The 57,671-nt window shown below is 35.9% G+C and carries 61 protein-coding genes and 2 pseudogenes (1 of these 63 only partly in view); 21 read left to right on the plus strand and 42 right to left on the minus strand.

All coding sequences use genetic code 11. The annotated features are described in order from the left end of the window. From HMPREF0013_RS13110 to HMPREF0013_RS13120, 3 genes and pseudogenes are all read right to left on the minus strand, one after another. Positions 1-816: pseudogene (locus HMPREF0013_RS13110) on the minus strand (fimbrial biogenesis outer membrane usher protein); the annotation flags it as partial. A 40-nt stretch (positions 817-856) separates the two neighbouring features. Beyond that, a complete protein-coding gene (locus tag HMPREF0013_RS13115; RefSeq protein ID WP_002115167.1) occupies positions 857-1,564 on the minus strand; it encodes a molecular chaperone in 708 nt (235 codons plus the stop codon). 82 nt (positions 1,565-1,646) lie between these two features. After that, on the minus strand, positions 1,647-2,177 hold the full coding sequence (locus HMPREF0013_RS13120; protein ID WP_002115184.1) for a spore coat U domain-containing protein: 531 nt from the start codon (positions 2,175-2,177) through the stop codon (positions 1,647-1,649). 682 nt (positions 2,178-2,859) lie between these two features. Here HMPREF0013_RS13120 and HMPREF0013_RS13125 point away from each other — a divergent pair. The 3 genes from HMPREF0013_RS13125 to HMPREF0013_RS13135 all read left to right on the plus strand — a co-directional run bounded on the left by HMPREF0013_RS13125 (position 2,860) and on the right by HMPREF0013_RS13135 (position 6,355). After that, the gene (locus tag HMPREF0013_RS13125) at positions 2,860-4,533 is read left to right on the plus strand and encodes an FMN-binding glutamate synthase family protein (RefSeq protein WP_002115187.1); all 1,674 of its coding nucleotides are present in this window, start codon (positions 2,860-2,862) and stop codon (positions 4,531-4,533) included. Between the two features lie 209 nt (positions 4,534-4,742). Beyond that, positions 4,743-5,798: a linear amide C-N hydrolase gene (locus HMPREF0013_RS13130; RefSeq protein ID WP_002115231.1), complete on the plus strand. Its 1,056-nt coding sequence runs from the start codon at positions 4,743-4,745 to the stop codon at positions 5,796-5,798. 62 nt (positions 5,799-5,860) lie between these two features. Next, positions 5,861-6,355, plus strand: a complete 495-nt coding sequence (locus HMPREF0013_RS13135; protein WP_002115218.1) for a hypothetical protein — start codon at positions 5,861-5,863, stop codon at positions 6,353-6,355. 56 nt (positions 6,356-6,411) lie between these two features. On the opposite strand, the gene HMPREF0013_RS13140 is transcribed toward HMPREF0013_RS13135, so the two are convergent. The 5 genes from HMPREF0013_RS13140 to HMPREF0013_RS13160 all read right to left on the minus strand — a co-directional run bounded on the left by HMPREF0013_RS13140 (position 6,412) and on the right by HMPREF0013_RS13160 (position 10,610). Further along, positions 6,412-7,440: an alpha/beta hydrolase gene (locus HMPREF0013_RS13140; protein WP_002115207.1), complete on the minus strand. Its 1,029-nt coding sequence runs from the start codon at positions 7,438-7,440 to the stop codon at positions 6,412-6,414. After that, positions 7,440-8,564, minus strand: a complete 1,125-nt coding sequence (locus tag HMPREF0013_RS13145) for a YdcF family protein (RefSeq protein WP_002115205.1) — start codon at positions 8,562-8,564, stop codon at positions 7,440-7,442. Before HMPREF0013_RS13145 ends, HMPREF0013_RS13140 begins: the two co-directional genes overlap by 1 nt. A gap of 4 nt (positions 8,565-8,568) precedes the next feature. Next, positions 8,569-9,603 carry a UDP-N-acetylmuramate dehydrogenase gene (gene murB, locus HMPREF0013_RS13150; protein WP_002115180.1) on the minus strand — a complete coding sequence of 345 codons (1,035 nt, stop codon included), beginning with the start codon at positions 9,601-9,603 and terminating at the stop codon, positions 8,569-8,571. 19 nt (positions 9,604-9,622) lie between these two features. After that, the gene (locus HMPREF0013_RS13155; RefSeq protein WP_002115216.1) at positions 9,623-10,126 is read right to left on the minus strand and encodes a low molecular weight protein-tyrosine-phosphatase; all 504 of its coding nucleotides are present in this window, start codon (positions 10,124-10,126) and stop codon (positions 9,623-9,625) included. Between the two features lie 256 nt (positions 10,127-10,382). After that, entirely contained in the window at positions 10,383-10,610 is a 228-nt protein-coding gene (locus HMPREF0013_RS13160; protein WP_005073831.1) for a tautomerase family protein, read from the minus strand. A gap of 62 nt (positions 10,611-10,672) precedes the next feature. Here HMPREF0013_RS13160 and HMPREF0013_RS13165 point away from each other — a divergent pair, with 62 nt between their 5' ends. Beyond that, positions 10,673-11,140 (plus strand): winged helix-turn-helix transcriptional regulator, encoded by a 468-nt coding sequence (locus HMPREF0013_RS13165; RefSeq protein WP_002115170.1) that lies wholly within the window; start codon positions 10,673-10,675, stop codon positions 11,138-11,140. A 279-nt stretch (positions 11,141-11,419) separates the two neighbouring features. Here HMPREF0013_RS13165 and HMPREF0013_RS13170 read toward each other — a convergent pair whose 3' ends face one another. The 3 genes from HMPREF0013_RS13170 to HMPREF0013_RS13180 form a co-directional block, all read right to left on the minus strand. Beyond that, a complete protein-coding gene (locus tag HMPREF0013_RS13170; RefSeq protein WP_002115171.1) occupies positions 11,420-11,968 on the minus strand; it encodes a cysteine hydrolase family protein in 549 nt (182 codons plus the stop codon). Positions 11,969-12,200: 232 nt separating this feature from the next. After that, the gene (locus HMPREF0013_RS25205; protein WP_005068773.1) at positions 12,201-12,431 is read right to left on the minus strand and encodes a hypothetical protein; all 231 of its coding nucleotides are present in this window, start codon (positions 12,429-12,431) and stop codon (positions 12,201-12,203) included. A gap of 289 nt (positions 12,432-12,720) precedes the next feature. Next, positions 12,721-13,050, minus strand: coding sequence for a YcgJ family protein (locus tag HMPREF0013_RS13180; protein ID WP_029767006.1), 330 nt, complete (start codon positions 13,048-13,050; stop codon positions 12,721-12,723). Between the two features lie 341 nt (positions 13,051-13,391). Here HMPREF0013_RS13180 and HMPREF0013_RS13185 point away from each other — a divergent pair, with 341 nt between their 5' ends. After that, on the plus strand, positions 13,392-14,549 hold the full coding sequence (locus HMPREF0013_RS13185; protein ID WP_002115191.1) for an iron-containing alcohol dehydrogenase: 1,158 nt from the start codon (positions 13,392-13,394) through the stop codon (positions 14,547-14,549). After that, positions 14,549-14,983 (plus strand): acyl-CoA thioesterase, encoded by a 435-nt coding sequence (locus HMPREF0013_RS13190; protein WP_002115173.1) that lies wholly within the window; start codon positions 14,549-14,551, stop codon positions 14,981-14,983. The genes HMPREF0013_RS13185 and HMPREF0013_RS13190 overlap by 1 nt, the downstream gene beginning before the upstream one ends. A gap of 47 nt (positions 14,984-15,030) precedes the next feature. On the opposite strand, the gene HMPREF0013_RS13195 is transcribed toward HMPREF0013_RS13190, so the two are convergent. The 5 genes from HMPREF0013_RS13195 to amvA all read right to left on the minus strand — a co-directional run bounded on the left by HMPREF0013_RS13195 (position 15,031) and on the right by amvA (position 24,048). Then, complete coding sequence (locus HMPREF0013_RS13195; protein WP_002115177.1) at positions 15,031-17,262, minus strand: phosphocholine-specific phospholipase C; 2,232 nt, start codon at positions 17,260-17,262, stop codon at positions 15,031-15,033. A gap of 324 nt (positions 17,263-17,586) precedes the next feature. Continuing rightward, a complete protein-coding gene (locus HMPREF0013_RS13200) occupies positions 17,587-19,752 on the minus strand; it encodes a DNA polymerase III subunit gamma/tau (RefSeq protein ID WP_005803516.1) in 2,166 nt (721 codons plus the stop codon). Between the two features lie 122 nt (positions 19,753-19,874). Next, positions 19,875-20,507 carry a metalloprotease secretion chaperone CpaB gene (cpaB, locus tag HMPREF0013_RS13205; protein WP_002115192.1) on the minus strand — a complete coding sequence of 211 codons (633 nt, stop codon included), beginning with the start codon at positions 20,505-20,507 and terminating at the stop codon, positions 19,875-19,877. Between the two features lie 22 nt (positions 20,508-20,529). Then, positions 20,530-22,311, minus strand: coding sequence for a metalloendopeptidase CpaA (gene cpaA / locus HMPREF0013_RS13210; RefSeq protein ID WP_002115178.1), 1,782 nt, complete (start codon positions 22,309-22,311; stop codon positions 20,530-20,532). Positions 22,312-22,569: 258 nt separating this feature from the next. Then, positions 22,570-24,048: a multidrug efflux MFS transporter AmvA gene (gene amvA / locus HMPREF0013_RS13215; protein WP_002115183.1), complete on the minus strand. Its 1,479-nt coding sequence runs from the start codon at positions 24,046-24,048 to the stop codon at positions 22,570-22,572. Between the two features lie 125 nt (positions 24,049-24,173). Between amvA and HMPREF0013_RS13220 the strand changes: the two genes are divergently transcribed. Next, the gene (locus HMPREF0013_RS13220; protein ID WP_002115186.1) at positions 24,174-24,752 is read left to right on the plus strand and encodes a TetR family transcriptional regulator; all 579 of its coding nucleotides are present in this window, start codon (positions 24,174-24,176) and stop codon (positions 24,750-24,752) included. A 46-nt stretch (positions 24,753-24,798) separates the two neighbouring features. On the opposite strand, the gene HMPREF0013_RS13225 is transcribed toward HMPREF0013_RS13220, so the two are convergent. From HMPREF0013_RS13225 to HMPREF0013_RS13235, 3 genes are all read right to left on the minus strand, one after another. Then, entirely contained in the window at positions 24,799-26,058 is a 1,260-nt protein-coding gene (locus HMPREF0013_RS13225) for a serine hydrolase domain-containing protein (RefSeq protein ID WP_002115210.1), read from the minus strand. 71 nt (positions 26,059-26,129) lie between these two features. Continuing rightward, complete coding sequence (locus tag HMPREF0013_RS13230; protein ID WP_002115175.1) at positions 26,130-26,984, minus strand: MaoC family dehydratase; 855 nt, start codon at positions 26,982-26,984, stop codon at positions 26,130-26,132. A 74-nt stretch (positions 26,985-27,058) separates the two neighbouring features. Next, entirely contained in the window at positions 27,059-28,450 is a 1,392-nt protein-coding gene (locus HMPREF0013_RS13235) for a 3-oxoacyl-ACP reductase (protein ID WP_002115222.1), read from the minus strand. A 235-nt stretch (positions 28,451-28,685) separates the two neighbouring features. Between HMPREF0013_RS13235 and HMPREF0013_RS13240 the strand changes: the two genes are divergently transcribed. Then, entirely contained in the window at positions 28,686-30,254 is a 1,569-nt protein-coding gene (locus HMPREF0013_RS13240) for an acetyl-CoA C-acetyltransferase (RefSeq protein ID WP_002115199.1), read from the plus strand. 64 nt (positions 30,255-30,318) lie between these two features. On the opposite strand, the gene aceI is transcribed toward HMPREF0013_RS13240, so the two are convergent. After that, the gene (gene aceI, locus HMPREF0013_RS13245) at positions 30,319-30,753 is read right to left on the minus strand and encodes a chlorhexidine efflux PACE transporter AceI (RefSeq protein WP_002115172.1); all 435 of its coding nucleotides are present in this window, start codon (positions 30,751-30,753) and stop codon (positions 30,319-30,321) included. A 90-nt stretch (positions 30,754-30,843) separates the two neighbouring features. Here aceI and HMPREF0013_RS13250 point away from each other — a divergent pair, with 90 nt between their 5' ends. The 3 genes from HMPREF0013_RS13250 (at position 30,844) to leuE (ending at position 33,581) form a co-directional block, all read left to right on the plus strand. Then, on the plus strand, positions 30,844-31,737 hold the full coding sequence (locus tag HMPREF0013_RS13250; protein ID WP_002115224.1) for a LysR family transcriptional regulator: 894 nt from the start codon (positions 30,844-30,846) through the stop codon (positions 31,735-31,737). A gap of 130 nt (positions 31,738-31,867) precedes the next feature. Next, positions 31,868-32,857, plus strand: coding sequence for a transaldolase (gene tal / locus HMPREF0013_RS13255; RefSeq protein ID WP_002115174.1), 990 nt, complete (start codon positions 31,868-31,870; stop codon positions 32,855-32,857). Between the two features lie 73 nt (positions 32,858-32,930). Continuing rightward, positions 32,931-33,581 (plus strand): leucine efflux protein LeuE, encoded by a 651-nt coding sequence (gene leuE, locus HMPREF0013_RS13260; RefSeq protein ID WP_016803130.1) that lies wholly within the window; start codon positions 32,931-32,933, stop codon positions 33,579-33,581. A gap of 53 nt (positions 33,582-33,634) precedes the next feature. Here the strand turns inward: leuE and HMPREF0013_RS13265 are convergent, their stop codons facing one another. After that, a complete protein-coding gene (locus tag HMPREF0013_RS13265) occupies positions 33,635-34,108 on the minus strand; it encodes an Lrp/AsnC family transcriptional regulator (protein WP_002115169.1) in 474 nt (157 codons plus the stop codon). Between the two features lie 186 nt (positions 34,109-34,294). Between HMPREF0013_RS13265 and HMPREF0013_RS13270 the strand changes: the two genes are divergently transcribed. Further along, positions 34,295-35,470 carry a benzoate/H(+) symporter BenE family transporter gene (locus HMPREF0013_RS13270; protein ID WP_002115196.1) on the plus strand — a complete coding sequence of 392 codons (1,176 nt, stop codon included), beginning with the start codon at positions 34,295-34,297 and terminating at the stop codon, positions 35,468-35,470. Positions 35,471-35,530: 60 nt separating this feature from the next. Here the strand turns inward: HMPREF0013_RS13270 and HMPREF0013_RS13275 are convergent, their stop codons facing one another. The 3 genes from HMPREF0013_RS13275 to HMPREF0013_RS13285 all read right to left on the minus strand — a co-directional run bounded on the left by HMPREF0013_RS13275 (position 35,531) and on the right by HMPREF0013_RS13285 (position 36,818). After that, positions 35,531-35,974: an RDD family protein gene (locus HMPREF0013_RS13275; protein ID WP_002115195.1), complete on the minus strand. Its 444-nt coding sequence runs from the start codon at positions 35,972-35,974 to the stop codon at positions 35,531-35,533. Between the two features lie 266 nt (positions 35,975-36,240). Next, positions 36,241-36,414 carry a hypothetical protein gene (locus HMPREF0013_RS13280; protein WP_002115204.1) on the minus strand — a complete coding sequence of 58 codons (174 nt, stop codon included), beginning with the start codon at positions 36,412-36,414 and terminating at the stop codon, positions 36,241-36,243. Positions 36,415-36,590: 176 nt separating this feature from the next. Further along, the gene (locus HMPREF0013_RS13285; RefSeq protein ID WP_002115208.1) at positions 36,591-36,818 is read right to left on the minus strand and encodes a hypothetical protein; all 228 of its coding nucleotides are present in this window, start codon (positions 36,816-36,818) and stop codon (positions 36,591-36,593) included. Between the two features lie 290 nt (positions 36,819-37,108). Here HMPREF0013_RS13285 and HMPREF0013_RS13290 point away from each other — a divergent pair, with 290 nt between their 5' ends. Continuing rightward, complete coding sequence (locus HMPREF0013_RS13290) at positions 37,109-37,552, plus strand: universal stress protein (protein ID WP_002115225.1); 444 nt, start codon at positions 37,109-37,111, stop codon at positions 37,550-37,552. 260 nt (positions 37,553-37,812) lie between these two features. After that, positions 37,813-39,396, plus strand: coding sequence for an ATP-binding cassette domain-containing protein (locus HMPREF0013_RS13295; protein WP_002115214.1), 1,584 nt, complete (start codon positions 37,813-37,815; stop codon positions 39,394-39,396). Positions 39,397-39,460: 64 nt separating this feature from the next. On the opposite strand, the gene HMPREF0013_RS13300 is transcribed toward HMPREF0013_RS13295, so the two are convergent. After that, on the minus strand, positions 39,461-39,889 hold the full coding sequence (locus HMPREF0013_RS13300; protein ID WP_002115181.1) for a hypothetical protein: 429 nt from the start codon (positions 39,887-39,889) through the stop codon (positions 39,461-39,463). A 36-nt stretch (positions 39,890-39,925) separates the two neighbouring features. Beyond that, positions 39,926-40,042 (minus strand): annotated as a pseudogene (locus HMPREF0013_RS24960) (hypothetical protein). Positions 40,043-40,096: 54 nt separating this feature from the next. Here HMPREF0013_RS24960 and HMPREF0013_RS13305 point away from each other — a divergent pair. Next, entirely contained in the window at positions 40,097-40,603 is a 507-nt protein-coding gene (locus HMPREF0013_RS13305; protein WP_005803527.1) for a GNAT family N-acetyltransferase, read from the plus strand. Between the two features lie 91 nt (positions 40,604-40,694). Here HMPREF0013_RS13305 and HMPREF0013_RS13310 read toward each other — a convergent pair whose 3' ends face one another. From HMPREF0013_RS13310 to HMPREF0013_RS13320, 4 genes are all read right to left on the minus strand, one after another. Next, positions 40,695-41,057 (minus strand): NirD/YgiW/YdeI family stress tolerance protein, encoded by a 363-nt coding sequence (locus tag HMPREF0013_RS13310; RefSeq protein WP_002115176.1) that lies wholly within the window; start codon positions 41,055-41,057, stop codon positions 40,695-40,697. 248 nt (positions 41,058-41,305) lie between these two features. After that, on the minus strand, positions 41,306-41,593 hold the full coding sequence (locus tag HMPREF0013_RS13315) for a hypothetical protein (RefSeq protein WP_002114606.1): 288 nt from the start codon (positions 41,591-41,593) through the stop codon (positions 41,306-41,308). Positions 41,594-41,867: 274 nt separating this feature from the next. Then, complete coding sequence (locus tag HMPREF0013_RS0105380) at positions 41,868-41,999, minus strand: hypothetical protein (RefSeq protein ID WP_002114618.1); 132 nt, start codon at positions 41,997-41,999, stop codon at positions 41,868-41,870. A 189-nt stretch (positions 42,000-42,188) separates the two neighbouring features. Then, complete coding sequence (locus HMPREF0013_RS13320) at positions 42,189-43,058, minus strand: LysR family transcriptional regulator (protein ID WP_002114614.1); 870 nt, start codon at positions 43,056-43,058, stop codon at positions 42,189-42,191. Positions 43,059-43,281: 223 nt separating this feature from the next. Here HMPREF0013_RS13320 and HMPREF0013_RS13325 point away from each other — a divergent pair, with 223 nt between their 5' ends. Further along, positions 43,282-44,136, plus strand: coding sequence for a DMT family transporter (locus HMPREF0013_RS13325; RefSeq protein ID WP_002114611.1), 855 nt, complete (start codon positions 43,282-43,284; stop codon positions 44,134-44,136). Between the two features lie 56 nt (positions 44,137-44,192). Here HMPREF0013_RS13325 and HMPREF0013_RS13330 read toward each other — a convergent pair whose 3' ends face one another. From HMPREF0013_RS13330 to HMPREF0013_RS13345, 4 genes are all read right to left on the minus strand, one after another. Continuing rightward, positions 44,193-44,456 carry a hypothetical protein gene (locus HMPREF0013_RS13330; RefSeq protein WP_002114625.1) on the minus strand — a complete coding sequence of 88 codons (264 nt, stop codon included), beginning with the start codon at positions 44,454-44,456 and terminating at the stop codon, positions 44,193-44,195. A 162-nt stretch (positions 44,457-44,618) separates the two neighbouring features. Next, the gene (locus HMPREF0013_RS13335; RefSeq protein ID WP_002114622.1) at positions 44,619-45,725 is read right to left on the minus strand and encodes a minor capsid protein; all 1,107 of its coding nucleotides are present in this window, start codon (positions 45,723-45,725) and stop codon (positions 44,619-44,621) included. 183 nt (positions 45,726-45,908) lie between these two features. After that, complete coding sequence (locus tag HMPREF0013_RS13340) at positions 45,909-46,151, minus strand: hypothetical protein (protein ID WP_002114610.1); 243 nt, start codon at positions 46,149-46,151, stop codon at positions 45,909-45,911. Positions 46,152-46,727: 576 nt separating this feature from the next. Beyond that, positions 46,728-47,042, minus strand: coding sequence for a winged helix-turn-helix transcriptional regulator (locus HMPREF0013_RS13345; RefSeq protein WP_002114620.1), 315 nt, complete (start codon positions 47,040-47,042; stop codon positions 46,728-46,730). 110 nt (positions 47,043-47,152) lie between these two features. On the opposite strand from HMPREF0013_RS13345, the gene HMPREF0013_RS13350 reads away from it, so the two are divergent. Continuing rightward, positions 47,153-47,569, plus strand: coding sequence for a carboxymuconolactone decarboxylase family protein (locus tag HMPREF0013_RS13350; RefSeq protein ID WP_002114624.1), 417 nt, complete (start codon positions 47,153-47,155; stop codon positions 47,567-47,569). Positions 47,570-47,652: 83 nt separating this feature from the next. Here the strand turns inward: HMPREF0013_RS13350 and HMPREF0013_RS13355 are convergent, their stop codons facing one another. From HMPREF0013_RS13355 to HMPREF0013_RS13380, 6 genes are all read right to left on the minus strand, one after another. Beyond that, positions 47,653-48,225: a lysozyme gene (locus tag HMPREF0013_RS13355; protein ID WP_002114626.1), complete on the minus strand. Its 573-nt coding sequence runs from the start codon at positions 48,223-48,225 to the stop codon at positions 47,653-47,655. 177 nt (positions 48,226-48,402) lie between these two features. Then, a complete protein-coding gene (locus HMPREF0013_RS13360) occupies positions 48,403-48,603 on the minus strand; it encodes a hypothetical protein (RefSeq protein WP_002114613.1) in 201 nt (66 codons plus the stop codon). Positions 48,604-48,789: 186 nt separating this feature from the next. Continuing rightward, on the minus strand, positions 48,790-49,248 hold the full coding sequence (locus HMPREF0013_RS13365; protein ID WP_005803530.1) for a hypothetical protein: 459 nt from the start codon (positions 49,246-49,248) through the stop codon (positions 48,790-48,792). A gap of 305 nt (positions 49,249-49,553) precedes the next feature. Next, positions 49,554-49,823: a hypothetical protein gene (locus HMPREF0013_RS13370; protein WP_005803531.1), complete on the minus strand. Its 270-nt coding sequence runs from the start codon at positions 49,821-49,823 to the stop codon at positions 49,554-49,556. 268 nt (positions 49,824-50,091) lie between these two features. Then, positions 50,092-50,466 (minus strand): TonB C-terminal domain-containing protein, encoded by a 375-nt coding sequence (locus HMPREF0013_RS13375; protein WP_005803532.1) that lies wholly within the window; start codon positions 50,464-50,466, stop codon positions 50,092-50,094. 150 nt (positions 50,467-50,616) lie between these two features. Continuing rightward, positions 50,617-50,847, minus strand: coding sequence for a hypothetical protein (locus tag HMPREF0013_RS13380; RefSeq protein ID WP_005068685.1), 231 nt, complete (start codon positions 50,845-50,847; stop codon positions 50,617-50,619). Positions 50,848-51,109: 262 nt separating this feature from the next. Here HMPREF0013_RS13380 and HMPREF0013_RS13385 point away from each other — a divergent pair, with 262 nt between their 5' ends. From HMPREF0013_RS13385 to HMPREF0013_RS13395, 3 genes are all read left to right on the plus strand, one after another. Then, entirely contained in the window at positions 51,110-51,832 is a 723-nt protein-coding gene (locus HMPREF0013_RS13385; protein ID WP_005803535.1) for a type 1 glutamine amidotransferase, read from the plus strand. 113 nt (positions 51,833-51,945) lie between these two features. Beyond that, positions 51,946-52,461 (plus strand): hypothetical protein, encoded by a 516-nt coding sequence (locus HMPREF0013_RS13390; RefSeq protein ID WP_031944153.1) that lies wholly within the window; start codon positions 51,946-51,948, stop codon positions 52,459-52,461. A 398-nt stretch (positions 52,462-52,859) separates the two neighbouring features. Further along, entirely contained in the window at positions 52,860-53,255 is a 396-nt protein-coding gene (locus HMPREF0013_RS13395; protein WP_002163151.1) for a Fur family transcriptional regulator, read from the plus strand. Between the two features lie 41 nt (positions 53,256-53,296). On the opposite strand, the gene HMPREF0013_RS13400 is transcribed toward HMPREF0013_RS13395, so the two are convergent. Continuing rightward, positions 53,297-53,980: a Fe2+-dependent dioxygenase gene (locus HMPREF0013_RS13400; RefSeq protein ID WP_002163149.1), complete on the minus strand. Its 684-nt coding sequence runs from the start codon at positions 53,978-53,980 to the stop codon at positions 53,297-53,299. Between the two features lie 94 nt (positions 53,981-54,074). After that, positions 54,075-56,309, minus strand: a complete 2,235-nt coding sequence (locus HMPREF0013_RS13405; protein ID WP_002163141.1) for a TonB-dependent receptor — start codon at positions 56,307-56,309, stop codon at positions 54,075-54,077. Positions 56,310-56,805: 496 nt separating this feature from the next. Between HMPREF0013_RS13405 and HMPREF0013_RS13410 the strand changes: the two genes are divergently transcribed. Continuing rightward, positions 56,806-57,671 carry the start of a TonB-dependent receptor family protein gene (locus HMPREF0013_RS13410; protein WP_002115236.1) on the plus strand. It continues 1,324 nt past the right edge of the window, so 866 of the gene's 2,190 nt are visible here — the first part of the coding sequence; the start codon lies at positions 56,806-56,808; the stop codon falls past the right edge of the window.

A 57,671-nucleotide genomic window follows, 5' to 3' on the forward strand; every position in this document is an offset into this window, starting at 1 on the left:
CTGGTTGACGTATAAGTCTAGGGTTGAAGGCAGTGCTGCCGAGCCAGAGAATTGCGGGAGTGCCGAGGTGACAATATCCCCGCGTTGGCTATAAGCACTCGACCACTGAAAACCGGCAAGACGGACACTACTGCCCCAATCTGGGCTATTGGAAATAAAGTCCCCTAGGGTATATATCCTGATCTTCTCAGGGTCGACATATTGCCACTTACTTTCTAGGCGCACCCATTTTTCATGGCTATAACTATTTTCATTACTACCGTTATATAAAACGCCTGAAAAAAAGTTACCGATTGCGCTGTTAAAGATCCCCTCTGCCGTACCTGAGAAAACGTTCTCGTCATTGGTCATAGTCTGATACAGACTGTAGTTCAGAATGGCTGCATTTAAGGGTTTCATCTTTAGCAATTGTGGGCTAGTGATCTGCTGGCCATTTAAGTCAACTGAGTAACCCGTTAACATGTTCGACGGAACTTTTAAGTTTAGAGATTGCTCATTTTCCAGATATTTAAACTGGATTCCGTTTAGATCATTAATACACACCCACTGGTTATCTAGGATATGTTCACCCATTTTTAGTCTTAAAGTTTTTAAATCACGAGAGCGGATATATAATTTTCTATCTTGATCCTGCCGTACCGATATTAAATCTTTAGAAACATTTGAATTAACAGAAATATTTAAAAATAGCTGTACATATCCCTGATCAGAACCAAATGCCTGATGAGCAGAATTCGGAACTTCGGGAATACTTGGTAAGACAGCATTGGTACTATCTTGTAATGATTCAGCAGCGGCATGAATCGGCAAGTACATAACACATAAGGCACTTACGATATATTTCATATGTGCCTCTTTAAAGAGATGTTTGCTTACCGTTAATATTTAATAAAATATTATATTTATGACCTGCTTGAAATTTAAAATCAGGACTAATATTAAAATTTCTCGCTTTCCCAGCAAGAATATAACCATTCACGGTATTTACTTTAATGGTATAGCTTTTATTTGCTGTTGTATCCACAAGTATTAAGTTATTTAAAAGCGCATGTCGATTACCAACATTACTTATGGTGAGATAAGCGTTATTTTGTTCTTGTTGTATTGACCAATTCAGTTTAGTAATCGCATCTTTATTCACTACAAATACAGGTAATGACGAACGTAGTAGTACGTTAACCCCTTGATCAGCTTTACGACTATCAATTGGTTTTGGTAACTCATCAATAATAATACGATAAGTTTTTTCACCAGAAATAAGTTCTGGGTTAATTCTAACTACACGTAAGTTATAAGAGTCACTAGGCTGTAGTTTTAAAAATGGTGGACTAATTACAATCTCATCCGTAGGGATTAACTGATCTTGACCAGCATTTTGTCTCCATTCAAATACACGCACCTGCAAATCAGCGCTTTCATTTGACTGATTATATAAACTAATGGAAGAGGCAGCCTGATCACTCAATATTTCAACACTAACAGGTGAAAGGCGGATTGATGCTGCATTTAGCATACTAGGCAAAAATAATAATAAACTTGTCACAACAAAGATATTTTTTTTCATGATTTGCCCAGAACTACTTTTCTCAAATTGAGCTAGCTCCTTTAAAAAGAGCTAGCGATGACGCAATAAAACTTATTAAAAATTAATAAGTCACTGTTACAGTCACAGTGTCAACATAGCTACCTGCACTTGGTAAAGTTGAGCCAGCAGGAATACGACCATAGACGTTAACTGTTTGTGCTACACCAGTACCAGTACCGCTATATGCAGTTGTTGCAATACCAATTGCTGTTGCACGGTTAGTATCTGAGAAAAGGTTGTAAGGAATGTATTCGTTGCTAGCCGCCCCACCAATCATACGACGTTGTGTCGATTGAGCATTTTTCCCTGCGTCAAAAGCCAAAGTCCATGGCACAGTGTTGTTACATAACACTTTAATTGCAGTACCACCTGTTGTTGTGGTGTCTGCATCTACGTTGCTTGCAAGCGAACTTAACGTACCAAAGTCTAAAATTGCATTTGACGTAGTACCTGTTGCAGAAGTGTTGAGAACACAACTGTTTGTAATCGTTGCTTTAACAGTTAGTGTACCGGTTGCGTTAGCTGCATTTGCAACATTGATAGACGTTAAACCCATAGCAATTGCTGATAAACAAATGAGAGACTTATTCATGGTTAAAAACCTTTTTACATTACGCCAATAAAATTAATAGATGTAAAAATTAGCCTTCCCCATCACAATCACTAGTTCTTCTGACTGTTTTTTCAAAGCGTTATTTTTTTACTCTACTAGTTGCGCATAATACAAAAAAACAACAAAAACACTAATATTTGTTTCATTCCAAATATCAATTAATAATCAAAATTTTGATTGATTTCTCAATTATAAAAATTTTTATGGTTGGCCCCACTCTTTTTATTAAGTTTCGATAATTTCATTTATATTTTTATTAGTTTTTCTAAAAAATTTTAATTTTTCATTAGTTAAAATTTACCATCAACATTCATATTTTATATTTTTTTAAAGTTTGGTCAAAAAAATAAGAATAAAAAGTAAGCACCTGATTATTCTATATATTTTAAATGAATAAGAAAATAATACTTTATGAATAAGAAATCTAAGTGTTTTATCACATCTTTATAATTTTTTTGAGATTTCAATGACTAGTGGCAGGTCTTCACTACTAAAAAGTATGTATTGCTAGCTCAACTATTTCTAAAAATTAAATGAAAAATCAAACCCAATAATCTTTGGATTTTGTTATACCGTCCTTAAGCTAACAATTCCATACTTGTGGTTTTAGTTCCTTCTTGGCAAGGTATGTATCAGTAAAACATTAGGAATTTGTTCCAATATGGCGAGTCCAGCACAAATCATTCGACATAAATTTCTCAATACATTCTTTTCACGCCATTCTCTCTGGTTTTTATGTATTTTTACTGCGCTCAGCATCACATGGTTTCGAACCGTCTATACCCCTCATAGTATCTATTATTTTATTTCTGATACTCTCCTTAATGGTTTATGGGTAGTTACAGGCGCTTTAAGCCTATTAGGCCTCTATGATGTTTTACAAAATAAACATTCTATTTTAAGAAACTACCCAATTATGGGACATTTTCGTTTTTTGTTTGAAGATATACGCCCCGAAATTCGTCAATACTTTATTGAAGCGGATCAAGATGCTCTACCTTTTTCTCGCATGCAACGAAGCTTAGTTTATCAACGTGCTAAAAACGAAAATGCAGATAAACCTTTTGGCTCAATTATTGATGTCTATCAAGAGAATTACCGCTTTATTGTCCACTCAATAAGCCCTTGCCCACCAGCTGATCCAAAAAGCTTCCGCATTCAGGTGGGTAATGCGCAATGCCTTCAACCCTATAGCGCATCCATTATGAATATCTCTGCCATGAGCTTTGGTAGTTTAAGTGCCAATGCAATTCGAGCACTCAATAAAGGAGCGCAATTAGGTGGGTTTTATCACGATACTGGTGAAGGTAGCTTAAGCCCTTATCATCTCGAAAATGGTGGAGATATTGTTTGGCAAATTGCCAGTGGTTATTTTGGTTGCCGTACCCTAGATGGAAAATTTGACGAGCAAAAATTTGCTAAACAATCTCAATTGCCACAGATCAAAATGATCGAATTAAAGCTTTCACAAGGTGCAAAACCGGGCCATGGCGGTATCTTACCTAAGCATAAAATTACCGAAGAAATTGCTCAAATCCGTGGCGTTTCACGCGATCATGATTGTATTTCTCCTGCTAAGCATTCTAGTTTTTCTACCCCAATTGAAATGATGCATTTCTTACAGAAGCTGCGAACATTATCTAGCGGCAAGCCAGTTGGTTTTAAACTGTGTATTGGCCAACCTTGGCAATTCATGAGTATTGTTAAAGCAATGCTTGAAACAAAAATTGTTCCTGACTTTATTGTTGTAGATGGTTCCGAAGGTGGTACTGGTGCAGCACCAATTGAGTTTAGTGACAATATTGGTACCCCATTACGAGAGGGCTTACGCTTTGTCCATAATACTCTTGTCGGTGCAGGACTAAGAGATCAAGTTAAAATTGGCGCAAGTGGTAAAATCATTAGTGCTTTTGATATCGCTAGCACTTTTGCACTCGGTGCAGACTGGGTTAATTCAGCACGTGGTTTCATGTTTGCAGTTGGGTGTATTCAGGCACAAAGCTGCCACACCAACCAATGCCCTGTGGGTGTAGCGACTCAAGACAAAGATCGTCAAAAAGCAATTGATGTACCAACCAAAGCAGAACGAGTATTTAATTTTCATAAAAATACCTTGCATGCATTATCAGAAATGATTGCTGCAGCAGGTTTACGTCATCCTTCTGATATTAAAGCTCATCATTTGGCTCAGCGAGTAAATGACCGTGAAATTAAGAACTATGCTCAGTTGCATTTTTTCTTGAAAGAAGGTGAACTTTTACAATCTGAACTTAATAATGACGATGATAATTTCTACTATCGAATGTGGAATATGGCTGATGCCAATCATTTTTAATTTATATTAATTTTTATAAGTTGAGCATCACCTTTATAGTGTGATGCTCTTCCAGATTTAAACCTAATATGTGATTTTTGCTTAAATTTTACGCCTCTTTTAATTTGTATTTAATAGATTTTTCACCTAATATAAAAGTATAAATAACGTACACATTTTAATTTTATTTAATAAAAATTTTTATGCTTATAACAAGAAGGTACCTCATCATGTTGAAAAAAACATTCATCTCTTCTTTTGTTGCAATCGCTGTAGGCTTAAGTAGCTATGCTGTTGCTTGTACACGTGCCGTATATTTAGGTAATAACCAACATATTATTACCGCTCGCTCAATGGACTGGAAGGTTGATACAGGTACCAACTTATGGATTATGCCAAGCGGAGTTAGCCGTGACGGTAGTGCTGGTCCCAACTCAATAAAATGGACGTCAAAATATGGAAGTGTAATTGCTACAGGTTATGAAGTTTCAACAACAGATGGGATGAATGAAGCAGGTTTAGTTGCTAATATTTTATGGCTAGTAGAGTCTGAATACCCAAATGCAAAAAAGACAGATAAGCCTTTATTAAGTATTGCAGCATGGGCTCAATATATACTCGATAATTTTGCAACTGTAGATGAAGCCGTTAAGGCCTTAGAAAAAGAACCCTACACTATTATTACCGACAATGTTCCCGGTGAAACACGGCTCACCACTTTACATTTATCTATTTCTGATAAAACAGGTGATAGTGCAATTATTGAATATATTGGTGGAAAACAAGTGATTCACCATAGCCGAAGCTATCAAGTCATGACCAATTCACCTACTTTCGACAAACAACTTGCACTTGTTGAATATTGGAAGCAAATTGGCGGAACAATTATGCTTCCCGGTACTAACAGAGCATCTGATCGCTTTGCACGTGCATCATTTTACATTAATGCTATTCCTAAAAATGATAATACAAAACAAGCACAAGCTTCTGTATTTAGTGTGATTCGCAATGCATCTGTTCCCTATGGGTTAAATACTCAAGAAGAACCTAATATTTCCTCGACTCGTTGGCGAACTGTTGCCGACCACAAACAAATGCTCTACTTTTTTGAATCTGCCCTCTCACCAAATGTATTTTGGGTCGACTTGAAAAAGATTAACTTTAAAGATGGTAAAACACGTAGACTTGATTTAGGACCCGATCAAAGCCATATCTATGCAGGTGATGCCACCTCTTCCTTTAAAATTGCAAAACCATTTGTATTTTTAGGTCCAACTACGCGTTAATTTATGTCAAAATTTATTACTCTTAGTATAAATAATATTAAACATACGATCTTGGAATTTATATGATGAAGAAATCTCTACTCTTATTAGGTTCATGTCTACTTACTGCAGCGTGTAGCACCACACAGGTTAGTACACCAGCTCCTAAAGAGGTAAAGACAGCTGGTCAACTAAACTGCTCACCAACTGAACTATGCCCAAGCTTATTGGTTAAATGGAACGAAAATCAAAAAAATCAGCTTCGAGTAGATGTTCATTTAAGTAGTAGTTATAACTTTTATGATATTAACGCTTTGACTTTTGATATTGATGGCAAACGATTCAATTACGAACCAGCTCAAGCCACTGAAAAGACAAATGTGAGCCGATTAGTACCTAAACATTCAACCACTTACTTTGTTATTCCAAGTCAATTCCTACAAGAATTTAAAAATGCTCAAAATGTGAATGTTTTAATCAAAACAGATAAAGGAACAATCGAGCGCAATATGTATAGTCCACAAAAGCAGTCTTCGGTTTATAAAAACTTTATGCAGCTTTATCAAAATTCAAAATAAACTACAAAGATTAAATAATGCATCTATCTAGAATTTTGGATAGATGCATTATTTTTCTAATAATAAAAATGTTTTGGCTTTGCATGCAAAAAGGCTGGAATCAATCCTGTTAATGCCGCACGTATATCTGCACGTTCATTAATTAATTGATGAGAGCCTTCTTCAAGCATTAACAACGTCTGGAGTCTAAATTTACGACGAATAAATTCAATGTTGTAACGCCAATCAACCGTCTGATCGAGAGCACCTTGTGCAAGCCAGACTGGGATACGGCAAGCAGGTCGCTCTTCCATTTCTTGCATCCATTTTGACATTGCCAAAATCCAGTCCATGCCCATCATTCGAGGTTGCAGAGGATCTTTTAAACGAATAAAACGCAAAAATTCAGGATTATGATTATTACGTCTAAAATGCCTTGGTACCTGACGCTTAATACGGCGAATAATGCCTAATCCAACGGGGTTATGCCACCACGCGGTTTTTGCAGGGCGAATTAATGGAGAAAGTAAAAGTACTCGATCTACAATCGGATCTTGGCGTTTTTCAGCATATTCTAATAAGTGATGCATCCAAATTGCTCCACCCGTACTTTGACCAATACCGACCCATGGTTTAGGTAACTGATCTGCATGTTTCACATATTGATAAACAGCCATCAAAACTTGCTGGTAATGATCAAAGTTTTTAATGCTGGCTGGTGAACCATCACTTAATCCATGCCCCGGCAAATCATAAGTAATGATACTAAAGCCCTGCTCAAGAATTTCACGAATAATTGGCTGGTAAATACCGCTATGCTCAAGATAGCCATGTAATAAACAAACAGTACCTTGTATTTTTTCTACTTTGGGTTTGAAAACTTGCACATGCAAACGGAATAAAGGCATTTGGACATAGCCTTGCCAATGGTCACATTCAAGTAAATGTAAACCATACAATTTGCGATAGGCCAGCAAATCACGAGAAGGTTCTTCTAATGTGTTTAAATTAAGTGGACTCAAAACTTGCGGCGTAAGATCACGATTAGGAACAGGTAAATCTAATTGTTTTAATACGGCAGGATTGAGAAATGGAATATCTGACATTAAGGAACCTCTCGACAATCACTTGAGCCAAACAACATGTCACGAATTGTCGCAAGTAATTCATAATTTGCACGGCGGCTATGATCGTAATTTTGCACACTTGGTTGCCAACGTGTCAGTGGAGTTGGCATTGGAGCTACAACAGGAATAGTTTCTATACCATTTAAAGCAAAAAGTCGGCGTGTACGCGGCATATGATATTCATCTGTAACCAACATGACTGTTGGTGCCCCGCCTTTTTTCTGAAGCAATAAAGAGCTAAAACGAGTATTTTCACATGTATTCATACTGCGCTTTTCTAATAGCTTTGCATCAACACCGCGTTCTTTTAACCAAGCTTGCATATAAGGCGCTTCTACACCGCTAAGCACAATAGGTAAATGATTTTGTTTTTCAACTTCTAAAGTTTTTTCTAATCGCAAACGCGTATAGCCATTAACAACAATATCCTTACCATTTTTATCTAAGGTTAATCCGCCACCCAACACAACAATTGCATAAGGCTCTGATAACTTTTTAGGTTGTACTGGTAATGGATTTTTACGCACATACTCGACTTTTTGTTCAGGTTCACTGACAGCTTTTTGATGCTCTGGTACCACAGGTTTTCTTGCTAAAAACTCTGTATATTGCTCAGTAAGCGCTTTATTTTCAGAACTATTAATAAAAAGTGCTTCGTCAACAGGACTACTCGCCTCATCTGCGGCATCAATTTCTGAGTTTTTAGCGACTAAAGGAACCGTTACAGATGCTGCTTGTTCTTCTGAATCCTGTTCCTTTTCTTCTAAAAGAATAATTTGCTGCAAGGCTTTATAATTCTCTTGAATATAGGTCAGATCAGATGTTCTTTTTTCACGTAACGCTTGCTCTGTCAGTTTTAAATAGGCCTGACGAGCGATCCATAAATTTGAACCCGGCTCTAAATTATCATGCTCACTTAATGCAGCCTGTCTTTGGCTCTCAGCAGCGACTTGATTAACATCAACAGGTACAAAATAGTTAAGCCCAGCTACAATAAGTTTTGAATAAAATGGCGAATATAAAAAAACCACGAAACAGCCTAATAGTACAAATAGCACGGTGACTACTTGTACTAAACGTACCATTAAGTGTACTTTTGGCATAAAACTATTCCGTATGATTTTCAATTAAACCTAAACTGTTATAAAGCACAGGTTCTGGTTCTAACATAATATGGAAAAGCTGATCAACATCATGTTGTACAGCCTGATAAGTTTTCCTTACATCAGCTAGAGATGCATTGGCATAATTCACCAGAACTAATGCCTGTTTATGGAACATCCCTACCATATCGAGTTGCTTCCCTTTCCAACCCGCCTGATCAATTAACCATCCTGCTGCAATTTTAACGTTTCCGTTAGCTTGAGGATAATGTGGAATTGTTGAGAATTGTGTGACTAAGCGTTCAAACTCTTGAGGTTTAACAATCGGATTTTTAAAGAAACTCCCGACATTTGGATACTCTTTTGGATCAGGAAGTTTACTTTGACGAATATGGATGACCTGATTTTGTAAATTTTCGGCAGTCTGATTGTCTCCAACTGCTTGTTTCAAGTCGCTGTAGTTAAGTTTCAAATGCGGCTGTTTAAGCAATTTAAAAGTAACATGCGTGATAATGTAACGGTTTGGATCATCTTTAAAAATACTATGGCGGTAGGCGAAATGGCAGTCGGCCGCTAAAATTGTCTGAGTTTGCTTCAATTTACGGTCATACACTTGTACTGACTCAATAAACTCACCTACCTCTACCCCATATGCACCAATGTTTTGTACGGGTGAAGCACCGACTAATCCTGGAATAAGGGCTAAATTTTGCAAACCAAACCAGTTCTGTTCAGTGCTGTATAAAACAAAATCATGCCAGACTTGGCCTGCGCCTACTTTAACCCGCACAAAATCATCATCGTTTGATAAAACTTCAATTCCCTGAATATCAAGATGAATCACTAAAGCATTGATCTGCTGCGGTAATAACATATTACTACCGCCCGATAATACAAGTACATTTAACTGATGCTGCTCAGCAAACTCTAAAGCTGCTTCAATATCTTGAATATTGCCAACTTTAGTATAGTGAGAAACAGTTGCATCTAAACTTAGAGTATTGAATGGCTTAAGCTGTACTTGATTCTGAATTTGCATTGTATTGAAAAACCTATTCTTAAACATTCAATTGTTTTTTTAAAATATTGACCCACGCCAAACTACTGGACTCACATTGATTGAGTACACGTTCAAAACCATCAGCACCGCCATAATAAGGATCAGGCAACGCTTGTTGTGGGTATTCAGGATCATGCTCACTCATTAAAGCTACTTTTGCACGAATTTGATGTGCGCCAAATTGGGAAACGGCTCTTTGCAACACGTCATGAATATCTTCAAAATTTTGATGATCCATTGCCAAAATCAAATCAAACTCTAAAAAGTCTTGAGTTGAAAGTTGTCTTGCACGTAAAGATGATAGGTCATAACCCCTTTTTTTGGCATGCAACTGACTACGCTGATCAGGCGATTTATTTGGATGATAATTACTCGTTCCAGCTGAATCGACAATAACATTGAGTTGATGCGCGTCACAATAATGTCTAAAAACCACTTCAGCCGTGGGAGAACGGCAAATATTTCCTAAACAGACACATAACACCTTATATTGTGTTTCCATTAGAAATTACTTCCAAACATTTGAATTACATAAAAATAAACGGGATCATGCACAATCTTAACAGACTATAAGTTTATAAGAACCAAATTGACCATTGTGACTTGTTGCATTTTGTCAAAACTCCCTTGGGTTGAAAAGGAAAATAATGTTTATCAATAGATTAAAAGTTGATAAATCAGACGATAAATTAGCTAATCTTGTATTTTTGTAGTAATTAAATAAAAATAAAGCCCTAATTTATAGGGCTTTACAAACATCACTTTGATGCAGTGATTAATTCAATCATTTCTTTCGTAGGCCTGAAGCTGCCTAACTGCCAATGTTCAGGAGGATGCTCATCAATTCTTATCCAAACATGTTCACGAAAAGCAGGATTTCCCTTTCCTTCTATTTCTACAAATAAATCCGTAATTCGCTTGAAAAGCTCAGCCTTACTATCTTTATCTAGTAAACCTTCTATAGTTTGTATATTTATAAATGGCATAATGCTACCTGAATTAATGCTAGGTCTAAATTATAGACCCATACTAATTGGAGCTCCCACTGATGTCAAATCAAATTATTCCAGATCATAAATTTCCAGTAGATGTATGTGGGATCTTCAAAATTACAGAAATATTGAATGACAGATGGACGATCCTCTTGCTAAGAGAAGCCTTCTATGGGGTAACAAAATTTAATGATTTTTTAGAAAATACAGGCATATCAAAGCAAATTTTATCTAATCGTCTAAAGCATCTCATCCAATTAGAAATATTTGAATTATCAATTTATAAAGAAGTTGGTGAGCGAGAACGTAAAGAATACTTACTCACTAAAAAAGGCAAAAGTCTAAATATTGTCTTACTCGCCATGCTTGAGTCTGGCGGTAATTTCATTGAATCTGGTAAAGATGTGGTGAAAGTTTTTAATAAGAGTACTGATGATGAACTTAAATTAAAACTTGTTGATCCTTCTAATCAAGTTATAGATTTTAAGAATTTGGAACTTAAGCTCATTCATTGCAAAAAATAAATTTTTATAAATTAGCTACTCTGATCATAAAGTCCTCAGTATGCTTTTATAAAGAAATAAAAAAAGCCTACTCTTTCAAGTAGGCTTTCCCCTTATGACTTTTGCGCTGATCATTCAGGTTTATTGTTGTTTAAAGCAACGGAAGGATCTTACAGAAATACTTAAGAATAAAAAAGCCCTTCCAATAACAGTATTTAACAAAGCCTCCTGTACCGCGCCCTTCTAAGGCTACACAGCCTCTCCAAAACAAGCACTTGGCTTTACTGTTTTGTTTCTAAATTAAAACTCATCTATAAACTCTTCTGTAGTTATTACCTTAGCAAAAGCATTGTTAAAAATTTGGTTGTGGTGATCAATTATACGCTGAGCACTTAAATGCATAGAATCAAATGTAGTATGTGCATCAGAGATTAAAGTTACTTTATATCCCACTTCTGAAGCGGCTCTAATAGTAGAGTCAATACAATATTCAGTTTTCATGCCAGTAACTATGATTTGATCAACATCAAGTTTTTCTAACCAATCTTTTAGAACAGTACCCTTGAAACTACTAGGGTATATTTTCTCAATGACAGTATCTATATCTGGATTAAAAGATAATTCTGCTATCAATTGCGTATTAGCACCGTCTGGATCTAATGGAGTACCTTTTGCTCCAACGTGACGGATAAAAATAACTGGTCTCTTATTTAAGCGCTGATACTCAATAAGCTCACGAATATTTAAAAGTACACTTTGATGGTTATACGGCTTTAGCTCTCCTTTGAATAGGCCATTTTGCATATCAATAACGAGTAAAGCTGATTTTGAGTTATGACTTTTATCCATAATCTTTCTCTGTAAAAAAACCAATAATGTGCAGAGAAAAATAAACCCAGCCATTATTGGCTGGGTTTGGTTATCTTATTAAGTCGCTCTAATAAAAAATCACACGCAGCCTTTTCTGTAGGTCGTGGTGGTTGTATTGATTTTCTTTAGTAAACAGTTCATGAATTAAACTTGCTCATCATTAAAGCGCAAATAAACATACCATAGTTTTTTCTCAAAAAACAAAGCTTATTTACTTAACTGAATGTAAGTACTCATAGGCTCCTTTTTCGTTACTCTCAAGTTTAATGACTGCATCCGTTTCATCATTTAGTGTCAGATTAAATACTTTTTCACCATCATATGAAATTTGGTGGCCCATACGAAACTCTGAATCAAGTGACTCAAGAATAATAAAATTTCCTTCGTTGTTCGAAGCGATATAGTAAGTGTTGTTCCGATGAACATATCTAATTGTGTACATCACTATTTAAATTCCACCTAAAAATTATGTTTTTTCTTAATAATAAAAAGATCCTTTTTTCCTTCCCAATCAGAAAAGATCCTACCAAAAACTAAACCCTCCCTTATTAATTATTACCCCTTATCATTTAGTATTTTTTCACCCTATACTATTAAATTGATATTACAGAAATACTTAATAATAAAAAACCCCGCCATTAGTCGATAGTTAGCGGGGTCTTTTGCGATTTAATTTTACTTTTATAGACTCATCTATCAGAGATATTTACCTCATTTCTGCAATAGAAAAATTATTTATTTTTAAAAAGCTTATCTGTCATTTTTCTATCAATTTTACTGCGATGCCCATTCTCAAAGTATCGATCGACATGGCATAGTTTTGTTTTAGTATCACAGAACACACCATTTGAGAGCGTAAACGCTGAAGTATCAAAATCACCTTGAGAGAAGGCTTTATTCGCTTTATAAGTGCCTAAGTATTTAGCTGTAAGCTTTTTAGAAACACCTTTTTTGTCAGCACAAATATATTTGTCACAAATTACACCTTTTGTAGGCGAATATACGCTAGAGCTGGTTTTCGCGATTGCTGCAGAGCTAAGCATCAAACACGTACATCCCATAATACTGAGTAAAGTTTTAGAAATTTTCACTTTTTAGAACCGATAAAATTATAAATTGTTAAGGCATTATATAAATTAGAAGCTTGCCAGAAAATCTACAGGACCCTATAAATAACAAAAAGCCCACTTTTCGACGAGGGTTTAAATATTTTGGTAATCCTCACTTACATGTCGGACCCAACATTGCAAAAAAGTATTTATCTATGGGTGGCACAAGGCTTAAGAAAAGCATAGTCACTTCAGAACTACTTTATTTTAAAGTTTCTTATGCTAACTTATTCGGAGATAGAATCTTATAGAACCATTCAACAATAATGTTCAAAAATAAGGAAATAATGTATATGAGCCATTTTCAATTTCAAACTGTTCCAAATATCATCTCTGGCTTAGGCTCTATACAAGAATTACAGAATGTTTTGTCGTCAAAAACTTACCGTAAGTTATTGCTAGTCACCGATGCAGGCATGGTTAAAAATCATTTACACCGTCCCATCCTGCAAATTTTAGATAACCTCAACATTGAACATGTCATCTATGCCGATGTACAAGCTGATCCACCTGAACAAGTAGTACTAGATGCAGCCAATTACGCTAAACAACAAAATGTTGATGTCATTATTGGTTTTGGGGGTGGTAGTTCTCTAGATGTTGCAAAAGTTATTGCTTTACTCGCCCACCCTAACCAGATCCAAAGTTTGCAAGAGATGTACGGCGTGAATCAGGTCACTACAGCTCGTCTTCCGCTTATTTTGATTCCTACTACAGCTGGTACAGGCTCAGAAGTAACGCCAATTTCAATTGTCACTACAGGTGAGACGACAAAGATGGGGATTGTCTCTCCAGTACTGTACGCCGACACTGCAATTCTTGATGCTACTTTCACTCAAAATCTTCCAGCACATATTACCGCCGCCACAGGTATTGATGCGATGGTACATGCTATTGAAGCATATACCTCTAAACATAAAAAAAATATTTATACGGATATTTTAGCCAAGCATGCTTTGAAATTGTTAAACCATAACTTACCGAAAGTTCTTAAAGATGGTAATGATTTAGAAGCACGTCAAAACATGCTGTTTGGTTCAATGCTCGCGGGACAAGCGTTTGCAAACTCGCCAGTTGCCGCGGTACATGCTTTAGCTTATCCACTAGGTGGACATTTTCATTTGTCGCATGGGCATACCAACGCCTTAGTGTTGGTTGAAGTATTAAAATTTAATGCGCCCAATGCAAAAAAATACTATGCAGAGCTTATGCAATGGCTCGATCCATACAGCAATGGCAGCACCGATGGTTTATGTGATCTGTTTATTGACCATATGCAGAACCATTTAGGCCGTAGTGGTTTGACTTTAAGACTTAGTGATTTGGGTATTGATGAGTCCAGTTTACCTCGACTTGCTCAAGATGCCATGTTGCAAACCCGTTTACTACAAAATAACCCACGTGACATGACAGAAGCCGCTGCTTTGGCAATTTATCAGGCAATACATTGATGACTAAACCAGTTTTAAAAACCCGAGATCAGTTTAAGTTCTTTTTAGACATTCAAACGCGTTGGGCAGATAACGATATTTATGGTCATGTGAATAATGTGACTTACTATAGCTACTTCGATACAGCAGCCAATGCATTGCTTATTCAAAAAACAGGTTTTGATATTCATGAAGCAAAATCAATTGGCTTAGTGGTTGATTCAGCTTGTAGTTTTCTTCAGGAATTGTCATTTCCAGAAATTATTCAAGTAGGTGTTGCGATTGGTAAAATCGGTACAACTTCATTGCGTTATGAATTGGCAATCTTTAAACAAGCTCAAGATCAAGCCTCAGCTCAAGGACATTTTGTGCATGTGTTTGTAGATCGTGAAACGCGTAAGACTGTACCAATTTCTGAGTCAGTTCGTGAAACTTTAAAAAGTTATTTATTATAAAAAATGGGGCAAAAAGAAAATAATTTGTTCTTTTTGCCCACCTAAACTTACATCATTGCAGGGTCACTAAAAGAATCTTCACCCGTTTCGACTCGACCAGCAAAACGTCGGTAATAATATGGATCACTCTGACTGGTGATTTCAAAATCATACCAATGCCCTACATCGGCCAAAGCCCAATGCTGCTTAACAACCTGTCCCGCTTTTACGGTAAGTTGTAACGGCGCATCTTGTCGATATGCACACGGTTTTACCGTCAATATCGCATCCTTAGTACCATCATTATTCATAAATTCGACATAAACATCACCATTGGCAATGTCATAGCACACTCGAATTTCAGGTTTAACGCCACTATCAACAATACGTTGAGTATCCCCTTTGAAATGACGATGGTAGCCATTTGGACCAAGTACCCATAAATCATAACGTCCTAAATTATCTTTTAAAGCGTCCCATACATCATCTAGAGTCTTATTCGGCTCGACAATATAACGCTTTGGAATACGGTCTAAATTGAGCTTTTCATAAACATGGAAAACCGCTGCTTGCGTACCCGTATTAGAGAAAATCAATTGCACTTTGCCATCAGTATTACAGCGTGCGCTGGTGTGTAGCTCGTAAGGTAACGCACGTGAAAGACGTATACCACTTTGCTGAATCGGTAACTTCGTATCCGTGGGTACAGGCACAGCTGGTAAAGCTTCTTGATTTTCTCTTAACTCATCTGCTTGCACACGTGTTTGTTTACCATTCAGCTGCGGTAAAACATCTGCATTTGGTGTTTTAAAGTTAAATGCACTAGTTAAATCACCACACACTGCACGGCGATATGGACTGATATTCGGCTCTTTAACCCCAAAACGTTTTTCTAAGAACATGAGCACAGAAGTATGGTCAAACACTTGCGAGTTCACCCAACCACCACGGCTCCATGGGGAAATCACATATAACGGAACACGAGGACCTGGACCATAAACTCGTCCATCAGGTGTTGGCTGTGAATGGCTTCCCTCAGGTGCAGCATGATCAAAATATTCGTCCTGCATATCGGCACTACTTAATGTCGATTTACCCGCGTACTGGCCGTTTTTAAGTCGTGATGGCGCTGATGGCGATGGCATATGGTCAAAGTAACCATCATTTTCATCAAAATTGATAATAAGTGCTGTTTTACTCCAAACCTCTGGCACAGCAGTTAAAGCATCAATAATTTCTTGAATAAACCATGCCCCTTGGACAGGACTTGAAGGGTCTGGATGTTCGCAATAAATTGATGGTGCATTAATCCAAGACACTTGAGGTAATTTACCTTCCCGAATGTCGCGTTTAAAAGCATCAAGATATTCTTCTGGTTTATTGCCCGGTAGCGTATTTGCAATGCCCTTATAAAGTGGATTTTTGGCATTATCAGTAGCCGCATCATAGGCTTTATACGGTAGCTTTTGTCCCGTATCTGCATACGGTTTATTCGGTTCGCCGCCACTTGCAACAGGATAGCCAGATGCAATGTTGGCCTTTCTAAACGAACGAAATGCACCAAGCATATTGTCGCCCCATTCATCTGGCATATTTTGATAACAAATCCAACTTACCCCTGCTTCTTCTAAGCGTTCGGCATAAGTTTTCCATGTATAACCACGGTCTGCCGTCGCTGGGTTACCATCAATCCAGTCCCACTCATTGTTTACAAATGAACGCTTGGTCGGTGTTGCACCATTTGTACCCGTTAAATGATAAGAACGGTTTGCATCTGTTCCAGTGTGCATAGAGCAATGGTAGGCATCACAAATCGTAAAAGCATTCGCAAGCGCAAACTGATATGGAATTTCTTTCTCTTTAAAATAACCCATTGAGATATCAGTTTTATGAGTTGGCCAGTTTGCCATGCGCCCATTGTCCCAAGCCAGCTGACTGTCGTTCCAAGTATGTGGCGTACCATCTGCACGCTGTGCATTATTGGCTGTACCATCTAAGTGAAAAGGCGTTAAAACTTGCCCATTACTTCTAAGCTGCTCCCAAACACGGCGGCCACTTGGCAAAGGAATCGTAAAACGATCGGCAAACCCTCGGACGCCTTTTAATGTTCCGAAGTAATGGTCAAAAGATCGGTTTTCCTGCATTAAAATAATAACGTGCTCGACATCCTGAATGGTTCCAGTTTTATTATTTGCAGGAATTGCTAAAGCTTTTTGAATACTAGATGGGAAAGTTGCCAATGCCGCAGCACCAAAACCCATATTTAAAGAGTAATTTAAAAATTTACGACGTGTAATCATGATCAGGTTCTTTTTATTATTTAAGTTTATGGAGCACAGCGCATTGCAGGCTTTTTACCTGTATCTGGTGTATTTGAATTATCATTTGCCGAGTCGTTACAACCACTCAGCAGAATCGCGCTGATTAATAAAAAATATGAATATTTAAAACTATTTATTCCAGTGCATTGCCTTTTCATGACGATATATAGTCCATTTAAAATCTAAAATGGCTAACATAGAAAAGTACAATGACAGTGACATGACCCAAATATTTCAATCCAGTGAAAAATATGAAAAGTCTATTATTTTCATATTCTGCACCAGATCAAAAATCAGATGAATTTAAGGCTTTAATTGAATATTTTGTAGTTCGCCATCAAAAGTTTCTATGAGACTCTTAATAACTGGCTGTTGCTGTAATAGCTCAACTGCTCTATGAAAGGCTTTTTCTTTACGTGCACTTTGAATGGTATAGGGGGTAGATGTATTCAAAGCACCATATTCAACTGTAAATTGAGTATTCGGCCATTGCTCATTTAATGCATCAATAAGGCCTTGTTGTAATTGGGTCAGCATATTTTCATATTCTTGAGGAATATGGAAAATAGTATTACCACCAATTTCACCAGTCATCACACCATGTTGAGCAAGTTCTTGAACGGCTGGAGAAAGCTGACTATTTCTAAACCAATATTCCCACTTTTCGAGTGTCCACTCACCTTCCAAAACTTGAGGAGAAAGCTTCAAGATATCTTGAGGCATCAACTGACCGTTATCAGTTGCACTAGGCTCTTTTACAACGGCAACTGTTTCTGTTTGAACCATTACTTCGGCTTGTACAAATGACTGTTGTTCAATAACAGGTTCAGAAGACAAATCAGGAGTTATAGGCACATCTTGACCAAGGGAAAATTCAGCGCTAGATGTCTCAAACAAACCTTGAGGTTCAGCAGTGAAAGCTGGTTCAGGTTCAATATTTTTAGTTTGTGTTTCTGCCTGCACTTGTACTAACTTTTGTTCTGGTACAGGAATGAAATCTTCCTCTAGAACACTAACAGTCTCTTGAACAACTGCTGAATCAAGCCCAATCAACTCATGATGATTTGGGTCAAATACCATTAAATCCTGATTAGACTGAGGTTCAGGTTCAGGTTCAGGTTCAGGTTCAGGTTCAGGTTCAGGTTCAGGTTCAGGTTCAGGTTCAGGTTCAGGTTCAGGTTCAGGTTCAGGTTCAGGTTCAGGTTCAGGTTCAGGTTCAGGTTCAGGTTCAGGTTCAACCATAGCGGGCTGGTTAATAACTTCAACAGGTTGAACCGTATTTACTGGAGTAATCTCTTGGACTGTTGGCTGAGCTTGTGAATTTAGACCTACTTCTGCTTGTCCATTTTGTTGAACAGGCTCTGACACCATAATTTCATTTGGTGCTAAAGGACGGAATGCCAACAAGCGTAAAACACACATTTCAAAACCTTGCTCTTGCGTCACGGCAAGTTGCAAGTCTGAACGTCCTTTACATGCGATTTGGTAATATAGCTGTAAATCTTGAGCAGAAATCAGCTTAGACAGTTGCATGATCTTGCGATTGATTTCATCGCTATATTTCAAACTCAAATCAGGTAGATATTGCAAAATAGCCAATTCATGCAATGTCGAAATGAGCTGATCAAGCACAAGTGAAACGTCTAATGCTTGATGTCTAAATTGCAATAAAAGCTGACTAACTTTTTCACGTTGATTTTGATGAATCGCCAAAATCAAATCATAAATGATCGTACGGTCGATTAGACCAAGCATTTCTTTAACATCTTGGTGATGTACTGAACCTTGACCATAAGCAATAGCTTGATCAGTTAAAGATAATGCATCACGCAGTGAACCTTGAGCAGATTCAGCAATTTGCCAAATTGCATCTTGATCAGCAGTAATTTGCTCTTTTTCAAGAATAGCGCCAAGATGCTTGGTAATTTCATCAACGGCTAAAGGTCGTAGAGTAAATTGCAAACAACGTGAAATGACCGTAATCGGTAGCTTTTGTGGGTCAGTCGTTGCAAACAGAAACTTAACGTGTTCTGGTGGTTCTTCTAGTGTTTTTAATAACGCATTAAAAGAATGCGTTGATAGCATATGTACTTCGTCAATCAGGTAAACCTTAAAACGTCCTTGCGTTGGCGCATATGGAACGTTGTCTAAAAGTTCACGTGTATCTTCTACTTTTGTTCTTGAAGCCGCATCGATTTCGATCAGGTCAATAAAACGGCCTTCGTTTACTGCTTTACAGGTTGCACAGACTTCACATGGTGTAGAAGTTACACCCGTTTCGCAGTTCAAACACTTGGCTAAAATACGTGCAATTGTAGTTTTACCTACACCACGCGTTCCTGTAAATAAATAAGCATGGTGAAGACGACCGCGTTCCAATGCACTACTTAATGCACGAGAAACATGGTTTTGCCCCACTAACTCATTGAAATTACGTGGACGGTATTTTCTAGCAAGTACTTGATACATGTATGCTCCTTGTTACAGGCATAAGCATACTTTGTTTTTAAAAGAGTGTGAACGCATAAAGCTCATATCCGTACAGATAAACTGCGAACTGGCTTCTTTTCTCTACCAGAACCATTTATTGTCTAAGGATGATCATGATGAAGCTCTTGATCAGTAACACCTTCATCCATCGTTTGCACGAGTCCCACACCATCCTTAATTTCAGCCGAATAATTTCCCTTCTCGGTAAAAATTTGCATGATCGTATAGTGGTCTTTTTGACTTTGAGTAATGGTAAAGAAATTTTGATTCGGATCGCCCTGATCAAATTTACCAGTCCACCGAACAATATCTTGGTCAACAGGTTCGATCTCTACAATTTTGCCAGTGCGATTAATGCCATATTCCAACATTTGAAACTTAACAGTGTCACCCACTTTTTTAAGCTCAATCACATTTGGATCATATTTAATGACCATACCTTCTGCATTTTTAATTAGTGGAAAATTAACATTAGAAGGTAGTTGATCCTTTTCTATTTCATTAAAAACAATCTGTTGCTGAGACAATCTTTCTTTTTCGGACGCACTCAAATTCAGTATATTTTGACGAGCAAATTCATTCTGATTATCTGCCATTTTTTGCCCAGTCCCTTGCCCCTTTTCTAAAGAAGACGTTAAAGCAGAAGAGCTTTGCTGTGAAAAGGCAAACCAGATTAAAACTGCTAACGCCACACAAGCGATAGCAGTTCCTATTAACAATTTATTTTTCTTCATTATTTACAGCTAGAAATAGAAATTAGTTATATAGAGAAATTTTCAGTGCATTCAGATTAATGACACTGACCGCATCAATTTTTCCTTCTACACCTAAACGTACACCATATTTAGGGTTGTATAGGTATGGACTCGAATAAAAATTAATGTTATTACCACCCATTGCTGTACTTCCTAAAGGATGAGCAAAGCCTGAACCAATATTGGTTGAGCCATTATGGTATAGACCAAGATTATGCCCAACTTCATGACGCATAGCAGCGAAAGAACAACCTGCAATATCATTTGCGCCAATCATGTTATATGCAGAAGCATTAATCCAAGCCCAACCACAACCACCGTCACCCGGTTCATTACCTTGATAATAAACACCGTCTGCCAATACACGTTTTCGCTCATTTTGTACCGTGGTGTCATCTCGTCCAGTAGAGATTGCTTCTTTTAGAGTAGCAGCAGGAATTTTATAGGTTAAATAGCCCACCTCTCTTAAGTAAAAACGTGCATTTGAATTTTCAGAGGTTAAATTTGTTAAATTTACGCCTTCAATCATTCTAAGTTTTGCAGCGCTCTCTCCTAAAATTGCATTTACTTCTGGGCTAGAAACCAACAACATATCAATTGTATAACTATCTACTGTCCAGCCTTGAGCGGTGTATATAAAACGGCGATTTTCACCATTTTTAATTGCGGTAGACAAGCCATTAGCAGCATTAATATAGGTGTCTGCCGATGCATTTGACACAATAACAACTTTATCGCCGACTTGAGCTTTAGCAGGTAGTTGTAAGGTTGGCTGCCAATTTGAGGTAGAAAGTTTTACCTTTAAAGTAGGCTGAGTCATATTCGGTAAAGTTGCAGGGATTGTTGCGGCTGAATCAATCACCTTTGTAGGTGAAGAGATCAACTGCCAATATCCTTTGTCGCTTACATACATAAACTCATATTGATCGCCTGTTTTAAGCGTTAGGGTCGCTTGGCTATTAATATTTGTATTATTAATTTTTGCAGACCAAGTCGCTGTAGACTTAATAATAATTTTATCTCGATCACTTGCAGTGGTCGGCAAAGTGAAATTGGAAACCCAGTTTCCATCTCCAAATGAAACTTCGGTAAGTGGACTATTAACTGTCGCTAATGACGTTCCAATTTGCTGAACATTTAACTTCTGAGGTTTTATATACTCTGGAACCCATTTTCCTAAAGCAGAATAATATTTGAACCAATATTCAGAGCCATTTTTTAATGTAAAACTGCTCGGGAATAGTAAATTTGTTTTATCAATGTCCGAACTTGCACTTGCTGTAGAAACAACTTGTACAGTTGTTCCATCACGTACATCACTCGGGAATGCTATGGTTTGTGCCCATTTGTCATTTTGAATAAGTACTTTTTGCATTGATGCAGTTGTTAATGGAACGACTTCATAGGTCGCACCATTAGTAGGACTCACTGTCGCTAACTGAGCGATCCATTTATTTTGACTACTATTAAAGATGAATTGGTAAACATCACCACTATTAATCTTTAAAACCTCTAACGGAATATTGGTATTAGAAGTATCTAAATAACTACTATAGGCAGCACTAGAACGAATTGTAATTTTGTCCAAATTATTAGCGCTTGTGGGTAAAGTGAGGTTTTTGACCCAATTCCCATTTGCTAGATTAAATTCTAAATCTGAATAACCGGATGGAATTGATCCACTATTATTATTCTGATTTGGTGAAATTACTGTTGCGGCATATACAAGTGAAGACGCAACAATTGCTCCAATAATGAGTGATGTTTTTAATTTAAAATTCACAGCAGCCTCTTTTATTTGTTTTTAGATTTTTCAAATAGCAGGTTAGCAAACCATTTTTACACAGTCAATTTCACAACAATTAATTTTTCATTAAATTTCAATTACATGACCACTGAATCATTTTGAAATAAAAATATGAACCTTTTTAAAGAATAGTTTATTTATGAGAATTAAATAACCAATTTTTAATATGTAGAAAATATTAAAAAGATATTTAAGGATAAAAAGAAAGGTAGCCTCTCTTTTTATCCTTTAGTTTTAATTTACTTTCTTTGGAAAGCTCAACCAGACAAATACAGTTAAAAGGAAGAAACAAATAGCTGAAATGGTAAGCACCCAACTATGGGCATAGCTAAAAGCTTGCTGCGCAACTGCAATTAATTGTCCTCCCAAAGGATTTTCAAGGTTAGACGCTAATTGCATGGTTTCTCCAATCGAGATACTCGCTTTTTCAATTAAGTCCGTTGGGAGCTGTTCTGGCAAAATAATTGAACGACTATAAAACCAAGATAACATTAACCCAAATATAGCAACGCCCAAACCAGCCCCAAGCTCGTAAGCCATCCCTTCAATGGCACCTGCTGCACTCGCCTTTTGCGGAGGTACAGATGACATAATTGCAGCAGTTGAAGCAAGTAAGGCAATCTCAATGCTAAAGCCTAAAAAAACCATACACGTCCATGCTAAAAAGTGGTCGGTCGAAAAGTTAAGCTGGGCAAGCCCCCATAGACTAAATCCACTTATTAAAATACCAACAGTAGATACAAGTCTAAGTCCCCACTTATTCAAGCAAATTCCGGCTAATGGACCACCTAAACTAATCGCAATCATGAATGGAATAATAAACATGGCTGCCTGTAATGGAGAAAAACCATGTACAAACTGCAACTCTTGAGACAAGAGTAATTCAAAACCAACCAAAGCAATCATGGAAACAACAGCCATGACAATGCTGGTAGAAATCACTGGATGTTTAAACAATTCCAGATCAATCATTGGCGTCGTAGCTCTTTTTTGGCTTCGGATGAAGTGAATTAAAGTACTTATACCAATTACAAACATCACGATCGTAAGTACCGAGAAGTTGTACATCGCCGATTTGATTGAATAGATCAGGCTTAAAATGGCTACAACCAAGATTAAAGCTTGGCCTAAATTAATTGGCTGATCAGTCTTCTCTTGTTGTTTAGGGATGATGATCGCAATCATAACTAGAACCACTAAAATAATCGGGATATTGATAAGAAATACAGCTCCCCAATGGAAGTGTTCTAGTACAAAACCACCGACTAATGGACCAAAAGCTGCTCCACCACCACCCACTGTAGACCAAAGACCAAGTGCAAAATTTCTCTGCTTTTCTTCGGTAAAGGCATTACGGATGCCGGATAAAGTGGCAGGAATAAGCATAGCTGCCCCTAGCCCTAAGACAGCACGAGAAGCAATTAAGGCATAGGCAGTTGGAGAAAAAGCCGCAGCTAACGAACCCACACCAAAAACTGCGGTTCCTATAAATAGTAATTTTTTAAAGCCGATACGATCACCGAGTGCACCCATTGGCAAAATCAAACCCGCCATAATCAGTGAATAAATATCAATAACCCATAAAAGCTGATTGGCAGTTAAATTCAATGCTGCACTTAAAGATGGTGTTGCAACATGCATCACCGTTGCATCAATCGTAACCGGTAAATAAATAAGGACGATAATTGTCAGGATTAACCATTTTTTTTGCATAACGCTCTTCAATATCCAAAACTTGGACATGTGTTCAAATTATGGTTATTATATACACAATTGGACACTTGTCCAACTTTTAGTTTTAATGTAATTTGTGTCGAATTCAGTCAGGTGAAAGAAACATGGCCTATCTTAATCGCGATCAACGCAGAGAAATGATTCTGCAAGCTGCCATGCAAGTTGCTTTGGCTGAAGGTTTTACAGCCATGACGGTACGTAGAATCGCAACAGAAGCACAAACCTCTACCGGACAAGTTCACCACCACTTTTCTTCGGCATCTCATTTAAAAGCTGAAGCTTTTTTAAAGCTGATGGAACAGCTCGATGAAATTGAACAAACTCTCCAAACAACTAGCCAATTTCAAAGACTCTTCATCCTATTGGGTGCAGAAAATATCGACAAACTTCAGCCCTACTTACGTTTATGGAATGAAGCTGAACTATTGATTGAGCAAGATGCAGAAATACAAAAGGCTTATAACCTTGCCATGCAAAGTTGGCATGAAACAATTGTGCAAGCGATTGAGTGTGGCCAAAAAGAAGGTGAATTTAAAAACAGATCAAATTCCACAGACATTGCATGGCGACTCATTGCCTTTGTTTGCGGCTTAGAAGGTATTTATAAACTTGGTTTACAAGGTTTAGCTGAGGAAGATTTCAAGCGCCATACCGAAGCGATTATTCGCCTAGAATTATTATAGGTATTGAGCTGGCATTGATTAGAATGCCAGCTTTAAAATACTAAAATTAGAACCAGCCTTTACGACCTTTTAAAATTTGGTCGGTGCAACGTAAGGCTTCTTGAGTCAGTCCCCACAAACGATAATCACCTGTGATTGAACCAATCTGGAAGTTATGGGTATAGGCAAAGCTGAGGTCACGCTCAGGATCGCACCATGCACCTGAACCATTGTAGCCAATATGCCCAAATCCATTTTTAGCTCGTTTACCCATGGTAATAATACGGTGATAGCCTAAACGCCAATTCATCGGTATTGGCATGACACGATCACGTGCATAACTTTGAATAGTACTAAGTTCTTTAAATACTTCTGGACGAATAAGTTGCTGTCCATCCCATTCACCGTGATTTGCCAGCATCGCATAAATTTTAGCAAGACTATTTGCAGTAAACGTACCGTTTGCCGCCGGAATGACTGCTTGCAACCCCTCGTCACTAAAGAAACTAAGATGTTTCATTCCTTTTGGAATCATAGCATCTTGAAAATCTTGAGGGTCTTGTCCAGTCCAAGTAATCATTTTTTCAGAGAGTGAGCTCTTGCGCGTCTGCGGCTTTTTAGGTTTTTCAATTTGAGTAGATGCTGGTTTTTCTGGTTTTGGTTGAATAATTAAACGTGCTACACGATCCAACTCATTTGCAGGCGTCCCAAAATAAGTGCCGTCTAACTGCAACGGTTCAACAAGATATTTTTGTATGAGCTGATCTAAAGATTGACCAGTTGCTTTTTCAAGTACACCACCCACAAGCCAACCAAATGTTAAAGCTTGATAAGCATTACCCTCTCCTGCAAGGAATCTTGGCTTAGTCGCCGCGACCACATCTAACATGTGTGACCAGTCGAGCATTTCTCTTGCACTTTCGATGATATTACGAACATCAAACATGCCACTTTGATGGCTTAGCACATGACGCAATGTCATTTGCTCTTTTCCATTTTGAGCAAACTCAGGCCAATAAGTCGCAATCGGTTTGTCGTATTCTAAAAAACCTTCACTTACTAAAATATGCGCTAAAGTTGCAAGTATGCCCTTACCTGTAGAATAACAAACTGCCAATGTGTCAGGTTGCCAAGCTTCGGTTTGTGATTTTAGACCCGTGTAGATATCTACAACTTTCTGACCTCTAAAATAAACCGCTAAAGCAGCCCCACCTTGTCCTGTTCTAGCATCTTGAAGACGACTAAATTGGTGGGCTAAATCAATAAAACGTTCATCTAAAATACCGTGATAGTTATGGGTATCGGCCAGTAAAATCTCTTTAATCACATGAAGTTCCTTGCATTTTTTGTTATTTTGCTCAAAAGCAGCCCAAACCTCTGTTCAGGCTGCTGATATTTTTATAATGCTTTTACTGTTCCTGCAACATGCGGTTTTTGGGATTTCGCATTACGAATTAAGAAATCATTCTTTTTATCTGTATTGGCAGTTAAAAACTCAACTTTTGACGGTAAGAACATTGGCAGCTTAAACCATACATCTGCTTCATAAGCATTTGGTAATTCAAGATTTGCTAATGCTTTAGCTTTGCTCCACATACCATGCGCAATGGCTTGCTTAAAGCCAAATGCTTTTGCAGTAATGGCATGAATATGAATTAAGTTAAAATCTCCAGACACTTTCGCATAACGGCGACCTGTGTTTTCTAAAATATCCCACTCTGCCTTAGGAACATAAACTGGTGCTTGTTCTTCTTTGGCTTTATCACCTACTCTTTTCTCGACTTTTTGACGAGATAAATAAGTCGTTAAGCCTTCCATCACTACTTCATTACCAACTTTTGCTGTGGTAATAAAGTCAAACTGAACACCTTTATCATGCGGTTTTAGTTCCCCAAATTTGCATGACAGAGTGAGTTTTTCAGTTACACCAATTGGTCTGGTTTGTTTAATCTGGTTACGAATATGGACTAAACCTAAAATTGGAAATGGAAAGGCTTCTGCCGTCATCATGTGCATTTGCAAACTTTGAGAAAGCACCGCCAAATAAATTGCTGGTACAAAGCCATTATTTTGAAAACCACATACTTCGTTATAAGCTTTGAGGTGGTTCTGATCAATTTCTAAAGTATCTACCACATATTCAACTTGCGGTAATATTTTTGGACCTTTCGGCTTTTTAAAAATTAAACCTTGCACTACTTTTGGATAAGCCAATGCCGCTTTGGGTAGCTGGCTAAAATGACGAGTATTCATACCTAACCTTTTATAATTTATAGATTCTTGAATAAAAAAGGGATGCACAAGCACCCCTATTTTGCTAAAAGTGCTTAAGCGCCCAACAAGCTTTGACCACACACTCGTACAACGTTGCCGTTTACGCCTGTAGAAGCAGTTGATGCAAACCATGCAATTGTTTCTGCTACATCAACAGGTAAACCGCCTTGTTGCATTGAGTTCATACGGCGACCAGCTTCACGAATTGCAAATGGAATTGCCGCGGTCATTTGAGTTTCGATAAAGCCAGGTGCTACTGCGTTAATGGTAATACCATTTTTTAAGATAGGCGCAGTAAATTTCACTAGACCAATTACACCTGCTTTCGACGCAGCATAGTTAGTTTGACCAAGGTTACCAGCAATACCGCTAATTGATGATACACAAACAATACGGCCATTTGCATTTAGACCATCGTTTTCTAACAAGTAGTCATTTACGCGTTCAGCAGCAGACAAGTTAATATTAATTACCAAATCCCAAAGCTCTGGCTTCATGTTTGCCAAAGTTTTGTCACGTGTAATACCTGCGTTATGAACAATAATATCTAAACCGCCTTGTTTTGCAGCAGCAGTTTTAATTTTTTCGCCCGCATCAGTAGCCGTAATGTCAATTGCCAATGTAGAACCGCCAATGTCAGCAGCTACACGGTCAAGGTCAGCCTGTTGTTGTGGTACATCTAGACAAATAACATGCGCACCGTCACGCGCCAGCACATGTGCAATCGCCTCACCAATACCACGGCTTGCACCAGTTACTAACGCAGTTTTTCCAGCAAGTGGTTTTGCCCAATCAACATCAACCACATCTGCTTTAGATACACGAATCACTTGACCAGATACATAAGCCGAACGCGGAGAAAGCAAGAAACGTAATGTTGATTCAAGATTTGCAGCAGCACCATCATCAACATAGACAACTTGAGCAGTAATACCCTTTTTAAATTCTTTACCTACAGATTTGATAAAGCCTTCAAGTGCGCGCTGAGCGATTGCTTGTTTTACAGTTTTTGCAGTTTCAGGAGTTGTACCAATCACAATCACTCGACCAGAAGTCGCAACTTGACGTGCAATCGGGTTAAAGAATTTATAAAGTTCGTTCAACTGTTCTGAGTTTTGAATACCAGATGCATCAAATACAACTGCTTTGAATTTTGATTCTTTATCGCCTGCATTGAATGGACGTAAATTTAAACCAACTTTTGCAGCTTCTTGTTGTAATGCAACATTATTGCCTACATAGCTGTCAGCATGAACATTGCTAAGTACTTGTGCAATCGCACCAGATAATACACTTGACGGCGCTGCGCCAACCAATACTGCACCATTCACTACTGGCTGAGCACTTTCAAAACGCTCTAATACAACTGGCGATGGTAAACCCAGATTTTTAACAACGAATTTACCAATAGGAGATTGTGTAAATGCTTGGTATTGATCAGTCATGATTATTATCTCTCAAAGAAATGAATTTTCTAAGACGGGCTTCATTATGTTATGAGATGGATAGAAACAATATGAAAGCAGTCGTTCATTAGAGTTACTCCAAATCATACTTGACTTCATCTTTGGATGTCTTGACCTGAATGCTATCTACAATGTCATTCTAGTCAATACAGGTCTATTTGAATTGTGTTAAGGTAGCTTACAAGAATATCGTTATTATGCTTGGAAAAGCCTTATGAGCAAAACAACTCAAGAAAATCCAGCAGTCGAGAATTCTGCTCAGGAAAAAGTGTCAAATACATCAAAGTCGGCTTCTAACACGGCTAAGCGTAACAGCACTACTCCTAAAGCAGCAACTAATACATCAAAAACGACACGTACTCGTTCAACGACTGCACCTGCACGTAGCCCTCGTACCAAGAGCGCTGCTTCAGAAACCTCGTCTACATCTTCAAATGTAGCTGCAGCACCAAAAGCAACAAAAACCAAAACTTCTGTTCAACAGGATAAAACCATGAGCCAAAACACTGTTCGCCGCGTTGCAATTATTGGTGGCAACCGTATTCCATTTGCACGTTCAAATACTGCTTATTTCAAAGCGTCAAATTCTGACATGCTGACAGCAGCATTGAATGGTTTGGTTGAACGCTTTAACTTACAGGGTAAGCGTATTGGTGAAGTCGTTGCTGGTGCTGTTTTAAAACACAGCCGTGACTTTAATATGACTCGCGAAGTTGTATTGAGCACAGATCTTGCTCCTGAAACTCCTGCTTATGACATTCAAATTGCTTGTGGTACAGGTTTACAAGCAGCGTTTGTAGTTGCAAACAAAATTGCGCTTGGTCAAATCGATGTGGGTATTGCAGGTGGTGTAGACACCACTTCTGACGCGCCGATTGCTGTAGGTGATGGCTTACGTAAAGTTTTACTTGAACTCAATGTAGCTAAAACAGGTAAAGACCGTCTTAAAGCTTTAACAAAAATTGATTTTAAAAAGCTTCTTGATGCACCAAGCAATGGTGAACCACGTACTGGCCTTTCAATGGGTGAGCACCAAGCCATCACTGCTTTAGAATGGGGTATCACTCGCGAAGCACAAGATGAGTTAGCTGCTAGCAGCCATCAAAAACTTGCTGCTGCTTATGAACGTGGTTTCTTTGATGACTTAATGACTCCATTCTTAGGTCTTAACCGTGACAACAACTTACGCGCAGACAGCACAGTTGAAAAACTTGCTAAATTGAAGCCAGTTTTCGGTAAAGGCGAAACTGCAACAATGACAGCAGGTAACTCAACTCCGTTGACTGATGGCGCTTCTGTGGTATTGCTTGCTTCTGAAGAATGGGCAAAAGAAAACGGTCATGAAGTTTTAGCTTACCTTTCTTTCTCTGAGACAGCAGCTGTTGACTTTATTGGTAAGAACGGTCCTAAAGAAGGTTTATTAATGGCCCCTGCTTATGCGGTGCCTCGCATGCTTAAGCGTGCAAACCTTAAACTTCAAGACTTCGATTTCTATGAAATCCATGAAGCATTCGCATCTCAAGTGTTATCTACTTTGAAAGCTTGGGAAGATGAAAAATTCTGTAAAGAGCGTCTTGGTTTAGATGCACCTTTGGGTTCAATTGACCGTTCTAAACTGAACGTAAATGGTTCATCTTTAGGTGCAGGCCATCCATTTGCTGCAACTGGTGGTCGTATCTTAGCATCTGCTGCTAAATTGATTAATCAAAAAGGTTCAGGCCGCGCATTAATCTCTATCTGTACAGCAGGTGGTGAAGGTGTGGTTGCGATTGTAGAAAAATAATTTCTATAACGACCTAACAAAATAAGCACCCATTTGGGTGCTTATTTCATTTCAATATATTAGCTTAATGAAGTGATGCAGCTTTGGCATCTGGGAAAAATTTATCTTCAATATGGTCATAGCACCACTGGAAAATAAAGGTATAAACCAAAATACATAAGGTTAAACCAATATCTAAAATAAGTGCATCAATGACACTCATCTGAAGCATATATGCAATCATTGGTACAGTTGCAATCAGCAAACCACCTTCAAAACCAATCGCATGTAAAATCCGCACAGGGATCGTTCTTTCCCAATTATATTTATGCTCTATTTTTTCAAAATAGTGGTTAAAAATCATGTTCCAGAAAACTGAAACCACTGCCATAAACACACCGAGTGTACCGGTTACATCCATTGGCATATCAAAAATAAAACTTAATGCAATCGCAATGATGACCAATAAAATTCCTTCATAACTGATTGCATGAATGAGTCTTCTCTTGGAAATCAACATTTTTAAATACTCAATAATAACTTGGATAATGTGCATTTTATTTTTATAATATTGATTAATCCAATCAGGTTCTTTCAGTTTTTTTGACAGATGAATATTAATCAAGATCAACTACTCATGTTTCAAGCCGTGATTGAAACCGGCTCTTTTTCTGCAGCAGCGCGTAAACTTGGCAAAGTTCCTTCGGCTGTAAGCATGTCTATTGCCAATTTAGAAATTGATCTGGACTTAACTTTATTTGACCGTAAAGGCCGCGAACCCGCCCCTACTGACGAAGCAAGGGTTTTATATGAAAAGACCTCTCAGCTTTTGATTGAGATGAATCAATGGAAACAGCATGCTCACGCGTTAAGTACAGGTTTGGAAGCTAATTTAACTATTGTGATTGTGTCTGAACTTTTACACACCAATTGGACAGACTATATTTGTCTTTTAGAGAGTCGTTTTCCAGACTTACAAATTAATATTGTCTCTGCCCCTCAAGAAGATGCACTCCAAATGTTATTAGACGGGTCTGCCCAACTTGCACTGATGTTTGAACGCGAGCACCTAGATAACAGAGAACAATTTGTAGAGCTTAAACGTGAGGCCTTAATTCCAGTTATTTCAAATAACCACCCCCTCGCAGGTCAAAATCAGGTTACTTATGAACAAATCCTCACTACACGACAAATAGTAGTTGCAAGCCGAGATGAGACTTTAAAACCCGAGTTACTTTTTTCGAAACATTATTGGCGCACCGATAACCACCACTCCGCTTGTTTAATGATCTTGCGAAATTTGGGTTGGGGTGTACTTCCTCAAGAAATGTTTAAAGAAAATCCTGAATTAAAAAATAAACTTAAGATATTGGATTTATTAGATTTCACTCCCCGATTTGAATATTATGTTGATTTGGTATGGAGTCGAGAAAGTGAGCTTGGCGCCGCTGCTAGATTTTTGATTGAACATATCCGTAAGCAACGAATGCAACCACTGCCTTAAAAATATTTCAAATTAGATGCAGAACCTAAACGTTTTTCTTTGAAATATAACAATTGATATATCGACAGCATGAATAGACTTTGTGCTATAAAGAAAAGATAAGATTTATTATTGAAGATGTTGAATATCAATGACTCATACAGCACTTGACCAATTAAAAACATTAACGACCGTTGTTGCCGACAGTAGTGACCTTGATGCAATTCGTAAATTCCGTCCATTAGACGCAACGACTAATCCTTCATTGATTACGGCAGCAGCAGAACAACCAGAAAGCAAAGAGCTGATTGAAGATGCTTATTATCAAGCCAAAGAAGAAGGCTATAGCAACGATGAGTTAATCGAAAGAACCATTGATATTTTAACCGTAAAATTTGGTGTAGAAATTTTAAAACTGATTGAAGGCCGTGTTTCAACGGAAGTTGATGCTGCTCTTTCATATGACACCGAGGCAACCATTAAAAAAGCGCATGAATTATGTGAACTTTACAAAGGTTATGGTATTGATCAGTCTCGCATTCTGATTAAAATTGCATCGACTTGGGAAGGTATTCAAGCTGCCAAAGTGCTCGAAGCTGAAGGAATTGCTTGTAACCTCACTCTCCTTTTCGGTTTACATCAAGCCCAAGCGTGTGCAGATGCAAAAGTGACTTTAATCTCACCATTTGTAGGTCGTATCTTAGATTGGTACAAAAAAGCTGAAGGTGTAGACGCTTACCCAATCGAAAAAGATCCAGGTGTCGTTTCAGTTAAGAAAATCTACACTTACTACAAGCAGCAAAATATTCCAACTCAAGTGATGGGTGCGAGCTTCCGTAGTATAGATCAAGTGCTTGGTCTAGCTGGATGTGATTTGCTAACCATCTCGCCAAGCTTACTTAACCAGCTTGAGCAAGATACCCGTACAGTTGATGCGGCCCTTGATGCATCTCAAGCAAAACAAGCAGAAGCGATTGTTAGACCAGCTCAAGATGAGCAAAGTTTTAAAGATGAACTTAACCATGACTTAATGGCATTCCAGCTTTTACAAAGTGGTGTCGATGGCTTTATTAAAGCACGTGACCAATTAAGCCTTTTGTTACGTCAGTCTTTTGGAATTGATGCGGAAATAAAATCTTAAAAAACTGCACTTTTCATACAAAATTGCCGATTTTTGTTATCATGACAAAAATCGGTTTTTTATTGGGTTTCTCGTGTTCGGCATAACAGATTTAACAACATATATTATTGGTACATTCCTAATTGTGTTATTGCCAGGACCCAATTCTCTTTATGTGATGTCAATCGCTTCGCGCTACGGGATTAAAACCGGATATATGGGTGCATTCGGTATTTTCACCGGTGACCTTATTTTAATGCTATGTACAGTACTCGGAGCTGCGTCTCTACTCAAGGCATTCCCATGGGTATTTGTCATTCTTAAATTAACAGGTGCACTTTATTTATCTTATTTAGGCTTTAAACTGTTACAAGGCAGTATTCAACGCTGGAAACAACGTAATCAAACTCAACCAGAAATGGCTGATTTACCAGCTTTAGATAAAGTTCATCCTTATAAAACAGCCCTCAGTATTAGTTTACTCAACCCTAAAGCGATTTTATTTTTCCTCTCTTTCTTTGTTCAATTTGTTGAGCCAGATTATGCTTATCCTGCTCTGAGCTTTTTAATTTTAGCGATTATTTTACAGATCATTAGCTTTAGTTATTTAACTGCACTAATCTTCTCTGGAATTAAACTCTCGGCATTTTTTAAAGAAAACCATAAAATTGCAGCAAGCGGAATCTTTTTAGTAGGAATTCTATTTTTCGGATTTGGTTTAAAACTAGCAACCTCAACGATTTAATTATTTTTACTCTAATAAGCTTTTACATTAGAAAGTTAAAAAATCATGAACTGCTAAAAGTCCAGCATGCCATCTGTTTTAACTTCATTAAGTACAAAAAAAGTTCTGACTTGTCTTACTCCAGGTAAGGCAATAATCTTTTCACTATGAAATCGGTTAAACGCTGCTAAATCTTTAACACGAATTTTTAGAAAATAATCGACTTCTCCCGCCACCAGATAACACTCTAAAACATTTTCCAAATCACCCGACGCTTGTTCAAATGCTTGAAAGCTGTCAGGAGTTGAACGGTCCAAAACCACACCAACTAACACCACAGTACCACGTTGAACCGTATTGGGATTGATCCGAGCACGGACATCCAAGATTGCTCCAATCTTAAAAAGACGCTGAGTATGATTCCAACAAGATGATGTACTAATACCTACTAGTTTTGCCAATTCAGCATTACTTAAACGCCCATTTTCCTGTAAGGCACGCATAATTTTCAGTTCTAATGGGGTCAAATTTTCAGCTTTCTCATCCATAAAACAATATTCTTGATTCATTGTTATTTATGAAACAAATAATAGCATTATTTAAGAATTTAAAAATATTATTTATTTTTTAACCTAAAAATAGAAAGCACCTTTTTAAAAAAAATTGTTAAATTCACCCCAACTGGAAGCAATGGCAGAAGCCTATTAATTTTTCTTGGATTTAGAATACGTATCATGCAAAAAATTCTTCAAGATTTTTCAATTCCAGCAGTATTTGCTGGTTTTATTACCTTTCTCATTGGTATTAGTGTTTCGGCCGTTTTAGTGATTCAGGCGGCTCAAACTTTAGGTGCTTCACCTGAACAAATCACTTCATGGTTTTGGGCTTTGGGTTTGGGTATTGGCTTATCAGGACTCATTCTTTCTTGGAAATTTAAATATCCTGTAGCGACGGCGTGGTCAACCGCAGGTCTTGCTTTAATTATGGCAACAGGTAGTGGATATAGTTTAAATGAAGCGATTGGTGCTTTTTTAGTTGGTGGTTTACTAACAGCTATTTTAGGCTTCTCAGGTATTTTTCAAAAAGCGCTGTCATACATTCCTCAAAGTTTAACAAGTGCCATGCTGGCAGGCGTCCTACTCAAATTTGGTATTTCACTTTTCGCAAATTTACAAAATGATTGGGCATTTGTTTTGTCCTTACTTAGCATTTATGTCATTACAAAAAGATTATGGCCGCGTTATAGCATTGTATTTACCGTAATTGCAGGTATTGCCCTGTGTCCTGTCTTTTTAGAATTTCATATGCCTACAATTCAGTGGTCTTTAGCAAAACCTGTTTGGATTAGACCTGACTTTAGCTGGTCAGCACTTTTGGGCTTAGCACTGCCACTGTTTGTGATTAGTATGGCTTCTCAATATTTACCGGGTATTGCCATGATCAAAAGTTATGGCTACAAACCACACGTGAATCAACTCATTGGCTGGACAGGTTTAACCCAAGTTGTGCTTGCACCGTTTGGCTGTTATAGCGTCAATATTGCTGCGATTAGTGCTGCCGTAAGCTTAGATGATCAAGTTCATCCTGACCCAAGCAAACGCTATATTGCAGGTATAAGCTGTGGTTTTTTCTACATCTTAATGGGTTTGTTTGCTGCAACACTCACAAGTTTATTGATGTCTTTTCCTCATATTTTTATTGTAGCTTTGGCTGGAATTGCATTACTTAGTACGATCAGCCACAACATTGCGATTGCTTTTGCTCAAATTGAAGAACGTGAAGCTGCATTATTTACCTTTTTATGTAGCGCTTCGGGTATTCAATTCTTCGGGATCGGCTCAGCATTTTGGGGATTGGTGGTCGGAATTATTGTATTTGCTGTGCTCAAATTTAAAGCCCAAAAAAGCTAATAAAAAAAGCGTTCATAACTCCCTATTTTTAATGCTATGAACGCTTTTTAGTATGGTTTCTTATAACTCTCTTACTACGACTGATTTTGCCATTTTGTCGTGCCAGCCTTGTTTTTTAGCGTCAAATGCCACCCAAAAAAGACCAATACCAAATACTAAAATTGATGGAATATAGCCAATATATCGAATAATACTTTGCATGACTGTGAGCTTATTACCTGTTTTTTCATCTAAAACTTTTAAGCGCATCAAACGTTTGCCGGGTGTACCTGCAAAATACAACCAACATAAGATTGAATATAAAAAAGGAAATGCGTAGTTCACAATTAAGTCGAACCAATAATTTTGTGGCTGACTACTTAAGCCTGTAGCAAATACTAAGTCGTAATCTCCCCGATAAAAAATCCATGCGGCTGGAATAATTGCCAAACAAAGAATAAGACTATCAATAATCATTGCGCCAAATCTTAACCAGAACCCTGCATACTCATACTTATAAGTCATGCTCACCTCACTTTGTTATTGTTTAATAGCTAAAATGGTCTTACTACTTTACTTTTATCCTAATTGAAACCTTTTTATTTTTAAATACTTAAATAAATTTTAAATTTCTTACTTTTATATTTTATTGTAATTATTTTGATCAAAAAATATCATTAACCACATATCTCTACAAAAACTTAATTTAATCTTTTAAAAACTGACATTTTTTATGTCAGTTATATCGAAATACGTTTATAAACAAATTAAATTACAAATAAATATTATATTTATTGCCAAAATAAAATATCTATTTTAAATTCTTTTTTTAATAAAAGTGCTGCAAATAATAGAGCCAATCCGATTGTAATTAAAAAAACACTTAAACTGATTAATCCATAAATAATTGTTATACCGCCTAATATAGCTAAAATATAAAAAATAATTACACTGATTGTTGGCATTTCAATTTATTCCACTACTTAAAATAAAAAGCAATTTATTCTATCGAGTTTATAAACGATTGCTGTTTTCAAATGTTGATTACACTATTAATTTGTATCATCATACATTAATAATGTTATTAAACTTATTTAATGTTAATTTAGTTTAATAGAAAGTGATGAAGTTCACATAAGTTTTATTTAATTTCAAAATAATGTTTTTCAGTCACAAGTTTAATTTTTAAGTTTTTATATAAGCGTTCTTTTGAGTCTTCTAGTGAAGGAACAACTTTTTCTGCAAATTTATCTTCAGTCATCAGTCTTGCATAAGTTTTGTAGCCAATGATTAACTTTTGAGGTTCTTTACCTGTTTGACTAAACTCTTCAATGAGTTTATTGACTTTCTTTGCTGTTAAATCTGCCATCTTTCTTAGCCCCCCTTTAATTTACTATTTTGTTATACGGCTTCTTTGTGACAGAAATATGAACCGTAATTTTTTGTAATTTTCATGTAAATATTAACAATTATTGGTCTACAGCATACTTATCAGTTCAAAACCAGCAAAGAAATCAATTCAACTATTTGATTTATATTTATTTTGTTTAATTTTAATTACTTTTAATTGAATAGATGTCTCCATAGAATGAAATATGTTAATCTTTAATTAATAAAAGCTTCATACATATAACAACTGTAAATAAGAGGAATAACATCATGAATTACCAACATATTATTGTACCAGTAGATGGTTCTGAGATTTCTTTAGCAGCAGCTCGACAAGCAGCTCACATTGCAAAAGCATTTGGTAGTAAATTGACCGCCATTAGTTTGGTTGCGGTAGATCCTTTTAGTGGCGTAGATTTTTATTACATCTCACCTGTTGTAAAAGATTATTTTGTTGAAGCACGCGCCAACGCAGAAAAAACTCTCGCAAAAGTTAAAGCTTTATGTGCTGAAGAAGGCATTGATGCAGAGACTCAAATCATCCAAGGTGAAATTTCTTCAGATGGTATTTTGAAAGCCGTAGAAGACTTAGGTTCTGATTTAATTGTGATTGGTTCGCACGGTCGTAAAGGTTTCCAAAAACTAATTTTGGGTAGCTTTGCTCAAGATGTTTTAAATAGCACCAAGATTCAAGTTTTAGTCGTAAAAGAGTAAAATTCTTGAAAGATAAAAGCCCAATCCTATGATTGGGCTTTTTAATAAAATAACTTATAGAAATTTTACACCCAGTAAAAAACTCTATAGAATAGTTCACTATTCCATCAATTTCGTGAGTCACGCCAATGAAGTAAGTCTTTTTTCTCATCAATTTTTTCTTTTTTTGATGTGCAAAATAGACTATTTTTGTGATTTACCGTCTCTATTAAAAATTATCATTCTCCTATTTTGTACATCCTGTATTTATGAGGTTTTTTATGACTCAGCAGGCATGTGTAATATCGCAACTTACCTTAGAGTTTCCTTCAAAGGTAATGTTTAAGCATCTAAATTTTAGTCTTGAATCGAATCAGGTATCTGCCCTAATTGGTCGTAATGGCCAAGGCAAATCTTTGCTTATGCAAATGTTAAATAAGATGCTTGCATTAGATTCAGTTATTACATCAGGGCAAATATCTTGGCATGTAAAATATGCGTATTTACCTCAATTGCATCGTTTGACAGCACTGACGATTGCTGAAGCCTTAGATATCTTAGATATTTACGACGCTTTTAAAAGAGTTGAACAAGGTAATGCCGACTTCGATGATTATGATTTATTGGAAGGTAAATGGGACCTGCCCACTTTATGGAACAACCTCTTAGAATCAGCTGGTTTACCAACAGATTTAGATTTCCCAGTTAAAAATTTAAGTGAAGGTCAAAAAACCAAATTGGCTCTAAGCTGTTTATTTTTAAAATCAGGCCACTATCTATTACTTGATGAGCCTAGCAATCATCTAGATCAGGAATCTAGACAATGGTTAATCGATCATTTAAAAAAACACCCAGCAGGTAGTCTTATCATTAGCCATGATCGGACTTTATTAAATGAAGTCGACCATATTTATCATTTAAATGAACATGGTCTACATCACACCACCGGAAATTATGAAAAATTTTATGGACAGTATCAAACCAATATTGCAGCTCTAGAGCAATCTATTCAACAGAGCCAACGTGAAGTTAAGCACATGAAGCAAAAGCAACATGATGTATTAATGAAAGCTCAAAAACGAGAGCGTGCTGGCAATAAATTAAGAGAATCAAATTCTCAAGCCAAGATTTTGCTCGACTTTAAAAAGGAACAAGCAGGCCAAAGCATTGCTGCTATACAGTCTCAACATCAGCGACAAATTTCAAACAGTCAAAATGATTTAAAAGATAAGAAATTGCTTCTCGAAACCGTTAAACCTCAACAGTTTGTCTTCCCGTCTTTTCATAAGAAATCTGGTGAAATTCTGCGGATTAAAAAATTGAAACTGAAACATGGAACTCAAAAACCCATCGATCTAGCAATACAAGCGGCTCAAAAAATTCATATAACAGGACAAAATGGTATTGGAAAATCAACTTTACTTAAGGCAATTCATGCACAGAACAATCAACCCTGTGACAGCATTCACCTATCTGTAGAGTGTTTCTATCTCGACCAGAACTTTAGCTTTTTATGCGATGAAATGACTGTTATTGAAAATTTATCTCACCTGAATAATGAACTTTCAGAACTCGAATGGAGAAATTTGCTAGGTCAACTTCGAATTCGTGGAGATAAAGGTATCCAACTATTGTCTCAGCTAAGTGGTGGTGAAAAACTAAAAGTAGCTTTATTGGCCCTTAGCCAGATAGAACCTGCACCTGAACTTCTGTTATTAGATGAACCAGAAAATCATTTGGATATTGAATCTAGAGAGCTACTTGCTAATGCTATTCAGAGTTATGAAGGTGCGGTATTGCTCGTTTCACATGATCAACTGTTTGTTGAAAGCTCAGGCATTCATGAGTCATTTTCTTTAATATAATAGTTAGTAATATACCAAGTTTCAAATTTACTAGCTCTCGAGAGCTAGTAAATTTTATCAATTATTATTGTTTCACTTTGCTTAATAACTCGAGGTCTAAAGTATATTTCACAGTTTTATTCTTACGAGCACTATTACGCATTTGATAAACTTGAATAATATAGTCACCGTCAACTGGTAAAGTAAGCTCTCCTTTAAAACCTATAGTTGAGCCAATCAATAGTGCATTATCTTTACCTGGTTTTTTACCAGGTGCAAAAATATTTATGTAGGCTAAATTCCCCAGACTATTGATATCAAATTTTAATATTTGGCCTTTTTTTGCATAAACTCTATACCTTACATCATCGTAGCCCTGAAATTTTCCAGTTAAAATGGTATGTGGTGAACTTTGTAAAAAATTAACTTTTTGCTCATTATTTTTGGCATAGATAGTGAACGAAGTAGCTGAAATAAGCGTAGATAGTAATAATGTTTTAATGATTTTTCTCAACTTATTGACCCTCAAAATTATTTTAAAGTGATTATATTAAAAATGATTTTTATAAAATTTTACTTTATGTATGAGTTTGATGAGTATTAGTTGCTTTATATAACCAGTAACAAATAAAGTATCTTAGAAATCTAAATTATCTTTCTTTTCAATAATTATTTAAAAGTTAAAGTATATGGATAATCTATGAGTCTGGAAGAATTTTTAATGAATATTATTATTCGTGATGAGCAAGCCGAAGATATTGAAGCCATTGAAGAATTGACAAAAGCAGCTTTTCAAAATGCTGAGCACACAAGTCATACCGAGCATTTTATTGTTAATAGTCTAAGAGCTCACGGACAACTTACTATTTCTCTAGTTGCAATTGAAGATGAGTCTATTATTGGACATATTGCTATTTCTCCGGTTGAGATTAGCTCAGGCGAAATAGGTTGGTATGGTTTAGGTCCTATCTCAGTTCATCCAAATAAACAAGGATGCGGTGTTGGCTCTCTTCTCATCAATAAATCACTAGAAAAATTAAAACAACTTGGCGCTCAAGGATGTGTTTTATTAGGTGATCCAAATTATTACAGCCGATTTGGTTTTAAAAATTATCCTGAGCTAATTTTGCCTGATGTACCAAGTGAATATTTTCAGGCTCTAACTTTCTCGGGCAATATTCCAAAAGCTAATGTCAAATACCATGAGGCTTTTAATGCAACACAATAATAAAAACTTACTATCTTCAAAAGAAAACTCCTAAAAATAGGAGTTTTCTTTTTCATTGGTTTTGAACAATATTTACTTAAAATATTAGCTTTTATTTAACACGCTCAATTTGGAAAACTTCAATATCGGTAGGCTTAACTCTATGCTTATCTACCTCACCAACGACACGTACTTTATCCCCTGCTTTTAGTTCAAGAGGTTTCCATAAGTCATCATCGATATCAATTATGATTGAACCCGTAGCGTCTTTTAACTCAAAATGATCCCCAGCAATATGCTTTACGATCATACCAGTTAAAGTTACTCCAGATTCATCAGCCAAAGTTTTTACTTTGGACACTGTGACTACATTTTTTGTTGCTTCGTTTAATAAAGCAGCATCTGGTTTAGCTATCACAGCACTACTTCCTAATAAAGCAAATCCAGCCAATGCTGTTAAAAGTATTTTTTTCATGACGATTACCTACTTTTTAATATTCTTAGTTATATAAACAAATTCTTTTAAAGTTATAGATTTAGCTTTTGTGGCTTTTTGTATCTTATTAAGTTCTTTGTTTAATGAGAATAAATAGTAACATTAAAAAATTTCTTTAAGTTCTCTTTTCCAACAACTATTTTATGGGCTTTATTTTTTTCGTGAATTTACTTAAGAAAGCTTTTTCTTAAGTAAATTAAACTCAGCATTTAAATATCATTTCATTGTTAGGCAACAAGTTGTCCTAAACTCAATAAAATATTTATGGCTTCTGTCTCGTCCTCGGTTTGCATAACAATCATTCTGTCATAAGAAATTCCACCAACCTCAATATAAATTTTTGGATGTGGAAGCTGAGGAATATAGACTTTTAGTGGTTGATAAAGAGCAAGAAGATAACCAAATGAATCATAAGGATAATGATCATCTTTTAATGTCTTCTTTATAACAACATAGTTGTTCAATATATTTAAAATAAAACCATATTCATTTTCAGAATGAAATTTAGCGTCCATACCTACCTCCTTGATTAGTTAATATTTTTATAATCAAACTTAAAGGTTAAATTTCTGATCTGAGGATATTTGAACCAATTTACTTTAAATATAGAGTTCTATTTAAAATAATGAGTTTCTAATTTAAATATATTTAAAACCAAGTGTATTAGTCAATATATTTTGAACAGCGCCATTAAAAATAAATATTTTGAGTTACAAATCACACTTTAAGACAAAAATAAAAAGATATAAAAAAACCCATCTTACGATGGGCTTTGAGCATTCATGTAGATTATGAATCTTTATCCATTGAATGAGGAGTTGTGGTTTTATCTTGCTGTTTTGTGTCATTTTCACCTTGGCAAGCACTCACACTTAAAGAAATAAAGGCGGCTAAACCCAAGGTCGCTATAATTTTTGTCATGTTTCACCTCATGAATTGTTTAGATTGATGAGTTAATAAATACTTTTTATTAGTTTTACGATCAGCATAGGTTTCTAGGCTTTTTTGTAGATTTAGCGCAAAAATGTAAAGCTATTTAGTTTTGACTTTAAGTGCTCATTTAAATTTAACTCAACAATTTCAAAGCCGAGCACCTAAAATAAACTTAAATTAAATATTAACTGAATGCCTGAGCGTTTTGAGGAGTAAGTCATATAAGTGATCTACAGCTTTAGACTCCAAAGATGCCCGGCTTCGGTACACAGCGACCTCCATAGGTTCTAAAGGTCCTAGGCCATGATCAGCACTTAAAATAGTTAAATGCTCAGGTGCACTACACTGTGTGAACACGGCAACTGCTAAACCACTTTCCACCGCTGCAATTTGACCAGCTAAACTTGAACTGTTGTATACCACCCGATAACGGCGTCCCTGTAAGGCCAAAGAATTAATCGCACTCTTTTTGGCTTGACTTGTACTTTCATAAACTGCAATTGGGAGTGGATCTTCTCGCCAGAGTTCAAACTGTGGAGAGCCTACCCACACCATTGGTTCATGAAATAAAAGTGTTCCTTGACGAGCGTTATCTCTCGAAATTAATGCCAAGTCTATATCCCCAGTTTCTACCCGTGGTATTAACGAAGTAGACTGCTCACAAATTAATTCAATTTCAACACCTCCATAACGTGGAGCAAAACGCTTAAGTACAGGCGTTAAATATTTTGCAGCATAATCATCGGGCACCCCAAGGCGTATACGCCCCTTCAGCTCATCTCCATGAAATGCCATTTGGGCTTCTGCATGTAAGTCAAGAATACGGCGCGCATAACCTAAAAGTAGCTGTCCTTGAGACGTTAATTCAATTTGTCGGTGCGTTCGTATTAAAAGTTGGCAATGTAGAGCTTCTTCAAGTTTTTTTAATTGCATGCTAACCGCTGACTGTGATCGATATAACTCAGGTGCTGCATTTGATAAAGAGCCTGTATCTACTACGGTGACAAAACACTTTAGCCAATCAATCTGTAAATTTTTTAAAGTCATAAGAATTTATCTATTCGATTTTCAAATAGTATATAAAAGAATTATGCGCTTTTCTTTATTTATTGCCTCTCTCATACTGAACTTATAAGAAGTTAAAACAATTCATTTTTTAACGTCGCTAACAGTAAATTGATTAACAACTGAATAACTCGTTAATCACTGTCCTTACTAACAATTTTATCACTTCGTATTTCTTAGGTATTACGCACTAGGAGGAGGTTTTATGCGCCTAAATAAACAGATGCTTGCGTCACAAAGTGCGACATCCACTTTCGTTTTGCTTTGGGGGAGTGCTGCGATTTTTACTCGATGGGGGCTCGACAGTGCCTCACCTATAGCATTATTAATTCTGCGTTTTGCCACAGCTTTGTTTGTTCTGTTGTTAATTGCTATTTTTAGAAAAAGACTTTTACCTAAGTATGGATCTCGAAAGCAAGTTTTATTAACTGGACTACTGATTATTGCAGGTTATTCAATTTGTTATTTTAAAGCCATGGCTCACGGAGTCACCCCTGGTTTAATGGCCACAATCATGGGAATACAGCCAATCTTGACGCTTTGTCTTTTAGAAAAGAATTTACAAAAAGAGAGATTATTAGGTCTATTGATTGCTTTAGCCGGACTCATACTTTTAGTGTGGAAAAGCTTAACTATGTCTTTTATCGCTCCAATCGGAATATTCTTTGCCTTAGCAGCACTGATCTGTATCACTTTTGGTGCCATCATGCAAAAAAACATTCAACAAGCCCCAACAGATGTCTTACCGCTCCAATATATAGTTAGCCTTCTAGTTTGTTTATTTATAGTTCCATTTGAACATTTTGAAATAACGTGGAATTCACAACTCATTATTTCGGCCTTATTCCTTGGAATTTTAATTTCTGTAGTTGCTCAACTTTTACTTTACCGTCTTCTAAATCAGGGCAATCTTGTAAATGTAACAAGCCTATTTTATTTAGTGCCTGTCGTTACTGCACTTTTAGATTTTTTAATTTTAAAAAATAAGTTGCCGCTTGCGGGCTTAATAGGAATGATTGCAATTTTAATAGGCTTAACGCTTGTATTTAAAAAGAAATAACTCATTTAAAGTAGATTATAAAACCCTAGACTGAGGGCTTTATACTGAGTTAAAGACTAGTCTAAATTTTTCCAGTCTTTACCAATTTGAGCTAATGCTGGCAGTTCATCGCTATTAAAAACATTAGAATTACGATCAATAGCAAATCGATAGATGGGCACAGAATCAGCTTGAGTTTTTTTATAGAAGCTGAAATTTTCAGTAATATGGTAATTGCCGGCTTCTGTAGATTTTACAGCTGTTCCTGATGGAATATGAATATAACTTTCACATTCCACTTCAATATTATTTCCAGCAAGATCTTGGTAGGAAAATTTCATGTTTTGATCCTTTCTAAATTTTTATGATTGAGAAAAACTTAACATGCTATCTGGCTAGATTATTGAAACTTTTTTCAACTAATTGTTTAAGTGTGTGTATTTAGTTAAAACTAAAAAAGTTGTTCAAGATAAAAATCCTATTTCTAATACTTCTACTCTCTCTCACAATCCCAATACTTTAAAAGCTCGCTCATCAAGTTCTTTAAGCTCCTCAAGTGTATATAACCGTCCTTCTGGGTCAAAAAACTTATCAAAGTCAAATTCTCCTTCTTTATATAGTTGATATCTTTTAGGCCCTAACCACTCTTTTTGAAAAAAATCATCTGTTAGTTTAAAAAACTCTTTAAATGACATATTTGCATCTAATTGGCCAATTAAATGTTCACGTTCATTTTTAGGAATATCCCTAAATTTTCTCTCATCCATAATGAAGGCTCGGTTGCCAACTAGCTGACCATTTTCATGAGTTGGAACTAGAATACTACGGCAATGAGGATGCAAAGGCGGAACTTTTTTTGTAGGATCATTGATATTCCACACACTACTATCAAGGGCTGCACATACTTTTGAGGTTCTGCCATCAAGAACACTTACAAATCTGACATATTCAAACTTTAACTGTTTATAGCTGTTTAAATAGGCCTGATTGGATATATGACTTCGAATCGTACGCACAGTTCGTTCAATATCAATCTTAGAGCTATTTAGTAGTCCATCTTCATATTTAAGGCGTTTAGTCCCAAGAATCCTTTGAATAATTTGTTGATTCGTCGCTCCAGTATTGAGGCCATCCCGAATTGCATACTCCACTCTTTGACGGGCGACCTCGGCAATTGTAGAAAATAACTCCTCCACCAATGCTCCACCTGCTAAAGGAACACGTTTAGCAGCTTTATAGAGCTGTTCACCTTTTAATTCTTTATGTTTGCCACCAAAAACTTTTGACATATATTTGGCTTCATAGACAGCCAATGCCACAGCAGAGATGGTAAAAGTTTCAATGAGCACATCATTGGTGGTATTAAACCACTGAGAAATCAGTGCACGTAACTCTTTTAATGGGGCTGTTGAGTAAAGCCCACCCGCCAATGCGGTTTTTTCCTTTTCATTTAGCTCATCTAACAAGTTACTTAGTTTGGTAAGCATATTAACTGTTTCGGAATTAAATAAATTAAGAAGTTCATTAACTGATCTTGAAGATGCTCGATATAGATAAGCTTGATGTTGAGTCAGAACATCAAAAAGTGATTTCTGATGAAGATTAACCATAAAAATTACCTCTACAGAATTGCCCTTTTTTGTTATTTTCTATTTTCTGCCTTACCTTATGTAATTTGCTTATTATTAATATCTCTAGAATAAGTTATGACTAACAAGTGTACCTACGTAAAGTTATTTAGCTAATAGCTTATCCTTGTAATTTATATCTTTATAAACTTGTCTCGTGTCTAACTACACCATCTCTTTAATGCTGAGTAAAACAGCATTACTCGGAATATTTTTAAGTATTTTCTTTTGTTGTTTTCGCCATTCTTTATGAAATTTTTTATCAGATTGTTCAGAAAAACTGTCTGTATTCTTATTAGCATATGTAGTATCTGTATTTGATGATTGTATACATGGCCAATTGTTTAATTGAGGTGTTAAAACCGCATTACTCATCAATGAAAGTTCTTCTAATCTAATTAAGTTCATATTTACTTCCTTGCTTATATCTAGCTCCTGATGTCTTCAACATGTTCAAACTTTATATTGAACCGTTAAAAGATAGCTATTGTTTTATTTCCTAAGCCAATCAGAGCCTACACAAATACCACACCCTTAAAAATGCAAAGTGCAAGTTTTGTGTATTGATTTACCAATGATGTAACTTGCTATACGCCCAAATAAATTAATTTTAAATAGAATGAAAAAGGTATTTATAAGGTTTTCTTCTCTGCTCCCTTAAATTCAGTTATACTGTTCTTAGTATGAGATGAGCCTTATATAGTTCATTGGTAGATCAATGAATGACTAAGCCCTTCGCTTTCGAGCAAGGGCTTTTTTAATGCGTGTAATTTAGAAAAATTACTTTGATCTGACTCAGCAATTCAAGCCTCGGTTTGCCTTTACTGAACAGGTCTGTTAGATTGGTCTTGTTCATCAACTCCTATTGTCGATGAATACTGAAGCCTGATTCGTAGCATCAGGCTTTTTTTATGCCTAGATTTTATAAAGATAGCCCGTTAAATTCATCTAGTACTAGTGAAACGTTATCTAAAAATAATTTTATTATCTTGCTTTTAACCAAGTACCCACTTCTTTTAACGTCTCGACTAAACCGTTTAATTTCTTACCATCTTCAGTTAAAGAGTACTCAACTTTAACAGGAACTTCCGCAAAAACTTCTCTATTAATGAAGCCTTCTTCTTCGAGAAAACGTAATTCCAAAGTCAACATTCTTTGAGAAATATTAGGGATTGCGCGTCTTAACTCATTAAAACGCATAGGTCCTTCAATGAGAAATGAAATAATTAACATTCTCCAGCGACCACCCAATACTGTCATTGCTTCTTCTACAGAACAGCCAGAAATATTATCTTTCATTGATTAGTTAGGTATAAAAAATATACCTATATAACAAAATAGTGCCTAATTTACAATCTATACCTTGTAGTAAATAATAAGTTTTTAATACGAAAATGCTGGTCTATTTTATGGAATATAAAGAAGTTGCCAAAAAGACGATTAATCATTTGTACTCAGCACATGCCTCAATTCGAAGCTCTGGAATTGATCCACAACTAATTGCTTTAGCTGAATTGTACGTGTCACAAATTAACGGCTGCGCTTATTGTTGTGCTTTTCATGCACAAGAATTAAGGGATATGGGTATAAGCCAAGAAGTCATTGATAAAATCCCAGGCTATAAACATTCAAACGTTTTTTCAAAAAAACAATTTCTCGCTCTTGAACTTGCAGAAGCAGTCACTTTTCTATCTGAGAAAATTGAACCCGTAAAAACTCACTTGGCTGAGTATTTTAGTGAAAGGGAGATTGTAGAGTTAACAACTAGCATTTCACTCATGGGAGCATTAAACAGGCTCAGAATTACCTTAGGGGATAAAAGTTAATTCATTTAATTTCCATATGAAAAGCCCAGACTATCTGAGGCTTTTCACAGCTTCTGACTAAACGAAATAAAAAATTAAAAAGACTATGATCCTAAAAACAATTTCTTTTCAATAGCACGGCGTCTAACCAATCCAGCCAAACGCTTACCGCCTGCGTTTACCCATACATCAAATTGGTTTGCGGCCCCTTTGTAATCACCTGAATTTAATTTTTTTAATAAGGTCGATTTTTTAAAGGCTCCTGCCCCGATGTTATAACTTAGTGAGACTAATGCGTCGAATTGATTTTGCTTTAAAGGAACTTTTACAGCGCCATTGACTGCACGCTCAAATATTTTCAAATCATGCTGCATATATGCTTTGGCCTGCTCAAAAGTACATGTGTCACCTTTTTGAACGCTCAAACCGTTTGGGTATCTGGTCGTGCCATAACCAATGCTCCAGACACCTACACCATCATCATAAGCACTGAGTCTTAATCCTTCAAAATTACAAATACTGTTTACCCCTACCTGACTCAGAGACATCTCATCTACCGCAAAACCAATTTCCTGATCGCCATTGTCTGTTGCTGTAGCAATCGAGCTATTTGTAGCGGCACGTGACCGAGACTGAGTAGTAAAAAGCTTGCAAAGATAATCCAATATTTTTTGCATCTAATCCTCTGTCATATTACTTGTTCTAGAAACATACAACCTCATATCTCTAAACTTCTTGCCTAGCTCTCATTTTTTAATTCATTAATGATAATTTTTGAATAACATCTAGGGTTTGTTGTTGTTCAACCAAATACGCTAGAAATTAAAATGCCCAATATAAAATTGGGCTATAGATTATTCTTCGACTTCTATAGGATCGCCATCTTCAGGTCGAATATGTCGTTCACCATCATCTGCCGGATCGACACTAGAGCCATCTTTGGTAATACTGTTATACAACTCATCCTCTTTTTTATCATCGATAAATTCTTCATCTGCAAAATCAAGAGGCTCTTCATCGTCGTCAAAATTTAAGGGTTTTTCTTCATCTATCATGAGATTTATCCTTTACTTCACTTGTCTCATACCATGCTCAAATAATTAACAGATACATTCAACATGAAACAATCATCATTTATGTAACAGACACTTTAAGATACATATAACAAAGAAAACCACCCTCGAAGGCGGTTACTAAGCTCTAAATTGATAGAGATAATTGGCTTATAACTTTTATATATTTTAAGAAGGTAGTTTATTATTTTTAATATAATCATCTGATTTAAAATAATTAACAATCATTTCAGCATTTTCTTCTTTTACAGGTAAAGTAGTTACTGGAATATTTTCATTTCCCATACTAAAGCCTTGAGGGACCAATTGAGAAATAGGAGGAAATTTGGCTTTACCTCCCTCAGTGATTCTTTCAATAAATCCTGCAAGCCATAAAATAAATTCACCTTCATTATCAAACTTAGGCATAAGACTAAAATCAATTTTTACCGAGCATTGCTCGATGGGCTTGGTTAAGCAGTCTTCAAAATTAATAAAATTATACTTTAATTTGAATTCAGTACCTTTTATCGCATTACGAATAAGCCCAACCAAACAATTTAAATTTTCTATTACATCATCAGAAAACAAGTTGTCATTTTTAATTTTTTTATAAACCTTATCTGCTATTGCTAGATATTTTGGCATCTTAACCTCCTATCTTCTCATGCGTATATTTATATACTTCTTTAAACTATTATTTTTTTATGTAAGATAGGGTAAAACTCATCAACTAAATGTAAGAAATACAAGGTTTTTGAAATTTAATAGTAAAACACATATCAAAAACATTAAAAAATGTGAAACATGCAACATTAAATACCAAAATAAAAGAAGATTTTGAAAAATTTTCTTTCAATTTATTTTATAGATGAGCAATACTTCCAAAACTAACTTACCATCCATTTAAGATGAAGCATGCTTATATAAGATATTAATTTTCTGAGATATTTTTAATTTTTATTGTTTTCAAGGTGATTCAAAATACTACTAATTTTTAAAAACAAATAACCGAAAAGTAGTCCATTAAATATAATAAAAAGACCAACAGTAACCATTTCTTTAGACCACACTTGAATAATGTCTAAATTATCATTTCGAGTTTCAACTTGCCCATATGACAAAATAAAAGCCAAGCCTAAGACAATTCCAAACAAAATCACAACCCATGCTACAACTGATGTTGTCTTACTTTCTTTAAGAGATTTCTTCACTTCACTCATAATTTTTCTTGATAAACTTCTAGATTTACATATTCTTTTATATTAATTCGCTATGTACTTAAAGTTTTATTTCTTTAACTTTTTGATAAAAATGTTATTAATTTTTATATTTTGTTTATCACAAAATATAAATTAGTATATTTAATATTCTGTAACCTCAAAATTTTAAAATAAATAGTATTAAAGATATTTATAACAAAGGGGCGAATTTAATATAAATAAACGAAAATCCTTTAAATCCGCTCCTTATGTTTAGTAAGATCTTCTTTTATTTTACCTGAAATTTAATATTGAATTTTCTTGCTAGTTTTCTTACTTCCGGATTAGATGGTAAAACAAATGGACTTGAACGCCAGATAGCTTTTTCAATACTTGTTTTAAATTTTTGCTCTTCTTTATCTAAAAAGATAATTTGCTCGATTTCTCCAGTATCCGTTAAAAAGACCTTAACACTTGCGCTCATACCTGTAGAAGACTTGGGAATATCCCATGTTTTATAAATTTTCTTTTGATATTGTTTTTTATATTTTTCAGCCTCTGAAATAATTTTATTATCAACCACTGGCGCAGGAGTGACTTGTTTGTGACCTGTGGCACACCCAACTAACAAAAATAAAGAAGCAACAATAGTGAAGTTTTTCATTTAAAATACCTTATTTTCAATAATTAAAATTTAACAGTTTAGAGTTTAAAAAACCACCCAAAAGGTTGTATTAATCATTAATTATTATGAGTTAGCAAAGGTGTGAAGCCACCTTTGCTCTTCCCTTTTTTATTTAATATTTTATTTTCATTAAAAAGGAACTTCATAACGAAAATTTAGATTTGAATTTTCTGATATATTTATATTATAGACATCTCGATCAGTAAAAATCCCGTGTTCAGGTGTTTTAAAACTATTAAAAGCTTTATTCTCTGGAACTATTGGAGGTTTATTTAAATAATTTTCTTGAGAATTATATGGAGATGAAGCACAACCAATCAGCCCAAAACCCAATAAAGATATAACTAAAAATGTCTTCACAAATTTTGTCCACTTTGATAAAAGCTACACAATTTAACAAATTGAACTGCTATTGTCACACCAGAATAATTTAGTTTAACTTAACAATAAATATATCGCATATATTTTAAAAACAAATAATTTCAACTTCGATAAAAACAAATAAAGCTGGCCCATATAAGTTTTCAAAACTGGATGTATTAAAGGCCCTATTCTAATTTTAATATTTCCTTGATTTTTAACCAATGATCTACCTATTAATGTTTAGATTTTAAGGATTGTTATGCGGTTACATTTTATTGTTCATGAAGATTTTGAAGCGCCTGGCGTATATGAAATTTGGGGCAAAATGAATAACTTCAAAATTACCTATTCAAGAGTGTATTTAAATGAAGTTTTGCCAACTTCTGTTGAAGATATTGACTTTCTTATTGTAATGGGTGGCCCACAAAGTCCCGATACTACATTAGATATGTGCCCTCACTTTAATTCATTAGCAGAACAAGCAATCATTAAAAAAGCGATTGAAGCAAATAAAGTGGTTATTGGGGTATGCCTAGGATCTCAATTGATCGGTGAAGCTTTAGGTGCCAAGTTTGAACACAGCCCTGAGCGAGAAATTGGTAAGTTTCCAATTATGCTTACAGAGTATGGAATAACGCATTCTAAGTTTTCTCACTTAGGAAAAATGACCGAAGTTGGCCATTGGCATAACGACATGCCAGGCTTAACTCCCAACGCAAAAATTATTGCTTTTAGCGCAGGGTGCCCAAGACAGATTATTGAATATTCCAAATTAGTTTATGGCCTTCAATGCCATATGGAATTAACTTCAGAAGTAGTTGAATTACTGATTCAACATTCAGAAGTCGAGTTAAATGATGCTCACAATTATAAATTTGTGAATACTCGTGAAGAATTACGGAAGCATGACTATCAAGAAATGAATCAAAACCTCTTTATTTTTCTGGATAAATTGAAAGAAGAATATTCAAAACGATCTTAAAAAAATGAGTGTAAAAAGCCTTTTTAAATTGGCTTTTACGCTCCACTACAGATCTTATTATTTACCAGTTGATCAAGCATACTTGAAGTCAAACCTTCAAAAATCAAATTTTAATGTTACAATACAGTGATTTACTCAATTTCAATTGGACTCCCAAAGAAATGAATAGATTTTTATTAACTTTTTTATCTTTAAATATTGGGCTTTTTTCTTCTTCCATCTTTGCTGAAACAAACACATTTCAAATGAAACAAGAATATAACCGCCCTAGATTTAATCAGCATAAAAGTATGCTTGAAATAAATGCTAACACTCAGAACCCTCAGCTGACTGAACAGCAAAATTCATTTAATTCTCCTCATTCCCAAAACGTAGATTTTTTTGAAATTGCAAAACAATATCAAGAAAATGAAACAAAGCCTTCTTCGTTTACTGATGAAACAGTGAATATGAGTGATCATGAGCGTAGTCTTTATTACATTAGACATCATGATAATGTGGGTATTCAAAGAGAAATTCGTGGCCAACAGTTTAAATCGCTAAAACAACAGCGCGATAAAGGTGTTATTTCTAATGATGTATATAAAGAAAAGGTCTACAAAATCTTAAATCAACCTAACTTTAAATAAATTTGAAGCCCTCTTCGGAGGGCTTTTTAAATGTTACTTTTAGGAATGCCACTTCCTTCATCTTTACAGCTCTCAATTCATAGGTATTGCAGCCTCACCTATAGCAAAAGTAAATCAATCATGTGAAAAGCTAACAGAGATCATTGAGCAAAGTAGAACTCAGTCATGAGAGTCTAAAAAATTTAATGGTATGGTAAATATGAGCTTCTAAAAAAGAATCGACTGCTAACTTTTGTTATTTCTATTAGTATTTTTACTTTTTATCATAATACTTTTTATACCGAATGGTTTACAATTAAGACTAATATCATTGGTTTTCAAATAGATTTTTTTACCTGCTACTAAAAAAGCCTTAGTAATCAATTTAAATGTAAAGAAGCCATTAGCAGAGGAACTAAATGGATTATCATCAAACGTTAATGGAAACGGGTTTATCAGCTACACCTTCGCGAGTTGCTATTTTTCGTTTTTTACATGAGAACGATAAGGGAATAACTGCAGAAGAAATATACCTACTATCTCAAAAGAAAAATTTAAAAATTAGTCTAGCCACGACATATCGTACTTTAGCGGAACTCGAACATAGAAAATTAATTAAAAGAGTTGTTTTGGGTAAAAGTAATAGAGGGATTTATAGACCAGCCTCTAATAAAATTAGTTTAAATCTTATTAATACCAAAACTGGAAAATCTCATCCTTTTGAATATGATGAAAAAGTAGAAGAACTACTAGAATGCTTGTTGAAAAAAATTGATGAAAAAGCGTTAAATATTGAAGTAAATATTTATAAGTAACCTATAAATAATCTACGCTACTTAATTACTCGCCTTGTTTTTTAAACCTCAGCCCACTTACGAATTAAGTTGTGATAAGTATTGGTTAAGTTCAAAACTTCTTTATGATCATCACCTAGTTGCATACGTAAATTTTGAATAGTTTGGTCTAGATTAAATAACATATGTCGCTCTGCATCATCACGAATCATGCTCTGAACCCAGAAAAAAGACGCTATACGACAGCCTGAAGTAATAGCGGTGACTTCGTGTAGACTGGTAGATGGATACAAAATCATATCACCAGCAGGTAATTTAATCTCATGATATCCATACGTATCTTCAATTACGAGTTCCCCACCTTCATACTCTTCTGGTTCACTTAAAAAAACCGTACACGATAAATCTGTTCTTAAACGCTGATTACTACCACGTATGAGCCGTATTGAATTATCTACATGAAAACCAAAAGACTCATGATTTTCATAGCGATTAAATAATGGTGGGATTATATCTAGGGGAATTGCGGCAGATAGAAATAATGGATGTTTTCCTAAAGCATCAAGAATGATATTGCTCAGTTGATGAGTTAGAGGATCTTCTTCAGGCAATTGCTGATTATGTTTTACTGTAGCTGAAAGTGTACCAGCAGTGACTTTTCCATTAACCCATTCTGCTTTGTCCATTTCTTGACGGAAAAACTGGACTTGGTCTTTATTAAGTACATTTGGAATATGGTGAATCACGGCGATACCTTTAAAAATAGCTTTAATTAATAAAATAGCCTCATATTGAGGCTATTTTAGATTACTTATTCAAACTAATAAATTTTTAAACTTATTAGTATTTAAAGTTAACTGATAATACTGCGCTACGGCCTTCTGCTTCAGTTGCATAGTGTGAAGCATATGCTTTAGTAAAGTAACGCTTATCAGAAAGATTATTTAAGTTAAGTTGCAAGTTAACATTCTTGTTAACGTTATAACGAGCCATTGCATCATATCGAACATATGAAGGAACCCATTTTGTATTAGCTGCATCACCATATACTTTGTCAGCATAGAAAGCGCCAGCACCCACAGTAAATTGAGGCAATACTTTATATGTAGTCCATAAAGTTGCAGAGTTTTTAGGTACGTTTGGAAGTTGCTTACCCTTAGCTGCATTTTCTGGATTACATACACCAGCACGACTACAACTTGGCCCTGGATCAGTATTTTCACTATCTAAGTAGGTGTAACCTGCACTCACAGCCCATTTATCAGTGATATTTCCGTTTGCTGAAAGTTCAATACCGTCAACTTTACTATCGCCGCCATTCGTATAAGTGCTTGAGTCAACTTGAATACGTGTATTTTGTTTCTCTGTACGGAAAATGGCAGCAGTTAAATTAAGTTTTTCGTTTAGAACGTTCCACTTTGTACCCAATTCAATGGTTTGGCTTTCTTCTGGTTTAAGGTCCATATAAGCTTGACCGATTGACTCAGAACCATCACCGCCATCAACACCTACAGGGTTAGCAGAAGTTGCATAACTTGCATAAATACTACCATTTTCAGTAGGTTTGAAAGTTACGCCTGCATTGTAAGTAACAAAATCTTTATTACTCTCGATTTTAGCGCCAGTGGCATTTGTCACCTGTTCGGTATCAAACTTATCCCAACGAACACCTAAATCAAGTAACCATTGAGGATTAAACTCAATATTATCTAATAAATAGACAGAAGTATTTTTTGTAGTCGTTGTCGTAGTTGCTTTATTGGCGATACGACCACCTAACCACGCATCTTTAGAATTAGGATTAGTTAATGAAGTACACCATGCATCATTAATAGCACAATCACTATTAAAACCGCCCGTTGTAGAACCTGCATACCCCGGATATGTTGTCGTGTAGCTACCTTTATCTGACTCTTGATCACTGTATTCTGCACCGACATTAAAGCTATGCTTGATAGCTCCAGTATTAAACTTACCTCTTAAAGATAATTGATCGGTGAAAATATCAGTGTCAGTAATTCGAGAATTAATACGACGCCAAACTTTACCGTTTGCTACATTACCTTTTGAATCATCTGGCTGAGTCCAAAGGTAATCATTTTTTGATTTGCTGTAGAGTACGGTGTTAGCAAGAGTAAGATTTTCATTTAAATCATGCTCTACTTTAAAAGTACCAATATGATTTTCTTGTTTTTGGAAATCACGACCTTTTAAACCATAGTAAATACCTTGTTTAACATCAACAGGCTTACCAACAGTTGCCTTTTTAGCCGTATCGTAATTATATGGAACACCTGAATCTGGAGTGTCATCAGATCTTAAGTAGTAATAACTTAAAGTTGCACGTGTTGGTGTATCCAATCCAAATGTAATACTAGGTGCGATACCTACACGCTTGTATTCAGCGCCATCGCTTTGACCCGCTTTTTCATTTTTATGCCCCATAAGAACAACGCGACCAGCAGTACCATTACCGAAGTCTTTATTACCATCTAATGTGATACGTTGATAATTATCGGTACCTGCTTGTACAGAGCCTTCTAAAAAGTCACCTTTTTTAGCAACTTTAGAAATCATATTGATGCTACCGCCAACAGAACCTGCACCACCCATAGAAGAAGCAGACCCCTTAGTCACTTCAACTTGCTCGATAGCAAACATTTCACGGTTTTGTGATGATGAGTTACGAATACCATCAACGTACATCGAACTTTCTGAATTGTAACCACGAATAAATGGTCGATCCCCATTCGGGTTACCGCCTTCTCCAGCACCTAAGGTAATGCCTGGTAACGTACGAAGTGCGTCGCTTAATGTATTTACTTTGGTATCTTCAATAAGTTGTTTTGAAATTACTGAAACTGATTTTGGTGTATTTAACAGAGGTGCGACAAATTTAGAGTTAGCCGATTTATCAACTTTAAGGCTCTGTGCAACTTCTGCATCTGCTTGAACATGAATTAATGGAAGCGCTACAGAATTTTCCTGAGCAGCCATTGCAGTTGTAGCTACAATTGATAATGAAGAAGCTATTGCTGATTTAGCGATCTTCTTGCGAGACTTAATAAATTCCATATGTATTTTGTGTGTTCATGTAAATATTAGCGCGAATAATAATGATTATTGATTATTAAAACAATAATTTAATATAAAAATCCTATAACAAATGTTCAATAAAAATTAATAATTCTTTGATTTTAATTAAAAATATTTATGAAATTATTTTCAATTTCACACAAATAGCCTTTAAACTCAACTTATTACCTGATTATCTACTCTAAGTTTGTAATAGTGTACTTTTGAGCCCCCTACCACTCTTATACTTACTGTGTCTTTAAATAGAAATTATACGTGGCTGCACATAAGAGGGCTTCGATCTTTTAACAGCCAATGTCTAGCTAGAATCTTATTATTTATATCTAAATCATAGTCAGCTATTTGAAATTATTATCAAAAGCAATCTTTTAGAAAAGTTTAAAATTCTTAAAAAAAACATAAACCATTTTTTAAAATTTTGTTACTTTTTCGCTATAATGATTATAATTATCGTTTAGGATTTCGATACATCAACATGGACCGCTCAACCCCTCTTTCACTCCCAAATTTTAAGTTCAAAGTTTCTACACTTAGCTATGCAATCGGAATTGCTTGTACTTATCTCGCACTTCCTGTACATGCTGAAGATACAACTGCTAGTGCTTTACCGACTATTACCATTAAGGCACAAGGTAACTGGTTAGAAGAAGCAAATGCAGAAACTGTTCACAAGCATGCTGGCGCTCGAACTATTATTGACCGTAAGCGTTTAGATGAAACAGCTGCAACTTCAATCCGAGAAGCATTAAAACAAATTCCCGGGGTTCAAGCTCAAGATAGCAGCGGAACAGGCGGTAGTGATGTTTCTCTCAATATTGGGGTTCGTGGTTTAGCATCTCGCCTATCACCTCGCTCAACAGTTCTAGTCGATGGTGTTCCTCTTTCATTTGCACCTTATGGTCAGCCACAGTTATCGTTAGCACCTGTTTCAATTGGTAATATTGAGTCAGTTGACGTTGTACGTGGTGCGGGATCGGTTCGTTTTGGGCCTCAAAACGTAGGCGGAATTATTAACTTTGCTACTCGATCAATTCCTCAAGATTTTAGCGGAACCGTTAGCCTAACTTCAGAATATGCTTCTGGTACTGACCAAGTAAAACTGAGCCCTAATCTATTTGTGGGGGGAACTTTAGATAATGGTTTAGGCCTTGCCCTTTTATATTCAGGGACTAAAGGAAACGGTTATCGAGAAGCAAATAACAAGATTGATATCGATGACGTAATGCTAAAGTCTGCTTATCAATTTAATGATAAAGACTCAGTTGCTTTAAATCTGCATCATTATGAAGGTCGCGGCGAAATGCCAGAGGGCTTAACTCAGGCGCAATATGCTGAAAACCC

The organism is Acinetobacter sp. SH024 (genome assembly GCF_000163635.1).
Taxonomy (GTDB): Bacteria; Pseudomonadota; Gammaproteobacteria; order Pseudomonadales; family Moraxellaceae; genus Acinetobacter; species Acinetobacter pittii.

Coding starts and splice junctions, on each gene's coding strand:
- HMPREF0013_RS13115 (WP_002115167.1), bottom strand. CDS start 1,564: ATGAAAAAAAATATCTTTGTTGTGACAAGTTTATTATTATTTTTGCCT.
- HMPREF0013_RS13120 (WP_002115184.1), bottom strand. CDS start 2,177: ATGAATAAGTCTCTCATTTGTTTATCAGCAATTGCTATGGGTTTAACG.
- HMPREF0013_RS13125 (WP_002115187.1), top strand. CDS start 2,860: ATGGCGAGTCCAGCACAAATCATTCGACATAAATTTCTCAATACATTC.
- HMPREF0013_RS13130 (WP_002115231.1), top strand. CDS start 4,743: ATGTTGAAAAAAACATTCATCTCTTCTTTTGTTGCAATCGCTGTAGGC.
- HMPREF0013_RS13135 (WP_002115218.1), top strand. CDS start 5,861: ATGATGAAGAAATCTCTACTCTTATTAGGTTCATGTCTACTTACTGCA.
- HMPREF0013_RS13140 (WP_002115207.1), bottom strand. CDS start 7,440: ATGTCAGATATTCCATTTCTCAATCCTGCCGTATTAAAACAATTAGAT.
- HMPREF0013_RS13145 (WP_002115205.1), bottom strand. CDS start 8,564: ATGCCAAAAGTACACTTAATGGTACGTTTAGTACAAGTAGTCACCGTG.
- murB (WP_002115180.1), bottom strand. CDS start 9,603: ATGCAAATTCAGAATCAAGTACAGCTTAAGCCATTCAATACTCTAAGT.
- HMPREF0013_RS13155 (WP_002115216.1), bottom strand. CDS start 10,126: ATGGAAACACAATATAAGGTGTTATGTGTCTGTTTAGGAAATATTTGC.
- HMPREF0013_RS13160 (WP_005073831.1), bottom strand. CDS start 10,610: ATGCCATTTATAAATATACAAACTATAGAAGGTTTACTAGATAAAGAT.
- HMPREF0013_RS13165 (WP_002115170.1), top strand. CDS start 10,673: ATGTCAAATCAAATTATTCCAGATCATAAATTTCCAGTAGATGTATGT.
- HMPREF0013_RS13170 (WP_002115171.1), bottom strand. CDS start 11,968: ATGGATAAAAGTCATAACTCAAAATCAGCTTTACTCGTTATTGATATG.
- HMPREF0013_RS25205 (WP_005068773.1), bottom strand. CDS start 12,431: ATGTACACAATTAGATATGTTCATCGGAACAACACTTACTATATCGCT.
- HMPREF0013_RS13180 (WP_029767006.1), bottom strand. CDS start 13,050: ATGGGATGTACGTGTTTGATGCTTAGCTCTGCAGCAATCGCGAAAACC.
- HMPREF0013_RS13185 (WP_002115191.1), top strand. CDS start 13,392: ATGAGCCATTTTCAATTTCAAACTGTTCCAAATATCATCTCTGGCTTA.
- HMPREF0013_RS13190 (WP_002115173.1), top strand. CDS start 14,549: ATGACTAAACCAGTTTTAAAAACCCGAGATCAGTTTAAGTTCTTTTTA.
- HMPREF0013_RS13195 (WP_002115177.1), bottom strand. CDS start 17,262: ATGATTACACGTCGTAAATTTTTAAATTACTCTTTAAATATGGGTTTT.
- HMPREF0013_RS13200 (WP_005803516.1), bottom strand. CDS start 19,752: ATGTATCAAGTACTTGCTAGAAAATACCGTCCACGTAATTTCAATGAG.
- cpaB (WP_002115192.1), bottom strand. CDS start 20,507: ATGAAGAAAAATAAATTGTTAATAGGAACTGCTATCGCTTGTGTGGCG.
- amvA (WP_002115183.1), bottom strand. CDS start 24,048: ATGCAAAAAAAATGGTTAATCCTGACAATTATCGTCCTTATTTATTTA.
- HMPREF0013_RS13220 (WP_002115186.1), top strand. CDS start 24,174: ATGGCCTATCTTAATCGCGATCAACGCAGAGAAATGATTCTGCAAGCT.
- HMPREF0013_RS13230 (WP_002115175.1), bottom strand. CDS start 26,984: ATGAATACTCGTCATTTTAGCCAGCTACCCAAAGCGGCATTGGCTTAT.
- HMPREF0013_RS13235 (WP_002115222.1), bottom strand. CDS start 28,450: ATGACTGATCAATACCAAGCATTTACACAATCTCCTATTGGTAAATTC.
- HMPREF0013_RS13240 (WP_002115199.1), top strand. CDS start 28,686: ATGAGCAAAACAACTCAAGAAAATCCAGCAGTCGAGAATTCTGCTCAG.
- aceI (WP_002115172.1), bottom strand. CDS start 30,753: ATGTTGATTTCCAAGAGAAGACTCATTCATGCAATCAGTTATGAAGGA.
- HMPREF0013_RS13250 (WP_002115224.1), top strand. CDS start 30,844: ATGAATATTAATCAAGATCAACTACTCATGTTTCAAGCCGTGATTGAA.
- tal (WP_002115174.1), top strand. CDS start 31,868: ATGACTCATACAGCACTTGACCAATTAAAAACATTAACGACCGTTGTT.
- HMPREF0013_RS13265 (WP_002115169.1), bottom strand. CDS start 34,108: ATGGATGAGAAAGCTGAAAATTTGACCCCATTAGAACTGAAAATTATG.
- HMPREF0013_RS13270 (WP_002115196.1), top strand. CDS start 34,295: ATGCAAAAAATTCTTCAAGATTTTTCAATTCCAGCAGTATTTGCTGGT.
- HMPREF0013_RS13275 (WP_002115195.1), bottom strand. CDS start 35,974: ATGACTTATAAGTATGAGTATGCAGGGTTCTGGTTAAGATTTGGCGCA.
- HMPREF0013_RS13280 (WP_002115204.1), bottom strand. CDS start 36,414: ATGCCAACAATCAGTGTAATTATTTTTTATATTTTAGCTATATTAGGC.
- HMPREF0013_RS13285 (WP_002115208.1), bottom strand. CDS start 36,818: ATGGCAGATTTAACAGCAAAGAAAGTCAATAAACTCATTGAAGAGTTT.
- HMPREF0013_RS13290 (WP_002115225.1), top strand. CDS start 37,109: ATGAATTACCAACATATTATTGTACCAGTAGATGGTTCTGAGATTTCT.
- HMPREF0013_RS13295 (WP_002115214.1), top strand. CDS start 37,813: ATGACTCAGCAGGCATGTGTAATATCGCAACTTACCTTAGAGTTTCCT.
- HMPREF0013_RS13305 (WP_005803527.1), top strand. CDS start 40,097: ATGAATATTATTATTCGTGATGAGCAAGCCGAAGATATTGAAGCCATT.
- HMPREF0013_RS13310 (WP_002115176.1), bottom strand. CDS start 41,057: ATGAAAAAAATACTTTTAACAGCATTGGCTGGATTTGCTTTATTAGGA.
- HMPREF0013_RS13315 (WP_002114606.1), bottom strand. CDS start 41,593: ATGGACGCTAAATTTCATTCTGAAAATGAATATGGTTTTATTTTAAAT.
- HMPREF0013_RS0105380 (WP_002114618.1), bottom strand. CDS start 41,999: ATGACAAAAATTATAGCGACCTTGGGTTTAGCCGCCTTTATTTCTTTA.
- HMPREF0013_RS13320 (WP_002114614.1), bottom strand. CDS start 43,058: ATGACTTTAAAAAATTTACAGATTGATTGGCTAAAGTGTTTTGTCACC.
- HMPREF0013_RS13325 (WP_002114611.1), top strand. CDS start 43,282: ATGCGCCTAAATAAACAGATGCTTGCGTCACAAAGTGCGACATCCACT.
- HMPREF0013_RS13330 (WP_002114625.1), bottom strand. CDS start 44,456: ATGAAATTTTCCTACCAAGATCTTGCTGGAAATAATATTGAAGTGGAA.
- HMPREF0013_RS13335 (WP_002114622.1), bottom strand. CDS start 45,725: ATGGTTAATCTTCATCAGAAATCACTTTTTGATGTTCTGACTCAACAT.
- HMPREF0013_RS13340 (WP_002114610.1), bottom strand. CDS start 46,151: ATGAACTTAATTAGATTAGAAGAACTTTCATTGATGAGTAATGCGGTT.
- HMPREF0013_RS13345 (WP_002114620.1), bottom strand. CDS start 47,042: ATGAAAGATAATATTTCTGGCTGTTCTGTAGAAGAAGCAATGACAGTA.
- HMPREF0013_RS13350 (WP_002114624.1), top strand. CDS start 47,153: ATGGAATATAAAGAAGTTGCCAAAAAGACGATTAATCATTTGTACTCA.
- HMPREF0013_RS13355 (WP_002114626.1), bottom strand. CDS start 48,225: ATGCAAAAAATATTGGATTATCTTTGCAAGCTTTTTACTACTCAGTCT.
- HMPREF0013_RS13360 (WP_002114613.1), bottom strand. CDS start 48,603: ATGATAGATGAAGAAAAACCCTTAAATTTTGACGACGATGAAGAGCCT.
- HMPREF0013_RS13365 (WP_005803530.1), bottom strand. CDS start 49,248: ATGCCAAAATATCTAGCAATAGCAGATAAGGTTTATAAAAAAATTAAA.
- HMPREF0013_RS13370 (WP_005803531.1), bottom strand. CDS start 49,823: ATGAGTGAAGTGAAGAAATCTCTTAAAGAAAGTAAGACAACATCAGTT.
- HMPREF0013_RS13375 (WP_005803532.1), bottom strand. CDS start 50,466: ATGAAAAACTTCACTATTGTTGCTTCTTTATTTTTGTTAGTTGGGTGT.
- HMPREF0013_RS13385 (WP_005803535.1), top strand. CDS start 51,110: ATGCGGTTACATTTTATTGTTCATGAAGATTTTGAAGCGCCTGGCGTA.
- HMPREF0013_RS13390 (WP_031944153.1), top strand. CDS start 51,946: ATGTTACAATACAGTGATTTACTCAATTTCAATTGGACTCCCAAAGAA.
- HMPREF0013_RS13395 (WP_002163151.1), top strand. CDS start 52,860: ATGGATTATCATCAAACGTTAATGGAAACGGGTTTATCAGCTACACCT.
- HMPREF0013_RS13405 (WP_002163141.1), bottom strand. CDS start 56,309: ATGGAATTTATTAAGTCTCGCAAGAAGATCGCTAAATCAGCAATAGCT.